The sequence below is a fragment of the Streptomyces sp. NPDC002730 genome, from assembly GCF_042888805.1.
In the GTDB taxonomy this organism is placed as follows: domain Bacteria; phylum Actinomycetota; class Actinomycetes; order Streptomycetales; family Streptomycetaceae; genus Streptomyces.
In genome coordinates, this window is the sequence record NZ_JBIAQG010000004.1 from 457,869 (window position 1) to 514,637 (window position 56,769).

The 56,769-nt window shown below is 68.6% G+C and carries 50 protein-coding genes and 3 pseudogenes (2 of these 53 running past the window's edge); 27 read left to right on the forward strand and 26 right to left on the reverse strand.

The window, feature by feature from the left end; genetic code table 11:
* On the forward strand, positions 1–672 hold the 3' portion of the coding sequence (locus ACFYXH_RS13125) for a cytochrome P450 (RefSeq protein WP_389562152.1). 654 nt of this gene lie to the left of the window's left edge; the window shows 672 of its 1,326 coding nt (coding positions 655–1,326); the start codon falls outside the window, past its left edge; the stop codon is at positions 670–672.
* A gap of 79 nt (positions 673–751) precedes the next feature.
* Here ACFYXH_RS13125 and ACFYXH_RS13130 read toward each other — a convergent pair whose 3' ends face one another.
* The 3 genes from ACFYXH_RS13130 to ACFYXH_RS13140 all read right to left on the reverse strand — a co-directional run bounded on the left by ACFYXH_RS13130 (position 752) and on the right by ACFYXH_RS13140 (position 5,039).
* On the reverse strand, positions 752–2,008 hold the full coding sequence (locus ACFYXH_RS13130; protein ID WP_389562153.1) for a cytochrome P450: 1,257 nt from the start codon (positions 2,006–2,008) through the stop codon (positions 752–754).
* Positions 2,009–2,150: 142 nt separating this feature from the next.
* Positions 2,151–3,056, reverse strand: coding sequence for a DUF3048 domain-containing protein (locus tag ACFYXH_RS13135; protein ID WP_389562255.1), 906 nt, complete (start codon positions 3,054–3,056; stop codon positions 2,151–2,153).
* Between the two features lie 261 nt (positions 3,057–3,317).
* Positions 3,318–5,039 carry an IclR family transcriptional regulator C-terminal domain-containing protein gene (locus tag ACFYXH_RS13140; protein ID WP_389562154.1) on the reverse strand — a complete coding sequence of 574 codons (1,722 nt, stop codon included), beginning with the start codon at positions 5,037–5,039 and terminating at the stop codon, positions 3,318–3,320.
* A gap of 181 nt (positions 5,040–5,220) precedes the next feature.
* Here ACFYXH_RS13140 and ACFYXH_RS13145 point away from each other — a divergent pair, with 181 nt between their 5' ends.
* From ACFYXH_RS13145 to ACFYXH_RS13185, 9 genes are all read left to right on the forward strand, one after another.
* Positions 5,221–6,003: a CoA transferase subunit A gene (locus ACFYXH_RS13145; RefSeq protein ID WP_389562155.1), complete on the forward strand. Its 783-nt coding sequence runs from the start codon at positions 5,221–5,223 to the stop codon at positions 6,001–6,003.
* Positions 6,003–6,647 carry a CoA transferase subunit B gene (locus tag ACFYXH_RS13150; RefSeq protein WP_389562156.1) on the forward strand — a complete coding sequence of 215 codons (645 nt, stop codon included), beginning with the start codon at positions 6,003–6,005 and terminating at the stop codon, positions 6,645–6,647. The genes ACFYXH_RS13145 and ACFYXH_RS13150 overlap by 1 nt, the downstream gene beginning before the upstream one ends.
* A gap of 44 nt (positions 6,648–6,691) precedes the next feature.
* Positions 6,692–7,882 (forward strand): thiolase family protein, encoded by a 1,191-nt coding sequence (locus ACFYXH_RS13155; RefSeq protein ID WP_389562157.1) that lies wholly within the window; start codon positions 6,692–6,694, stop codon positions 7,880–7,882.
* A gap of 3 nt (positions 7,883–7,885) precedes the next feature.
* Positions 7,886–8,683: a protocatechuate 3,4-dioxygenase subunit beta gene (gene pcaH / locus ACFYXH_RS13160; RefSeq protein ID WP_389562158.1), complete on the forward strand. Its 798-nt coding sequence runs from the start codon at positions 7,886–7,888 to the stop codon at positions 8,681–8,683.
* Positions 8,683–9,231: a protocatechuate 3,4-dioxygenase subunit alpha gene (pcaG, locus tag ACFYXH_RS13165; protein WP_389562159.1), complete on the forward strand. Its 549-nt coding sequence runs from the start codon at positions 8,683–8,685 to the stop codon at positions 9,229–9,231. The genes pcaH and pcaG overlap by 1 nt, the downstream gene beginning before the upstream one ends.
* Positions 9,215–10,612, forward strand: coding sequence for a 3-carboxy-cis,cis-muconate cycloisomerase (pcaB, locus tag ACFYXH_RS13170; protein WP_389562160.1), 1,398 nt, complete (start codon positions 9,215–9,217; stop codon positions 10,610–10,612). Before pcaG ends, pcaB begins: the two co-directional genes overlap by 17 nt.
* Positions 10,612–11,553: an alpha/beta fold hydrolase gene (locus ACFYXH_RS13175; protein ID WP_389562161.1), complete on the forward strand. Its 942-nt coding sequence runs from the start codon at positions 10,612–10,614 to the stop codon at positions 11,551–11,553. The genes pcaB and ACFYXH_RS13175 overlap by 1 nt, the downstream gene beginning before the upstream one ends.
* Positions 11,553–12,734, forward strand: coding sequence for a 4-hydroxybenzoate 3-monooxygenase (locus ACFYXH_RS13180; protein WP_389562162.1), 1,182 nt, complete (start codon positions 11,553–11,555; stop codon positions 12,732–12,734). Before ACFYXH_RS13175 ends, ACFYXH_RS13180 begins: the two co-directional genes overlap by 1 nt.
* A gap of 74 nt (positions 12,735–12,808) precedes the next feature.
* Complete coding sequence (locus tag ACFYXH_RS13185) at positions 12,809–13,420, forward strand: hypothetical protein (protein WP_389562163.1); 612 nt, start codon at positions 12,809–12,811, stop codon at positions 13,418–13,420.
* 70 nt (positions 13,421–13,490) lie between these two features.
* On the opposite strand, the gene ACFYXH_RS13190 is transcribed toward ACFYXH_RS13185, so the two are convergent.
* Entirely contained in the window at positions 13,491–14,804 is a 1,314-nt protein-coding gene (locus ACFYXH_RS13190; protein ID WP_389562164.1) for an MFS transporter, read from the reverse strand.
* A gap of 331 nt (positions 14,805–15,135) precedes the next feature.
* Between ACFYXH_RS13190 and ACFYXH_RS13195 the strand changes: the two genes are divergently transcribed.
* From ACFYXH_RS13195 to ACFYXH_RS13210, 4 genes are all read left to right on the forward strand, one after another.
* Complete coding sequence (locus ACFYXH_RS13195; RefSeq protein WP_389562165.1) at positions 15,136–16,359, forward strand: PP2C family protein-serine/threonine phosphatase; 1,224 nt, start codon at positions 15,136–15,138, stop codon at positions 16,357–16,359.
* 149 nt (positions 16,360–16,508) lie between these two features.
* A complete protein-coding gene (locus ACFYXH_RS13200) occupies positions 16,509–18,167 on the forward strand; it encodes an FAD-dependent oxidoreductase (protein WP_389562166.1) in 1,659 nt (552 codons plus the stop codon).
* Positions 18,164–19,675 (forward strand): ATP-binding protein, encoded by a 1,512-nt coding sequence (locus tag ACFYXH_RS13205; protein WP_389562167.1) that lies wholly within the window; start codon positions 18,164–18,166, stop codon positions 19,673–19,675. The genes ACFYXH_RS13200 and ACFYXH_RS13205 overlap by 4 nt, the downstream gene beginning before the upstream one ends.
* 82 nt (positions 19,676–19,757) lie before the next feature.
* Positions 19,758–20,240: an organic hydroperoxide resistance protein gene (locus tag ACFYXH_RS13210; RefSeq protein ID WP_389562168.1), complete on the forward strand. Its 483-nt coding sequence runs from the start codon at positions 19,758–19,760 to the stop codon at positions 20,238–20,240.
* Between the two features lie 335 nt (positions 20,241–20,575).
* Here ACFYXH_RS13210 and ACFYXH_RS13215 read toward each other — a convergent pair whose 3' ends face one another.
* Positions 20,576–21,385, reverse strand: a complete 810-nt coding sequence (locus ACFYXH_RS13215) for a Cof-type HAD-IIB family hydrolase (protein WP_389562169.1) — start codon at positions 21,383–21,385, stop codon at positions 20,576–20,578.
* Positions 21,386–21,450: 65 nt separating this feature from the next.
* Between ACFYXH_RS13215 and ACFYXH_RS13220 the strand changes: the two genes are divergently transcribed.
* Both ACFYXH_RS13220 and ACFYXH_RS13225 read left to right on the forward strand, forming a co-directional pair.
* Positions 21,451–21,864: a VOC family protein gene (locus ACFYXH_RS13220; protein WP_389562170.1), complete on the forward strand. Its 414-nt coding sequence runs from the start codon at positions 21,451–21,453 to the stop codon at positions 21,862–21,864.
* Positions 21,865–22,082: 218 nt separating this feature from the next.
* Positions 22,083–23,105 carry a zinc-dependent alcohol dehydrogenase family protein gene (locus tag ACFYXH_RS13225; RefSeq protein ID WP_389562171.1) on the forward strand — a complete coding sequence of 341 codons (1,023 nt, stop codon included), beginning with the start codon at positions 22,083–22,085 and terminating at the stop codon, positions 23,103–23,105.
* A 117-nt stretch (positions 23,106–23,222) separates the two neighbouring features.
* On the opposite strand, the gene ACFYXH_RS13230 is transcribed toward ACFYXH_RS13225, so the two are convergent.
* Positions 23,223–25,100: a sulfatase gene (locus ACFYXH_RS13230; RefSeq protein ID WP_389562172.1), complete on the reverse strand. Its 1,878-nt coding sequence runs from the start codon at positions 25,098–25,100 to the stop codon at positions 23,223–23,225.
* Between the two features lie 525 nt (positions 25,101–25,625).
* Between ACFYXH_RS13230 and hemC the strand changes: the two genes are divergently transcribed.
* A complete protein-coding gene (gene hemC, locus ACFYXH_RS13235) occupies positions 25,626–26,561 on the forward strand; it encodes a hydroxymethylbilane synthase (RefSeq protein WP_389562173.1) in 936 nt (311 codons plus the stop codon).
* A 114-nt stretch (positions 26,562–26,675) separates the two neighbouring features.
* Here hemC and ACFYXH_RS13240 read toward each other — a convergent pair whose 3' ends face one another.
* Positions 26,676–27,245, reverse strand: coding sequence for a hypothetical protein (locus ACFYXH_RS13240; protein WP_389562174.1), 570 nt, complete (start codon positions 27,243–27,245; stop codon positions 26,676–26,678).
* Positions 27,246–28,197: 952 nt separating this feature from the next.
* Between ACFYXH_RS13240 and ACFYXH_RS13245 the strand changes: the two genes are divergently transcribed.
* On the forward strand, positions 28,198–28,764 hold the full coding sequence (locus ACFYXH_RS13245; RefSeq protein ID WP_389562175.1) for a hypothetical protein: 567 nt from the start codon (positions 28,198–28,200) through the stop codon (positions 28,762–28,764).
* Between the two features lie 220 nt (positions 28,765–28,984).
* Here ACFYXH_RS13245 and ACFYXH_RS13250 read toward each other — a convergent pair whose 3' ends face one another.
* From ACFYXH_RS13250 to ACFYXH_RS13265, 4 genes and pseudogenes are all read right to left on the reverse strand, one after another.
* Positions 28,985–30,196 carry a serine hydrolase domain-containing protein gene (locus ACFYXH_RS13250; protein WP_389562176.1) on the reverse strand — a complete coding sequence of 404 codons (1,212 nt, stop codon included), beginning with the start codon at positions 30,194–30,196 and terminating at the stop codon, positions 28,985–28,987.
* 173 nt (positions 30,197–30,369) lie between these two features.
* Entirely contained in the window at positions 30,370–32,202 is a 1,833-nt protein-coding gene (gene nhaA, locus ACFYXH_RS13255; protein ID WP_389562257.1) for a Na+/H+ antiporter NhaA, read from the reverse strand.
* Positions 32,203–32,356: 154 nt separating this feature from the next.
* Complete coding sequence (locus ACFYXH_RS13260) at positions 32,357–32,722, reverse strand: nuclear transport factor 2 family protein (RefSeq protein ID WP_389562177.1); 366 nt, start codon at positions 32,720–32,722, stop codon at positions 32,357–32,359.
* A 75-nt stretch (positions 32,723–32,797) separates the two neighbouring features.
* Positions 32,798–33,579 (reverse strand): annotated as a pseudogene (locus tag ACFYXH_RS13265) (SDR family oxidoreductase).
* A 103-nt stretch (positions 33,580–33,682) separates the two neighbouring features.
* On the opposite strand from ACFYXH_RS13265, the gene ACFYXH_RS13270 reads away from it, so the two are divergent.
* On the forward strand, positions 33,683–34,201 hold the full coding sequence (locus ACFYXH_RS13270) for a winged helix-turn-helix transcriptional regulator (RefSeq protein ID WP_389562178.1): 519 nt from the start codon (positions 33,683–33,685) through the stop codon (positions 34,199–34,201).
* Between the two features lie 54 nt (positions 34,202–34,255).
* On the opposite strand, the gene ACFYXH_RS13275 is transcribed toward ACFYXH_RS13270, so the two are convergent.
* On the reverse strand, positions 34,256–35,566 hold the full coding sequence (locus ACFYXH_RS13275) for a YhgE/Pip domain-containing protein (protein ID WP_389562179.1): 1,311 nt from the start codon (positions 35,564–35,566) through the stop codon (positions 34,256–34,258).
* A 128-nt stretch (positions 35,567–35,694) separates the two neighbouring features.
* On the opposite strand from ACFYXH_RS13275, the gene ACFYXH_RS13280 reads away from it, so the two are divergent.
* Positions 35,695–35,901, forward strand: a complete 207-nt coding sequence (locus ACFYXH_RS13280; protein WP_389562180.1) for an ATP/GTP-binding protein — start codon at positions 35,695–35,697, stop codon at positions 35,899–35,901.
* 493 nt (positions 35,902–36,394) lie between these two features.
* Here the strand turns inward: ACFYXH_RS13280 and ACFYXH_RS13285 are convergent, their stop codons facing one another.
* The 6 genes and pseudogenes from ACFYXH_RS13285 to ACFYXH_RS13310 all read right to left on the reverse strand — a co-directional run.
* A complete protein-coding gene (locus tag ACFYXH_RS13285) occupies positions 36,395–37,897 on the reverse strand; it encodes a glycosyltransferase family 39 protein (RefSeq protein WP_389562181.1) in 1,503 nt (500 codons plus the stop codon).
* 263 nt (positions 37,898–38,160) lie between these two features.
* Complete coding sequence (locus ACFYXH_RS13290) at positions 38,161–39,180, reverse strand: 3-oxoacyl-ACP synthase III family protein (protein ID WP_389562182.1); 1,020 nt, start codon at positions 39,178–39,180, stop codon at positions 38,161–38,163.
* A complete protein-coding gene (locus tag ACFYXH_RS13295; RefSeq protein ID WP_389562183.1) occupies positions 39,177–39,830 on the reverse strand; it encodes an SRPBCC family protein in 654 nt (217 codons plus the stop codon). The genes ACFYXH_RS13290 and ACFYXH_RS13295 overlap by 4 nt, the downstream gene beginning before the upstream one ends.
* Positions 39,802–41,598 (reverse strand): thiamine pyrophosphate-binding protein, encoded by a 1,797-nt coding sequence (locus tag ACFYXH_RS13300; RefSeq protein WP_389562184.1) that lies wholly within the window; start codon positions 41,596–41,598, stop codon positions 39,802–39,804. Before ACFYXH_RS13300 ends, ACFYXH_RS13295 begins: the two co-directional genes overlap by 29 nt.
* Positions 41,595–42,611, reverse strand: a complete 1,017-nt coding sequence (locus ACFYXH_RS13305; RefSeq protein ID WP_389562185.1) for a GlxA family transcriptional regulator — start codon at positions 42,609–42,611, stop codon at positions 41,595–41,597. Before ACFYXH_RS13305 ends, ACFYXH_RS13300 begins: the two co-directional genes overlap by 4 nt.
* Before the next feature lie 191 nt (positions 42,612–42,802).
* Positions 42,803–43,302 (reverse strand): annotated as a pseudogene (locus ACFYXH_RS13310) (histidine kinase dimerization/phospho-acceptor domain-containing protein); the annotation flags it as partial.
* A 115-nt stretch (positions 43,303–43,417) separates the two neighbouring features.
* Between ACFYXH_RS13310 and ACFYXH_RS13315 the strand changes: the two are divergent.
* Complete coding sequence (locus ACFYXH_RS13315) at positions 43,418–43,876, forward strand: SRPBCC domain-containing protein (RefSeq protein ID WP_389562186.1); 459 nt, start codon at positions 43,418–43,420, stop codon at positions 43,874–43,876.
* Positions 43,877–44,061: 185 nt separating this feature from the next.
* Here the strand turns inward: ACFYXH_RS13315 and ACFYXH_RS13320 are convergent, their stop codons facing one another.
* From ACFYXH_RS13320 to ACFYXH_RS13330, 3 genes are all read right to left on the reverse strand, one after another.
* Positions 44,062–44,472, reverse strand: a complete 411-nt coding sequence (locus ACFYXH_RS13320) for a VOC family protein (RefSeq protein WP_389562187.1) — start codon at positions 44,470–44,472, stop codon at positions 44,062–44,064.
* An 81-nt stretch (positions 44,473–44,553) separates the two neighbouring features.
* A complete protein-coding gene (locus ACFYXH_RS13325) occupies positions 44,554–44,946 on the reverse strand; it encodes a helix-turn-helix domain-containing protein (RefSeq protein WP_389562188.1) in 393 nt (130 codons plus the stop codon).
* A gap of 233 nt (positions 44,947–45,179) precedes the next feature.
* Complete coding sequence (locus ACFYXH_RS13330) at positions 45,180–46,595, reverse strand: APC family permease (protein ID WP_389562189.1); 1,416 nt, start codon at positions 46,593–46,595, stop codon at positions 45,180–45,182.
* Positions 46,596–47,013: 418 nt separating this feature from the next.
* On the opposite strand from ACFYXH_RS13330, the gene polX reads away from it, so the two are divergent.
* Positions 47,014–48,747: a DNA polymerase/3'-5' exonuclease PolX gene (gene polX, locus ACFYXH_RS13335; protein ID WP_389562190.1), complete on the forward strand. Its 1,734-nt coding sequence runs from the start codon at positions 47,014–47,016 to the stop codon at positions 48,745–48,747.
* 62 nt (positions 48,748–48,809) lie between these two features.
* Here polX and ACFYXH_RS13340 read toward each other — a convergent pair whose 3' ends face one another.
* The gene (locus tag ACFYXH_RS13340) at positions 48,810–49,370 is read right to left on the reverse strand and encodes an ATP-binding protein (RefSeq protein WP_389562191.1); all 561 of its coding nucleotides are present in this window, start codon (positions 49,368–49,370) and stop codon (positions 48,810–48,812) included.
* Between the two features lie 184 nt (positions 49,371–49,554).
* On the opposite strand from ACFYXH_RS13340, the gene ACFYXH_RS13345 reads away from it, so the two are divergent.
* A complete protein-coding gene (locus ACFYXH_RS13345; RefSeq protein ID WP_389562192.1) occupies positions 49,555–49,788 on the forward strand; it encodes a DUF397 domain-containing protein in 234 nt (77 codons plus the stop codon).
* Between the two features lie 89 nt (positions 49,789–49,877).
* On the forward strand, positions 49,878–50,780 hold the full coding sequence (locus ACFYXH_RS13350; RefSeq protein WP_389562193.1) for a helix-turn-helix domain-containing protein: 903 nt from the start codon (positions 49,878–49,880) through the stop codon (positions 50,778–50,780).
* 81 nt (positions 50,781–50,861) lie between these two features.
* On the opposite strand, the gene ACFYXH_RS13355 is transcribed toward ACFYXH_RS13350, so the two are convergent.
* Positions 50,862–51,674: an SAM-dependent methyltransferase gene (locus tag ACFYXH_RS13355; RefSeq protein WP_389562259.1), complete on the reverse strand. Its 813-nt coding sequence runs from the start codon at positions 51,672–51,674 to the stop codon at positions 50,862–50,864.
* Between the two features lie 361 nt (positions 51,675–52,035).
* Here ACFYXH_RS13355 and ACFYXH_RS13360 point away from each other — a divergent pair, with 361 nt between their 5' ends.
* Entirely contained in the window at positions 52,036–52,878 is an 843-nt protein-coding gene (locus ACFYXH_RS13360) for a hypothetical protein (protein WP_389562194.1), read from the forward strand.
* Between the two features lie 860 nt (positions 52,879–53,738).
* On the opposite strand, the gene ACFYXH_RS13365 is transcribed toward ACFYXH_RS13360, so the two are convergent.
* Complete coding sequence (locus tag ACFYXH_RS13365; RefSeq protein ID WP_389562195.1) at positions 53,739–54,131, reverse strand: signal peptidase I; 393 nt, start codon at positions 54,129–54,131, stop codon at positions 53,739–53,741.
* Positions 54,132–54,210: 79 nt separating this feature from the next.
* Here ACFYXH_RS13365 and ACFYXH_RS13370 point away from each other — a divergent pair.
* Positions 54,211–54,291: pseudogene (locus ACFYXH_RS13370) on the forward strand (AAA family ATPase); the annotation flags it as partial.
* 48 nt (positions 54,292–54,339) lie between these two features.
* Here ACFYXH_RS13370 and ACFYXH_RS13375 read toward each other — a convergent pair.
* Complete coding sequence (locus ACFYXH_RS13375) at positions 54,340–54,867, reverse strand: GNAT family N-acetyltransferase (RefSeq protein ID WP_389562196.1); 528 nt, start codon at positions 54,865–54,867, stop codon at positions 54,340–54,342.
* A gap of 386 nt (positions 54,868–55,253) precedes the next feature.
* On the opposite strand from ACFYXH_RS13375, the gene ACFYXH_RS13380 reads away from it, so the two are divergent.
* Positions 55,254–55,472 (forward strand): hypothetical protein, encoded by a 219-nt coding sequence (locus ACFYXH_RS13380; protein WP_389562197.1) that lies wholly within the window; start codon positions 55,254–55,256, stop codon positions 55,470–55,472.
* 269 nt (positions 55,473–55,741) lie between these two features.
* On the opposite strand, the gene ACFYXH_RS13385 is transcribed toward ACFYXH_RS13380, so the two are convergent.
* Positions 55,742–56,769 carry the 3' portion of a cutinase family protein gene (locus tag ACFYXH_RS13385; protein WP_389562198.1) on the reverse strand. The gene runs 634 nt beyond the window's last position, so the window shows 1,028 of its 1,662 coding nt (coding positions 635–1,662); its start codon lies off the right edge, out of view; the stop codon is at positions 55,742–55,744.

The window sequence follows — 56,769 nt, forward strand, 5'->3', positions numbered from 1 at the left end:
CGGCACGCGATCGTCGCCGCGCACGAGAACACAACGAACCTGATCGCGAACACGCTGCGGATGGTGCTGACCGATCGCCGCTTCCGCGGGAGTCTGTCCGGCGGTCAGATGACTCTGCCGGACGCACTGGAGCAGGTGATGTGGGACGCCCCTCCGCTCGCGGTGGTGCCGACCCGTTGGGCGACGGGCGACACCATTCTCGGCGGACAGCAGATCAGGGCCGGCGACATGGTCATGCTTGGTTTGGCGGCCGGTAACACCGACCCCGAGATCCGGCCCGATCTGACCGCGCCGGTACACGGCAACCGCTCACACCTCGCCTTCAGTGGCGGACCGCACGAGTGCCCCGGGATGGACATCGGACGGGCCATCGCAGACACAGGCATCGACACACTGCTCGCGCGGATACCCGACGTACAGCTCGCCGTGCTCGAGGGTGAGCTGCATGTGACCAGCTCGTTGATCTCTCAACGCCTCGACAACCTCCCCGTTCTCTTCAAGAGGACAGCCGTCGGGGGCGCCGCGGACGCTGACAGCGCGCTGACAGCCGCCGGGGCGCAACCGCTTCCGGCGGCGCAGCTCCCGTCACCGTCACCGGCTCCCTCTGGTGGCGTCGGCGCCCGCGAGACCTGGTGGCAGAACCTGCGGAGGCTCCTCCGACGGAAGCGCTAGCGCCTGAGGCAGGCAGGGTCCGGCGGCGCCGCGGTCCGGACCCTGCCTGCACTACGGGGATGGTGACGGCCTTCTTGGCCTACTGCGCAGCCAATGGCAGCTGTTCGTCGGCATTGAGATAGGCGTGCAAGGCCTGCAAGCCCTGGAGTGGGATGGACGAGAGACGCTCAGGCTCGACCGCGAGGGTGAGACCGGGATACCGCGTGAACAGGGTGCGCAGCGCGATCTCGGTCTCCAGCTTGGCCAGGCGAGCGCCCAGGCAGTAGTGCGCGCCGTGGCCGAACGCGACATGGTCGCGGCGTGTGGGGCGAGTGATGTCGAAGTCGTCCGGCCTCTCCTGCCGACGGGGGTCCCGGCCTGCGGCGACCAGGCTGGCGATGACGGGATCCCCTTTGGCCACTCGGACCCCGGCGATCTCGGTGTCCTGGGTGGCATACCTCATGAGGGCGTGCCGGACCGGTGAGCAGAAGCGAAGCCCCTCGTCGACCACATCGGCCCACGAGGGGGCGTCGCCGTTGGCGTCACGGACTGCGGCGAGCATCTTCGGGTTCTGCAGCAGCGCGTGCGTCGTGTTGGTGATCGAGTTGATCGTGGTCTCGTGTCCCGCGACGAGGATGAGGAACAGGGTCTCGACCAGCTCCTGGTCGGTGAGCCGGCCGCCGTCGTCGCGTGCCTGAATCAGTGCCGTGGTGAGATCGTCCCCGGGTTCCTCGCGTTTGATCTCGATCAGCGCTGTGAGGGAGCGGTATATGTCCGCCACGGCGACGCGGATGTCGGCCTCGCCGGAGGCCGCAGCCTGAGGCGTCACCAGGCGGTCGAAGCGATGGCGCAGTTCGGCGACGGCGGTGTCGGGCACCCCGAGGACCTCGCAGATAACGCGTACCGGAAGTGGGTAGGCGAAGCGCTCGCGCAGGTCGACCGGCTCGCCCGGATCTGCGGTGCCCAGAGAGTCCAGCAGTTCGCCGGCAATCTCTGCGATACGGGGACGGAGCGCTTCGATCGGCGCACGAGTGAAGGCTGAGCTCACGAGTTGTCGCAGTCGGTGGTGATCGTCGCCGCCTGCGTGAAGCATCCCGGCTCCGCGTACGAGGGCGATCAGTTCCCAGTCATCGGGTATTTGCCCGTCCTCCAGGGCCGGCCAGTGCGCAGGGTCCTTGGTCAGCTGTTCGTCACCAAGAACCTGCTGCGCGGTGGCCAGGTCGGTGGCTGCCCAGGCTGCTACACCCCCCGGCAGCTCCACAGGGACCAGAGGGCCTTGCGCCTGGAGCTGTCTCGCTTCTTCGGCGGGGTCGGCATCCGGGTCGAGCGAGAAGAGCGGGCACTGGGTCAGGTCCACGGATACTCCAACGGTATGAGGGCAGGCACGGGCTACCTGCGACGGGTGAGGCGAGCTTCGAACGAGAGTCTGCCAACCAGCAATGCGGCCAAACGACTTCCCGCAGGCTAGGACAGCCGTGGGGACGATCGACGGGCAGGAGTCAGCGAGCCTCGTACACGATCCAGATCTGTCCTGGGGCGAACGGCATGCGCCCGCCGTCCGGGGTCGTGAATGCGGTGCCGGACTCGGCTGTGTCCCGCTTCCAGTCGGCCTCGTACGCTGAGCCGTTGCGCAGGACCAGCGCGGCGCCGGAGCCCACGGTCTCGGTATACGGAGAGTTGTTGCCCCACCGGTCGTGGAAGCTCGACGGTCGCACCGTCACGTACTGCAAGATGACCGTGGCCGCACCCAGTTGCTCCCCTGACGCTGTCCGGAAAGGCGTGCCGTCCATGGTCAGCAGCCACTGCTGCCGGCCTGCCGACCAGGTGAAGCCGAAGCGTGCGGCTGGATAGCGGACGGTGTATGCGGCGGTCGGTTTCCCGCCCGGGGGCGGGGGGCCGAAGCTGAGCCCGGCGTATCCGGCGGCGTTTGCGCCAGGGGTGTCGCGCAGGGCCCGCTCGGGCCGCAGATACAGATTGTGCGGGGCGGCTCGATCCCGGCTGCGGAAGTACGCGGCCGGTGCCTTGTCGGGCGGAAGTGCGTTCAAGGGAGCTGCCTTGATGACCGGGAGGAGCTTGGTCTGTGCCCCGGAGAAGGCGAGGGTCGGCCGGTCGAACTGCCGGAGCAGTTCCAGGTCGGTTTCACGAGCGCTGCGCACCGGACCGACGACGGGCGGGACGTGGGAGGAGTAGACAGCGAGTATCCGGCTGAGCCCGGACTCAACCTGCTCGACGTAGACGATGTCCGCCTTGTCGAGGCCGGTCTGGGGGCGGGCCGGGCCGACGTTGTCGATCTTCACCGCGAGTACGTGTGAGCCTGGCACGGGCGTGGCACGACCGTCCGGCGGCTTCGTACCCGCGCCGCCCTGGCAGCCCGACACCGCGAGGGCGAGCGTGGCCACCAGCATCGCGAGCGTGGCCACTGATTTCCTCCGCGGCCCCCGCCCGGCACGCTTTCGGGCGGTCGTGGACTGAGCACAGCACGATCTGTTCCGCATGTCTCCATTCTCGGACGACCGAGAGCGGGGAGGTTGGGCCGAACGTCTCGGATCGAGGCCGAACCACCCACCTCACCACCTTCGGTGATCGGCCGCGTGACGATGTCTCGGTCGTCACTCACAGCGTGGACCCCACGCAAGCCCCGGAGCACGCTGTCTGCGACCCGCGGTTCAGGCCGTCGGGATCCTCGTGAAGCGCCCGGCGATGTGCAGGTCGGCCTCGATCCGGGCGGCTGTCGCCTGCAGTTCGGGCAGGACCTCGGTCAGGCATTGCGCCACCGTGCGGCGGCTGCTGTGCATGGCGACGTTCACGGCCGCGACCGCTCGTCCGTCGAGGTCGCGCACGGGTACGGCGAGCGAGCGCAGGCCCTCCTCGAGCTCCTCGTCGACCAGCGCGTACCCGTCCTCCGCCACGTGCTCGAAGACTGCGTCGAGCTCCGGCAGGCCGGTGATGGTCCGGGGTGTCAGTGCCCGCAGTTCGGTGCGCTCCAGCCGGGCGGCGCGATCCCGCGGCGGCAGGTCGGCCAGCAGGACGCGGCCCATGGACGCCGCGTAGGCCGGAAATCTGGTGCCGATCTGGATGTTGACGCTCATGATGCGGCCGGTGGCGACGCGGGCCGTGTACTGGATCGCGTCGCCGTCGAGCACCGCCAGGGACGCCGAATCGTGCACCTGCTGGACGAGTGTGACCAGATGGGGTGAGGCGATCTCGGAGAGCGTGGTGCGTGACAGCGGCGGATAGCCGAGCGCGAGCACTCTCGGGGTGAGGTGGAAGCTCCGCTCCCGCGCCTCCACATGGCCGAGGTGCTCGAGCGTGATGAGAGCGCGGCGGGCTGTGGCGCGGGCGAGACCGGTGGCTTCGGCGATGGCGGTGAGAGTGAGCTCCGCCCTGCCGTCCCCGAAGGCAGTGAGGACGGTGAGGCCGCGCGCAAGGGATTCCACGAACTCCGCGCCGAGTTCCTGCTTGGAGGCGTTGGTCCAGTCGGCGAGTCCGCCGGCCTGCTCCTCGCCTGCGTGCTCCTTCGCAGCCCGCATTTCCTCGGTCTGCTCCTCCTCGGCCTGTTCCTCCTGTGCCGACCGGCTCTCGCGCAGGCGCTTCTCCATGGCGGCCACGGCATCGCGCGCCCGCGGCAGCAGCGACTCCCGCAGTGACTCGGCGCTGTGGCGGCTGGTGTGGCTCACCACGCTCACCGCGCAGACCACTTCTCCGTCGGGGGCAAGGACCGGCAGTGCGAGGGCGATCAGGCCCGGTTCGATCAGCTGGTCGTCCACGGCCCAGCCCTGCTGACGGGCCGCGGCCGCGCGCTCTTCGAAGGTGTGACCGTCCTCGGCCGCGTGAGGAGGCGGCAGGGCGGGCAGGAAGGCGTGGCCGTCCGGGTCGGCGGCACGCCGCGCGCGCCAGTGCGCCCACTCCTCCTCGCTCCAGTACGCGGCAAACACCGTTCCCTGCGCGGTGCGTTCGGCGGGCAGTAGATCCCCGATGCGGAACGTGAGGGACATGGCACGCCGCCGGGTGGTCTGGTGGACGAAGCGGATGCCGTCGCGGTCGGGCACGGCCAGCGACACGGACTCGTCGAGTTCCTCGGCGAGCTTCTCGGCGAGCGGGCCGAGCGGTCCCGGCAGGCGGATGGCGGCCAGATAGGCGTTGCCCAGTTCCATCAGGCGGGGCGCGAGGACGGCGGCGTGCCCGTCGAGCCGCAGGTAGCCCATGCGCGCGAGGGTGGCGGCAATCCGGTCGACGGTGGAGCGGGCGAGTCCGGTGGAGCGTACGAGCTCGCTGACGGTCATCCGGCCGCCGGCCTCGCTGATGTCACGCAGCACGGAGACGCCGCGCATCAGCGGTCCCACGGCTTCGGCGGGCGCTGTGTCGTGGGGCGGTGTAGTGACGGCCATCGGCCCTCCGTGCGGTTCTGGAGCGTGGCACTGCTGTGTCTTCGAGCATCGGCGTCCCCTGTAGCCGTTGACATTGCGTGGCCGGTGAACGCACACTCGTCGCGTACAAATGAACTGTAGTTCATCTGGCGAACGACTGCATCCCTGCAGGTTCTGTCAGCTCATGACAAGGAACCCCTCCATGGACAAAGTCAAGCAGAGCGCCGCCGAGGCGGTCGGCGACATCGGGGACGACGCCTCCCTCGCCGTCGGCGGCTTCGGCCTGAGCGGTGTGCCGAACACGCTGATCGCCGCACTCTTGGCTCGTGGTGTCCGCGGACTGCAGGTGGTCTCCAACAACTGCGGGGTGGACGGCGCCGGGCTCGGCACACTGCTCGCAGCGGGCCGCATTGCCCGCGTCACCGGCTCGTACATCGGCGAGAACAAAGAATTCGCCCGCCAGTACCTCGGCGGCGAGCTCGAGGTCGAGCTCGTACCCCAGGGCACACTCGCCGAGCGACTGCGGGCAGGCGGCTGCGGCATCCCCGCCTTCTTCACCCCCGCCGGTGTCGGCACTCAGGTCGCCGACGGCGGCCTGCCCCGCCGGTACGCGGCCGGGGGTACCTCCCGGCCGGAGGCGGGGGGAGGCCAGGTGGCCGTGCTGAGCCCCGCCAAGGAAGTCCGTGTCTTCGGCGGACTCGAGCATGTCCTCGAGTACGGCATCACCACCGACTTTGCGCTCGTACGAGCCGCAAAGGGCGACCGCTACGGCAATCTCGTCTTCAACAAGGCATCCCGCAACTTCAACCCCCTTGCCGCGATGGCGGGCCGGGTGACCATCGCCGAGGTCGAAGAACTCGTCGAACCCGGCGAGCTGGACCCCGATGCCGTTCATCTGCCCGGGGTGTTCGTCCAGCGCGTGGTGGCGCTCACCCCCGAGCAGGCCGCCGACAAGCAGATCGAGAAGAGGACGGTACGAGCCTGATGGCCTGGACACGAGACGAGATGGCTGCCCGCGCGGCCGCCGAGCTGACCGACGGCTCGTATGTCAACCTCGGCATCGGACTGCCCACGCTCGTCCCCAACTTCCTTCCCGAAGGCGTGGACGTGGTGCTCCACTCGGAGAACGGGATCCTCGGCGTCGGGCCCTACCCGACGAACGACGAGATCGACGCGGACCTCATCAACGCGGGCAAGGAGACCGTCACGGTCCGGCCCGGAGCAGCCTTCTTCGACTCCGCGCTCTCCTTCGGGATGATCCGCGGCGGCCACATCGATGCCGCCATCCTGGGCGCCATGCAGGTCTCTGCCACCGGTGACCTCGCCAACTGGTCGATCCCCGGCAAGATGATCAAGGGCATGGGGGGCGCCATGGACCTGGTCCACGGAGCCCGCCGCGTCATTGTCCTGACCGATCACACGGCCAAGGACGGCTCCCCGAAGATCGTCCAGGAGTGCACGCTCCCGCTCACCGGCACAGCCTGCGTGCACCGCATCATCACCGACCTCGGCGTCCTCGACGTCACCGAGGACGGACTGCTTCTCGTCGAGACCGCTCCCCAAGTCACCCTCGACGAGGTGCAGGACAGGACCGCCGCGCCCGTCCGCGTCTCCGCCCCCACCCGCTGACACCCCTTCTTGGGCCTCCGCCTCCGTCCGTACCAGGAGCTGATATGACCGACCGCCTCCGTGATGTCTATGTCGTCGACGCCGTCCGCACGCCGATGGGCAAGTACGGTGGCGCGCTCGCCGGTATACGGCCCGACGACCTTGCAGCCGGTGTGCTCGGCGCCCTCGTCTCCCGTACACCCGACCTCGACCCGGCGCGTATCGACGATGTCTTCTTCGGCAACGCCAACGGGGCGGGGGAGGAGAACCGCGACGTCGCACGCATGGCCGTGCTGCTGGCCGGGCTCCCCGTCACCGTGCCAGGCGCCACGGTCAACCGGCTCTGCGGCTCCGGCATGGAAGCGGTCATCCAGGCCGCCCGGGCCATCGCCGTCGGGGACGCGTCCATCGTCGTCGCGGGCGGAGTCGAGTCGATGAGCCGCGCGCCCTGGGTGGTGCCCAAGCCCGAACGCGCCTTCCCCGTGGGTCATCAGGAGATGTTCTCGACCACCCTCGGCTGGCGGATGGTCAACCCGCGTATGCCCAAGGAGTGGACGGTCGCCCTTGGCGAAGGCGCCGAACTGGTCGCCGACCGGTACGGCATCGACCGCGAGGCGCAGGACGCCTTCGCCCTCGAAAGCCACCAGAAGGCCGCCCGTGCCTGGGCGGCAGGTCTGTACGACTCCGAGGTCGTCCCCTTCGGCGGCGTCGATCTGGCCCGGGACGAATGCATCCGTGACAACACCTCGACCGAGGCCCTCGCCAAGCTCAAGCCCGTCTTCCGCCAGGGCGGCACCGTCACGGCGGGCAACTCCTCACCGCTCAACGACGGCGCCGCGGCCCTGCTGCTCACCGACGAGGACGGCCTGCGCGCCACCGGACGCGAGCCGCTGGCCAGGATCGGAGCCACTGCCGTGACCGGCATCGAGCCGCAGTACTTCGGAGCCGGGCCGGTCGAAGCGGTCCACCGTGCACTCAAGAAGTCCGGCCGCGGCCTCGGAGACCTCAACACCCTTGAACTCAACGAGGCGTTCGCGGCCCAGGCACTCGCCTGCGTCGGACAGTGGCCCGGACTGGACCCGGCCGTGGTCAACCCGCGTGGCGGCGCCATCTCCCTCGGCCATCCGCTCGGCGCGTCGGGCGCCCGTATCACCGGAGCCGTCGCCCACCAGCTGGCCGCAGCGGGTTCCGGCACCGGCATCGCCGCCCTGTGCATCGGCGTGGGGCAGGGCCTGGCACTCGTACTGGAGAAGTGAGCCATGACCGTCACCCAGCCGGCGATCCCCGACCAGCTGACCCAGCAGCAGATCAGCGCGGAGATCACCGATGCCCACGAAGCCGTCCGGAAGGCCGTGGCGGGCGGCAGCGCCCCACCGCACCACCCGGGCCGCGACTTCGCTCCCTACCGCAGCAGCCTGCTGCGCCACCCCCACCGGCCCCTGGTCGCCGTCCGTGACGATCCCGAGGCCGCCGAAGTTTCCGGACCGGTCTTCGGCGTCACCGATGTCACCGAACTCGACGCGGATCTGACCCGGCAGCACGCGGGCGAACCGCTCGGCGAACGGATCGTCGTCACCGGCCGGGTGCTCGACCGGGCGGGCCGGCCGGTGCGCCGGCAGCTCGTCGAGGTGTGGCAGGCGAACGCCTCGGGCCGATACGCCCACCAGCGCGACCAGCACCCCGCGCCCCTCGACCCGAACTTCACCGGCGTGGGCCGCTGTCTGACCGACGACGACGGGCAGTACCGGTTCACCACGATCAAGCCGGGCGCATACCCCTGGCGTAATCACGTCAACGCCTGGCGGCCGGCACACATCCACTTCTCGCTCTTCGGTACCCAGTTCACCCAACGCCTGGTGACCCAGATGTACTTCCCCGGCGATCCGCTCGTCCCGTACGACCCGATCCTTCAGTCCGTCACCGACGCCGACGCCCGCGCCCGGCTGGTCGCCGAATACCGCCACGAGCTGTCCACCCCCGAATGGGCACTCGGCTACCGCTGGGACATCGTCCTCGAGGGGCCCGCCGCCACGCTCCCGGACCCGGAGGGCCATTGATGCACCCCACCCCCTCCCAGACCGTCGGCCCGTTCTACGGATATGCCCTGCCGTTCCCGGGGGGTGGCGACATCGCTCCCGCCGGTCATCCCGAAACGCTGACCGTTCACGGGTATGTGCGCGACGGGAACGGCGACCCGGTGCCCGACGCGCTGCTGGAGACCTGGCAGAGCGGGCCGGCCGGCACCGGCCGGCCCGGTTCACTGCGGCGCGACCCGGTGACGGGCGGCTTCCTCGGTCGCAACGGCGTGGACTTCACCGGCTTCGGCCGTGTGGCCACCGACGCGGACGGCCACTGGACGGTGCGCACCCTGGCGCCGCCCGCCACCGCGCCGTATCTGGCGGTGTGTGTCTTCGCCCGCGGGCTCATGCACCACCTGTTCACCCGCGCCTACATCGCACAGCCGGCCTCGGACTCGCTGCTGTCCGCCCTGCCTCAGGAGCGCAGGGACACACTGATCGCACGCGAGGAGCGGGAGCGGACCTACCGCTTCGACATTCATCTGCAGGGGGAGAAGGAGACGGTCTTCCTTGACTTCCACCGATGAGACGGCCGGCTGTCCGGAGTGGGACACCGGGTTGCTCGCACCCGTCAGGGCAGGCAGCCCCGCCGAGGCGGCCACCGGCGACCTGGCGGTCCTGCAGGCCCTGCTCGACGCCGAAGCCGCCCTGACCCGGGCGCAGTCCGCCGTCGGACTGGCACCGGCAGCTGCGGGCCACTCCGTCACCGAAGCCGCCCACGCGGACCGGTTCGACGCCCGCTCCCTGGCGCTGCGCGCCCGCGCCGGCGGCAACCCGGTCATCCCGCTCGTCGCCGACCTCACACACAAGGTGGCCCAACGCGCCTCGGAACACGCCGAGTTCGTCCACCGCGGAGCCACGAGCCAGGACATCGTCGACACCGCGCTCATGCTCGTCGCCGCCAGGACGCTGGATCTGACCATCGCCGATCTGGTGCGTACCGGCGAAGAGCTGGCGCTGCTGGCGGACGCGCACCGCGACACACCGATGCCGGCGCGGACGCTCACGCAGCACGCCGTTCCCACCACCTTCGGTCTCAAGGCCGCCGGATGGCGCTCCCTCGTCCTGGATGCCCACGACCGTATCGCCCGCGTCCGGCTCTCGCTGCCCGCCCAACTCGGTGGTGCGGCAGGCACACTGGCCGCCTTCCACGCGTACGCGAACCATGGCGACAACGAGGGAGACGTGGGCCTGGCGCTGATCGCCGCATACGCCGCCGAACTCCCCCTCGCCGCCCCCGACATGCCGTGGCACACGCTCCGCACGCCGGTCGCCGACCTCGGGAGCGCACTCGCGTTCACCGCCGGCGCACTGGGCAAGATCGCCGCCGACGTCCTGGTGCTCTCCCGTACCGAGATCGGGGAGGTCGCCGAGTCGGCCGGCGGTGACTCCTCCGCCATGCCTCATAAGAGCAACCCGGTCAGGGCGACCCTGATCGCCTCCGCCGCCCGCCAGGTCCCGTCGCTGTCGGCCGTTCTCCACGGTTCGCTGGCCGCGGAGGACGAACGGCCCGCAGGAGCCTGGCACGCGGAGTGGCAGCCCCTGCGCGACGCCCTGCGCCTGACCGGCGGGGCCGCCCACAACGCGGCCGAACTCTGCGCCGATCTGCGGATCCTGCCGGAACGGATGCGTAGGAACCTCGATCTGACCGGCGGTCTGATTCTCAGTGAACGGCTGAGCGCCGAGCTCGCCCAGGTCATCGGCCGCGGCGCCGCGAAGGAACTGCTCGCGAAGGCCTCGCGGCGCGCCGCCGAGCACGGCACCGGACTGGTCGAGGCCCTGCGACAGGAATCGGACGGGCTCCCCGAGGCGCTGCTGCGCACACTCGCCGACCCTCTCGGGTACCTCGGCTCCGCCGCCTCGCTCACCGACCGCGCGCTCGCCCGCCACCCCCACCGGGACCTCTGATGACTCTTCACCACCGCGCCGAAGGACCCCTCGACGCACCCCCGCTCTACCTCGGGCCGTCGCTGGGCACATCGCTCGCCGTCTGGGACAAGCAGGCTCCCGCGCTCGCCCGGCAGTATCGAGTCGTCCGCTGGGATCTGCCGGGCCACGGAGCCTCGCCGACCGGCCTGCTTCCCACTCCTGCCTCCATGGCAGACCTGGGACGTCTGGTGCTCGACCTCGCCGATTCCCTGGGCCATGACTCCTTCGCGTACGCGGGCATCTCGCTCGGCGGAGCGGTCGGCACATGGCTGGCTGCGCACCATCCGTCCCGGATCACCTCGCTCACCCTCGTGTGCTCATCGGCACGGTTCGGTGAACCCCAACCCTGGCTGGACCGGGCCGAGTTGATGAGGACGAAGGGGGCGGAGCCGCTCGCCGCGACCGCCCGCGACCGCTGGTTCACGCCCGCCTTCGCGGCCTCGGGCGATCTCGCCGTCGACTCGCTGCCCGCCGACCTTCGATCCGTCGATCCGGAGAGCTACGCGGGCTGCTGCGAAGTGCTCGCCGGCCTCGATCTGCGGCCCGACCTTGCCCGTATCACCGCGCCGACCCTTGTCGTCGCCGGCCGAGACGACAAAGCCACGCCGCCACCCCACGCACGGGCCCTCGCCGACGGCATCCGCGACACACACCTCGTCGAACTGCCGCGCGCCGCCCATCTGGCCAATGTCGAGCAGCCCCGCGCCGTACTCGACGCTCTGCTCACCCGACTGGGATCCGGCCCGGACCGCGTCGGCCCGGACCGCGGCGGCGACGGGACGGCAGTGCGCAGGGCGGTGCTCAGGGAAGAGCTCGCGGTGCACGTCCCCGCCGCCCTGCGCAACGGCCTGACTCCGGACGAGATTGCCGACGTCCTGCGCGAACACGATGTGAACCACCCCTGGGAAGAGGATCGCTGATGCACACCACCGTCGGCATCATCGGCGGCGGCCCCGCCGGACTGCTGCTCGCCCGGCTGCTGCGCAACGCCGGCGTCGACAGCGTGACCCTGGAGTCGCGCGACCGCACCTATGTGCAGAACCGCCAGCGTGCAGGCATCCTCGAACAGGGGACGGTGGACGCCCTGCGCTCCGCCGGAGTCGCGGAGCGCATGGACCGCGAGGGGATGGTCCACGACGGTATCGAGCTGCGCTTCGACCGAGGCGCCCACCGGCTCGACTTCCCCGCTCTCACCGGCGGCAGGAGCGTGATGGTGTATGCGCAGACCGAAGTGGTGAAGGATTTGATAGCCCGCCAGCTCATCGACGGCGGACCGCTGTTGTTCGAGGCCGAGGTGCGCTCGGTGGAGGGCGCCGACACCGACCGGCCGGCTATCCACTACGTCCACGAGGGGCGCGAGCAGACCCTCACCTGTGACTATGTCGTGGGCTGCGACGGCTTCCACGGGGTGACGCGCAACGCGGTCCCCGAGTCGACCCGGACGACGTACGAGCGTATCTACCCCTACTCCTGGCTGGGGATTCTCGCCCAAGCACCCCCGGTCTACGACGAGTTGATCTATGCCCACTCGGCGCGTGGCTTCGCCCTGGCCAGCATGCGGTCGCCCACCGTCAGCCGGCTCTACCTCCAGGTCCCCAACGACACCGATCCCGCCGACTGGCCGGACGAGCGCGTCTGGGACGAACTGGACGCCCGCTTCGCCATCGGCACCGACCCCGGCTGGAGGCTCGAGCGAGGTCCCGTCTCCTCCAAGGCGGTTCTGCCGATGCGCAGTTCGGTGACCGAGCCGATGCGCTTCGGCCGTGTCTTCCTGGCCGGGGACGCGGCGCACATCGTCCCGCCGACGGGCGCGAAGGGCCTCAACCTGGCGGCATCCGACGTGATCGTCCTCGCCCGCGCACTGATCCACGAGCAGAAGACGGGCTCGCCGGAGCTGCTCGACGCCTACTCCGACACCTGCCTGCGCCGGGTCTGGCGAGCGGAGCACTTCTCGTACTTCATGACAACGATGTTCCACACGGACCCGTCCCAGTCCGCCTTCGACACCCGTCTGCAGCTGTCCCAGCTGCAGCGCGTCGCGAACTCACCGCACGCGGCAGCGGAGTTGGCGGCCAACTACACCGGGCTGCCGATCGCGTGAGTAGGGAGACAGCCGGACCCGGGCGCACAGAAAATGCCGAGCAGGCTTCCCTTGCCGGTGACTAGGGTGCATGCGTGATCAACAGTGAGGGGGCCCGGCTCGGGGCCGAAGCGGCACGTCGCCTGGCTGAGGCCGACTGCTGCGAGATCGAACCAGGCCTCAGCGACGACGAGTTCCACCGCATCGAGACGACATACGGCTTCCGTTTCGCCGACGACCACCGCGCCTTCCTGGCAGCCGGCCTGCCGGTCAGCCAACCGCCCGACGAGGCAGCGACGTGGGAGAAGCCCTGGCCCGACTGGCGCAGCGGCGATGAGGACGATCTGCGGTATCGCCTCGCCTGGCCCACCGACGGAGTCCTGCGAAGCGTCGAACACGGCTACTGGCATCCGGCGTGGGGCACCCGTCCCTCTGCACTCGAGGACGCTCGTGCTGAGGCGCGGAACCATCTGGCCCTGGTGCCGCAGCTGGTTCCGGTCTACGCGCACCGCTTCCTGCCCGCGGGACAGGGGACCTTCGGGCGGCCTGTCCTCTCGATGTGGGGCACGGACATCATCTACTACGGCGTCGACCTGGCCGACTACATGAGCCATGAGTTCGTCGAAGAAGAAGACGAGGATGAACACGAGGATGCCCCCGCCAATCCGCCGGCGTCGGTGAAGTTCTGGGAGCACTTCATCCAGTGAAAGACCAGGGGCCGGACGGAAGCGGGATCGCTTCCGGCCGGCCCCTGGTCTGTCCGGGGGCGGGGAGAGGTCAGCCGTCGGCAGCCGTCACCGGCGACGTCTTCACCGCCCGTGCGGACGCGCCCCCGCTACGGCTGCCCAGCCGGGCCGCCAGCGGGACGAGGGACACCGCGATCGCCCCGAGCAGGCCTGCCAGGGCGAATGCCGTGAAGCCCCAGCTCTCGTTGCCGCCCTGGGCGAGCGCGCCGCCCAGCCACGGGCCGAGCACGGCACCCGTGCGCCCGACGCCCGTCACCCAGCCGAGGCCCGCTGCGCGTTCGCTGCCCCGGTAGACCGTGTTGGTGGCCGCGTACACCATCACCTGGGCGCTGAACAGCCAGACTCCGGTGAAGGCGACGACGACGTAGGTGATCCCCAGCGGCAGGTGCGACTTCAGCAGGAGTGCGCCCGCCGCGGTGAGGAGGAACCAGATCGCCGAGACCTTGACCGCGCCGAACCGGTCCGCCGTACGCCCGGCGATCAGCATGCCGACGATGCCGCCGGCGTTGATGACGAGCAGGAAGCTGACGGAGGAGGTGAGTCCGTAGCCGGAAGCCCGCATCAGCTGCGGCAGCCAGGTGGAAACGCCGTACACGAGGAGCAGACCGCAGAACGAGGCCAGCCAGAGGAGGGGCGTCGCCCAGCGGGACTCCGGCCGGAACAGGGCCAGTACGGCGTCGAAGCGGCCCTTCGCTCCGGAGGCCGGGGCCTCGACGGGGGTGGGGCGGGGAAGACCGAACCGGTCGGCGACCGCGTCGGCCCGGTCACGCTCGCCGCGGGCGAGCAGCACCCCGGGGGACTCGGGCAGCACCTTGGACAGCAGGGGCACGACGATCACCGCGGGGAGCACGCCCGCCCAGAACACCCAGCGCCAGCCGGCCGAGGGCGCCACCGTCAGTCCGAGCCCCGTGGCTGCCATGCCGCCGAAGTGGTACGAGGTCATCAGCAGCCCGGTGGTCAGTGCGGCGCGACGCGGCGGCGCGAACTCCATCACCATGGCCAGACACAGCGGCATGAGTCCACCGAGGCCGAGGCCCGCGATGAAGCGGCCGGTTCCGAACAGCGCGGGGGAGCCGGCCGTCGCACAGACGGCGGAGCCGAGGGAGAAGAGCGTCACGCTCACGATGAGCACGGGCCGGCGGCCGAGCCAGTCGGTGATGTTCCCGGCGACGAGTGCGCCGATGAGCATGCCGAAGGTGGTCCAGCTTCCGATGGTGCCCGCACTGGCCGGGGTCAGCCCGAGGCCGGGGTCGTCGAGCATGTACGGCATGACGGCGCCGTAGATGTTGACGTCCATACCGTCGAAGAAGACGGCGAGCCAGCAGAGGGCGAGGACGGGGAGCACGCTGCGGAATGTGTGTGTCGGTCGTTCAGGGTCCGGGTTCCGCGCGCCCGGTGTACCGGTGGAGGTCATGTGTGTCCCTGGAAGCGAGTGAAAGCGACTATGTTCGCCTGGTGAACTACATTTCACTATTCGATTGCGATGAGTGTCGGGGCGAGGCGGGCGGGTGTCAATGCGCCGGCGGCGGGAGTTTGCCGTCCACTGGGCGAAGGGGCGAACACACGGCTGGGGCCCCCGAGTCCCGGGCTTCAGCCCGCGCGGGAGTGCTGGAAGCCTCGTAGATTGATCAGTGGGCAGGGCCATGGACCGCAGGAACGGGCAGGCGCGTGATGGCATGACTCTCGACTACGCAGCGCTGTTTGCCGCCACACCCAGCCCCTACCTGGTGCTCGACACAGATTTCTTCATCGTCGACGTCAACCACGCATATCTTCAGGCCACGCTCCGCACGAGAGAAGAACTGGTCGGGCAGTACGTCTTCGATGCCTTTCCCGACAACCCCGCGGACCCCGAAGCCGACGGGGTGCCGAATCTCGAGTCGTCGCTCCACCGCGTCCTGAACTCCCGTAAGCCCGACTCGATGGCCCTGCAGAGGTACGACATCCCACTCACCGACAGGCCCGGTCTGTTCGAGGAGCGGTGGTGGTCCACGATCAACACCCCCGTCCTGAAGCCGAACGGCACCGTCGCATGGGTCATTCACCGGGTCGAGGACGTAACCGCCTTCATCCACGCGCGTCGCCCGGGCACAACACACAGCACGGGGGGCCAGGAGATGGAAGCCGAGCTCTACGCGCGGGCACGCGAACTGCAGCGACTCAACGAAGAACTGCGCCAGGCACACGCCCGAGAACGCCATGTCGCGCTCGCTCTGCAGGAGGCCATGCTCCATGTACCCGATCTGAGCAAGCACACGGACATTGCGGTGCGCTATCTACCCGCCATCGGATCGCTGAACGTGTGCGGCGATTGGTACGACATCGTCGACCTTCCCGACGGCTGCTTCGCCGTAGCGGTCGGTGACGTGGTGGGCCACGGGCTGCAAGCCGCCACCGTCATGGGAATGCTCCGCAGCGCGCTGAGCGCCGCGGCCCGGGCGGTCGAAGGCCCGGCCAAAGCACTGGAAGTGCTGGGTCTCTACGCCCGTTCCGTCGACGGGGCACTGGCCGCCACCGCCGCCCAGGTACTGATCGACACCGGTCGCCGCCTGATCACCTACAGCAGCGCCGGCCACCCACCGCCCATCCTGCTGCATCCGGACGGTGCCTGCGAGCTCCTGGACCAGGCCACCGACCCGCCGCTGGGCGCCCGACCCGCACACGCTCCCCGCCCCCAGAGCAGCCGCGCCTACATCCCCGACGCCACCCTCGTGCTCTACACCGACGGCCTTGTCGAGCGCCGAGGCGAAGATATCGACATCGGCCTCGCCCGCCTCACCGATGCCCTGACCCACCACCGGCGACTCGGAGCGGAAGGCCTCGCTGACGCCGTACTGGCCCGTCTCGAGGTGAGTGGCGGGGCCCGCGACGACATCGCCCTCGTCATCGTCCGACTGTGACGCCGGCCGGCGTTGTGGCTGAGGGCGCCGTCCGCCAGGATCCCTTCCGGAGCGCCGATCCGGCCTCCGGGGATCGCTGCCGGAGCCGAACCCGGTCACGTTGGGTTTTCGCATCGCAATGGTCATCGGTGCGGCGCATGATGGTGGGCATGGCGAAGCCGACCATCCTGACCGTCGACGACGATCCGGGAGTGTCCCGAGCCATCGCACGCGACCTCCGGCGCCGGTACGGCGAGCGGTATCGCGTGCTCCGCGCACCTTCGGGTGAAGAGGCATTGGAGGCTTTGCGGGAGGTCAAACTGCGAGGCGAGCCGCTCGCGGTGATGATCGCCGACTACCGCATGCCGACGATGAACGGGGTGCAGTTCCTGGAAGCGGCCATGGACCTCTTCCCGCTGGCCAGACGGGTGCTTCTGACGGCGTACGCCGACACCGGCGCAGCCATTGATGCGATCAACATCGTCGATCTCGATCACTACCTGCTCAAGCCGTGGAGCCCGCCGGAGGAGAATCTCTATCCGGTGCTGGATGCGCTGCTGGAAGTGTGGGCGAGCGCACCCGACCCGGAGGTGGGGGAGACACGGATCGTCGGCCACCGCTGGTCGGCGCCGTCTTTCGCGGTGCGGGAATTCCTTGCCCGCAATCTTGTGCCCTACATCTGGATCGCCGCGGACGACCCCGAAGGCAGGCGGCTCCTGGATGCGGCCGGGCTCAGCGCCGACGACGTGCCGCTGGTGATCACGGCCGACGGCAAGACCCTGCAGGCGCCGAGCGAGGCCGAGCTTGCCGCCCAGGTGGGGCTGAGCACCACCCCGGCCTCCGACTTCTACGACGTTGTCGTCATCGGCGCGGGCCCCGCAGGTCTCGGCGCCGCCGTATACGCGGCCTCCGAGGGGCTGCGCACGGTACTGGTGGAGCGGAGCGCAACCGGAGGGCAGGCCGGCCAGAGCAGCCGTATCGAGAACTACCTGGGTTTCCCCGACGGAGTGTCCGGGGCGCAGCTGACGGAACGCGCACGTCGGCAGGCCACCCGTTTCGGCGCCGAGATCCTCAGCGCGCGAGAAGTGGTCTCGCTCGAGGCGGCGGGGGCAGGCCGGGTGCTGCACTTCAGCGACGGGACCTCGATCGGGGCGCATACCGTCGTCCTGGCCACGGGGGTGTCGTACCGGCGGCTGGAGGGGCCGGGTCTTGATGAGTTCACCGGAGCGGGCGTCTTCTACGGCTCGGCCTCCTTCGAAGCAGCCAGCTGCACGGGGGAAGACGTGTACATCGTCGGCGGGGCCAACTCCGCCGGCCAGGCCGCCGTCTACTTCTCCCGCTACGCCGACCGCGTCCATCTCCTGGTCCGGGGAACCGACTTGACCCGGTCGATGTCGCACTACCTGGTACAGCAGATCGACGACATCGCCAGTATCCAGGTTCACCCGCACACCGAAGTGGCGGGCGGCGAGGGCGACAGGCATCTGCAGCGCCTGATACTGCGTGACAACCGCACGGGTGCCGTCACCACGACCGAAGCCTCATGGCTCTTCGTCTTCATCGGCGCGGAACCGCCCACGCAGTGGCTCGACGGTGTCGTCGACCGTGACGAACGGGGTTTCGTGCTGACCGGTCCCGACCTGCTGTCCGGGGGAGCGCGTCCCGCGCGCTGGCCGCTTTCACGGGACCCCTACCACCTCGAGACCAGCGTGCCCGGTGTCTTCGCCGCCGGCGACGTACGGGCCGAATCGGTCAAACGGGTCGCGTCCGCGGTGGGGGAGGGGGCCATGGCCGTCTCCCTGGTGCACCGTTACCTGGAGGCGCAATGAATGCCCCGAGCCCGCGCGACAGGCTCAGCCCGGCCGAACTTCGGGCCCTGTTCCTCTTCGAGGCCCTCGACGACGAGCAACTGGCCTGGCTCGCCGAGCGCGGCCGCGTCGAGGCGCGACCCGGTGGAGCGCCCGTCTACTCTCAGGGCGAGGCCGCCACCTGCTTCTTCGTGCTTCTCAGTGGCACGGTCGCCCTCGTCCGCCGCCTCCACGGCGACAACATCGAGTTCGGCCGCACCGATCAGGTAGGTGTCTACAGCGGAGCCACTCAGGCCTACCTCGGGGACCGGGTGGACCAGGCCTACCCCAACACGCTGCAAGCCATCACGGACGTCGAACTCTTCGTGCTGCCCGCCGAAGAGTTCGCCTACGCGGTACGCACCTGGTTCCCCATGGCCCTGCATCTGCTCGAAGGCCTCTTCTTCGGCACCCGTGCCAGCAACACCATCATCGGCGAACGCGAACGCCTGGAGGCCCTCGGCTCGCTCACCGCCGGACTCACCCACGAGCTCAACAACCCCGCGGCGGCAGCCGTACGCGCCACCGACTCGCTGCGCGACCGGGTCACCAAAATGCGCCACAAGCTCGCCCTCATCGCCGACGGCCGTGTGGACGGCACTCGTCTGCACCACCTGGTCGAGATGCAGGACGCGGCCGTCCGGCGCGCCTCCAACGCCCCCAAGCTGTCGGTGATCGAGGCCTCCGACGCCGAGGAAGAAGTCACCGACTGGCTGGAGGACCACGACGTCGGCCGGCCCTGGGACATCGCCCCCACCCTGGTCGCCGGCGGCATCGACGCCTCATGGCTGTCCGAGGCGACCGACAGCCTGGGCGACGAGAACCGGCAGGCCGCTGTGGGATGGCTGACGTACACGATCGACACCGAGCTCCTGATGGGAGAGATCGAGGATGCCGTCAACCGCATCTCGGGTCTGGTGGATGCGGCACGCCAGTACTCCCAGCTCGACCGTGCCGCTCAGCAGCCCGTCGACGTCCATGAACTCCTCGACGCCACCGTGGTGATGCTGCAGGCCAAAATCCCCCCGGCCGTGCGGGTGGTGAAGCAGTACGACCGCAGCCTGCCGCCCATTCCGGCGTACGGCGCGGAGCTCAACCAGGTCTGGACGAACCTCATCGACAACGCACTCGGCGCGATGAACGGCAGCGGTACCCTCACGATTGCCACCTGGCGCGACGGCGACCACCTCTTCGTCGAGGTCCGCGACACCGGCTCCGGCATCCCGACCGACATTCGCCCGCGGATCTTCGAGCCCTTCTTCACTACGAAGCCGGTGGGCGAGGGCACCGGTCTGGGCCTCGACATCTCCTACCGCATCGTGGTCAACAAGCACCATGGCGACATAAGAGTGGACTCGCAGCCGGGCGACACGAGATTCCGCGTCTGCCTGCCGATCACACCGCCCTCGAACGCCGAGGAACCGCCGCCCGGTGCTGCCGAGAACTCCCGAACCGAACCTGCCGTCCGGACAGGAGAGTTGCCCGCATGAGAGAGGCCCCTGCCGGAACGGTCCTGCCCGGGACGCCCCGTCGTGTCGCCGTCACTTGCTTCGGCGACGTGGAGGGTGCGGTGTGTCGGCGGGAGATCCAGAGTGGAGGTCGAGATGGCACGAGTTCTATACACGGCGGAGGCCCGTGACAGGCGGTCGCACAAGCGGCCATGGGCGCACAAATGACGGAGCCTTGGACGTCCAGCTCCGTGTGCCGAAAGAGATGGGCGGCGATGGGGGTGGCACGAACCCGGAGCAGCTCTTCGCAGTGGGTTATGCGGCCTGCTTCGAGGGTGCACTCGGCGTGGTGGGTCGTCGCGAACGCGTCGAGGCGGGCGACGTTTCGATCGACAGTCGCGTCAACCTCCTTCCCACCGAGGATCGTGGTTTCAAGATCGCGGTGGAGCTCCATGTAACCCTGCCGCAGATTCAGGATCCTGAGCAGGCAGCGCGGATCGTCGCTGCCGCACATCAGGTGTGTCCTTACTCGAATGCCACACGGGGCAACATCGACGTCACGCTGACCGCCAACGGTCACGACGTCGGCGCGCTCGGGGGCGGGTGAGCGGACGTCGCAGAAGCCGTACGCCTCGAGCAGCCGCAGCCGCAGCCGCAGCCGCAGCCGCAGCCGCAGCCGCCGTAGCTCGCTGACGGTGGGAAGGGCCGGGGCAGCGTGCCAAAGGCGTGTCAGCGGGACCTCACCCACCAGGCGCGCGCCTGATACTTCGCCATGTGGATGAGCCGGCCACGGCCGTTCACGTCTCCGACCGCGTGGACCCAGCGGCGGCGTCCGGCGTGACCTCTGCTGTCCCTCGGCCGGCCGACGCGGTCGAGCAACCCCGGGTCAAGCACGTCGTCTGTGCCCGGCTCACCCCAGCCGCCCACCCCGGTCCGAGCCGATCAGGCCTTGCTGAAGAGCTGTTCGAGGATGACAGCCACCCCGTCTTCCTCGTTCGACACGGTGTGCCGCCGCACCGCGGAGAGCACCGCAGGATGGGCGTTGGCCATGGCGAAGCCGGTGCCTGCCCATTGCAGGATGGTCAGGTCGTTCGGCATGTCGCCGAACGCGACCACCTCCGAGGAGTCGATTCCGCGCGCGGCGCACAGGGCAGCGAGGGTGCTTGCCTTGCTGACACCCGGCGCGCTGATCTCCAGCAGACCCGCCCCGCCCGAGTGGGTGAACTGCGCCACCCCGCCGACCGACGCTTCCGCGGCTGCGAGCAGGAAGTCCGCATCGAGCTGCGCCGACCAGGCGAGCAGCTTGGTGATGGGGACGTCGGTCAGCCACAGGTCCAGCAGGGACGCCACTGCCACCTCGGTGTCGGCGCCCCCGGGGAACCGAAGTCCGAACCCCGGCTCGTACAGAACCTGATGGCCGGTCTCCACGGCGTAGCCCAGTCCGGGTGCGGCTTCCGAGAGCACGGTGGCCACCTGGCGTGCGGCGGCTACCGGCAGGGCCCGTGTTTCGACGACGGTGCGCACCGCGACGTCGTAGACGAGGGCACCGTTGCTGCAGACCGCCGTTCCGACCAGGCCGGTCGCGGTGGTGAGCATGTCGACGAACCGGGGTGGCCGGGCGGTGACGAGGACGATCTCCGCACCGGCGTCGACGGCGCTGCGCAGGGCGCGCGCGGTGCGCTCCGAGAGAACGCCGCCGCGGCGCAGGAGTGTGCCGTCGAGATCGGTGGCGATCAACCGAGGAGGTTTCATCGCCCGATGTTACTGAACCGCCCGGCGCTCGGAGCCGGAGCCGGAGCCGGGATAGAAAGATGGGCATGGAACTCACCCAGATACGCTTGCTGGTGGCCGACTTCCCCGCCGTCTATCGCTTCTACCGGGATGTGCTGGGACTCAAGCCGCAGTTCGAGGCCGAGAGCGGCCCGTACGCCAAGCTCAGTCCCGATACCGGACACGCCGCGATCGCGCTGCAGGACCGAGCGCAAATGGCCGGTGTGCTGCCGGGGTTGGAGGGTGATCCGAACGGATACCGGGCCCTGGTGGTGCTGCGGGTGGATGACCTGGACGCCGCGCACGCCGAGCGCGCCTCGCGGGGGGCGGAGTTCACCCGGGACCCGGGACCGATGGGCGACCGGATGCGGGTCGCGTATCTGAAGGACCCGGAAGGAAATCTGATCGAGCTTCAGGAATGGCTGGCGCTGCGTGAGCAGGCCCACAGCACGCCGGTGTAGGAGGTGCAGCACCTGGTGGTCACCCCAGGCCCAGCACGCCGGGCGCGCCGTCGGCGCAGTGGGCGGCACCGGGACGTATCGTGCTCTGCCGACAGGCCAAACGCCCCCGCAGGAGGCCGAAGTGGATCGACGAGAAGTCGCCGAGGTCTGTTCACCCAGGGCTGAGGCGGCCGACGGGCAGCGCGCCGGCTGAGAGATCAAGAGCGGGCAGGAGAGTGATGACGGTGCCCCCGAGTCCACTGGTTACATCCGCCTGGGTTGTCGAGCACCCCGGGCCGATCACGTCCGCCCCGCTGCGGTTTGTGGAGCGCGAGACTTCCGCGCCCGGCTCAAGCGAGCTGTTGCTGCGCGTGCGCACCTGCGGGGTGTGCCGGACCGACCTGCATCTGGCCGAGGGTGACCTGGCACCCCACAGGCCACGCTGCACGCCGGGCCACGAGGTCGTGGGCGAGGTGATCGCCGCGGGGTCCGCCGTTCAGAACTTCCGCGTCGGTGACCGGGCAGGGGCTGCCTGGCTGGCGGAAACCTGCGGGCAGTGCCACTACTGCCGTACCGGGCGGGAGAACCTGTGCCCCGACTCCCGCTATACCGGCTGGGACATCCACGGTGGCTTCGCCGACTACATCGTCGTGGATGCTCGATTTGCCTACGTCCTGCCGGAAGGGTGGGGTGACGAGGAAGCCGCGCCACTGCTGTGCGCGGGAATCATCGGCTATCGGGCGCTTCAGCGGGCCGACCTGCCGCGCGGCGGTCGGCTCGGTATCTACGGGTTCGGAGCCTCCGCGCATCTGACCGCCCAGCTCGCCATCGCGCGGGGTGCTGAGGTTCATGTCGTCACTCGGTCGCCACTTGCGCAACGGCTGGCGCTGGAGCTCGGGGCGGCGTCCGCCGGAGAGGGCGCACCCCCGCGGCCGCTGGATGCCGCGATCCTGTTCGCCCCGGCCGGGCGCCTTGTGCCGGTGGCGCTCGAGGCGCTGGACCGCGGCGGCACACTCGCGATCGCCGGTATCCACCTGAGTGCCATACCTCCGCTCGACTACGACCAGCATCTCTTTCAGGAACGGACCGTGCGCAGCGTCACCGCCAACACCCGCGAGGACGGCCGTGCCTTCCTCGCCGAAGCAGCGCGGCTGCGGCCTACGGTGCGGGTCACGCGCTATCCGATGCGCAGGGCCGACCAAGCCCTGGAAGACCTGGCGGTCGGTCGCGTCACCGGGGTCGCGGTACTCGTCACGTCATGATCCACTGCCGCGCGGCCCGCCCGCTCGGGCACCGCCCAGAGGCCAGTGCAGCATCTCGTCCTCCGGAGGAATGGGGGCTCCCGAGTCGGGTCCGGAGCCGCACAGCCTGACGGGTCCTCACCGATGCTGCGAGATACTCCGGGTTGGCGGCACCGGGGTGTGGCCGGGCTGTGGGCCGTAGGCGGTCAGGAAGCGGTCGCGGAAGGAATCCATCCGCCAGACCGGGGCCTTCGGACCGGGTTTCAGGCCGTCCTGCCAGCCCCAGCCGGAAATCCGGTCCATGACGGCCGGGTCGTGGGCGACGATCGCGATGGGTACGTCCCGGCTGGCGTGGGCGCCGGTGACGATCGAGGCGGGCTGGTGGTCGCCGAGGAAGACGAGCACGGTGTTGTCGTTTCCGTACTTCTCCACGTAGGAGACGAGGCTGCTCACCGAGTATTCGATGGAACGCCGGTACTCGGTGCGCACCTGGTCGGCGTCCTTCCACACCTCTTTGGGGTCCTTGCCCTCCTTTTTGATGGCGTTGTATACGGAGCCGTCACCGAGCTTGTCCCAGCCGATCGTCTTGGGGAGGGGCGCCCAGGGGTTGTGGCTGGAGACGAGGATGATCTCGCTCATCAACGGCTTGTTGCCCGGTTTGCCGTGCTCGAGGCGCTCGAAGGCCGAAAGGCTGTACTGGTCGGGGACGGGCGCCCAGCTGAACTTCGGGCCCTTGTACCCGAGCTCCCGGGAGTCGTAGACGTTGTCGAGGCCGTAGAACTGCCCCTCCGGCCAGGACCGGGTGACGCCCGGCATGATGCCCACCGTTCGCCAGGCGTTGGCGCGCTGGAAGGCGCCGGTGAGGGTCAAATGGTCGCTCGAGGTGACGCTGCGATAGCGCTGCTGGTTTTTGATCCACAGGCCTGACATGAAAGTGGAGTGCGCCAGCCAACTGCCACTGCCGAAGGTCGGCGAGGTGAGGAAGGCGCTCCGGGAGGAGAACCCGGCCGCGCGCAGCCGACTGGTCCCGTTGGCGAGCACCGCGCCGACCTGCGACGCCATCGCCGGGTCCTCGACCGCGCTGCGGCCGTAGCTCTCGATGAAGGCGAAGATGACGTCCTTGCCGCGCAGCCCGGTCAACAGCTGGTCGGCCGGGGTGTCGCTGAACTTGTCGACGCCGGCTTCCTTGGCGAACTCCCGCTCGTCCTTGATGCCGGCACGTACCGCCTGCGCGCGGTGCTGGGCGAGCTCGGCCGTGTTCCTGGAAGCGACCGGCACGCCGGCAATCTGCACGCCCAGCGCCACACAGGTGATCCAGGCGGTCCCGAGTATCACGGTCGTGCGGGTCGCCATGGCACTGTGCCGCGCTATGAGGCGGCTCAGCCGGACGACCGCCAGCGTCATGAGGAGGAGCAGGGCGAGGACGAGGACCACGACCCCGATCACGGCACCGATTGCGCCGGCCGGGCCGACGGAGTCCTTGAGGAACGACTCGGCGTCGTCGAACAGGATCCAGTCGAGCACCAGGTCGAACGGCCGGTCGAGAACCCAGTAGAAGCCCATGTCGAGGAGGTTCAGGATGGTCACCAGGCCGAGGCCGACCCCGGCGAGGACCGCTCCCACCCGCCTCGCTTTCGGCGGCAGGACGAGCAGCAGGGCAGCGCCGAAGATCCCCTCCACCGGGATGCGCGCGAACGCGCCGGGCGTGAGGCGGCCGAGTTCGTTCGGTACGAGGAGGGCGAAGAGCACAAGCACGGCGGCCAGGGCGGTGGTCACCCACGCCACGGCCCGTGCCGCGGCCGGGTGCTTGCCCCGCCAGCCGCCGCCTGTGACAGCCTCGTCCGGGTCGGCCCGGTCGGCCCGGACGTCCGGGGCGTCACCTGCGGTGGCGTCCTCACGAACGCCGGTGCCGTCACTCGCGGCGGCGTTCTGACCCGCGACGGCATCGTCCGGCGTCAGGCCCTCCGCCATCTTGTCCGTATTCGGACGCCGACGAGGGCGCGTGAAGAGTGACAACCCGAAGGTCCTTCCATGCGAAGCCCGGTGGTGGCACGGCGGACCAGGCCTGGGAGCTCGGGGCCGCCCTTATCTGTACGGCCTGCCGGCGGCTTCCGTTCAATCACCGGTTCGCCCAAGCGGGAAGCGTACGCACCGGCGAGGGTGAACTGGTTGACGGGGTCGGCCTGCAGGCCGGGCACAGCCAGGCAGGCGGTCGTGGCCACCCCGTGCGACGACCCCCGCATCCTTCGAGACCGCGGACGCGGACACATGGCTCGACACCTACAGTGGCCCTCGCCTCTCCCTCGCGTACGTCGACTGCCGCCCGGGCATGTTCCACCGCCTCATCGACCTGCCGGAGCCGGGCGGCCTGTAGGTCGCGAAGACCTGATGCCGCAGGCCACCTGGCCCGCCGGCCACCAGCCTTGTGCCGATGCCCTCCTCGCACACCTGCCCGAGCAGCCCAACCCGCCTGTCACACCACTGAGACGGGCGTCCAAGCCGGTGGTACGCGCACGGATCTGACGGTCTATCGTGGGCGTCATGTCCGCCCCTGAGCTGATCCGTATCGTCTCCCGCGACTCGCCCATGGCCCTGGCCCAGGTGGAGCGGGTCCGCGCCGAGCTGGCCGCGCTCCACCCCGCCACCACGACCGAGGTGGTCCCGGTCAAGACAACTGGCGACAAGTGGATGGGCGACCTCTCCCTGGTCGAAGGGAAGGGGGCGTTCACCAAGGAGGTGGATGCCGCCCTCCTCGCAGGCGAGGCGGACCTCGCGGTGCACTGCGTCAAGGACGTCCCCGCCGACCGGCCCCTCCCCGCGGGCACGACCTTCGCCGCATTCCTCAAGCGCGACGACATCCGAGACGCCCTCATCCACCCTGACGGCCTCACACTGGACGAACTCCCGGCCGGCACAAGGATCGGCACCTCCTCGGTGCGCCGCGTCGCCCAACTCGCCGCTTCCCACGCGCACTTGGAGTGCGTGCCGTTCCGCGGCAACGCCAACCGACGCCTGGAGAAACTCGCCGCCGGCGAAGCCGACGCCCTCCTCCTCGCCGTTTCCGGCCTGGAACGCATCGGCCGCACCGACGTGATCACCGAGGTCCTCTCGCCCGAGGTGATGTGCCCGCCGATCGGAGCCGGAGTCCTCGCCCTGCAATGCCGCGAGGGCGACACCACCCTCATCGACACCGTCAGCACCCTCGGCGACCCTGACACCTACCGCGAGACCACCGCGGAACGTATGTTTCTTCACGTCCTCCAAGGCCACTGCAACAGCCCCATCGCCGGCTACGCCAAGGCTCATCGCAACGGCGACCTCTCCCTGCGCGCCTGCGTGTTCACCCCCGACGGCAAGACCGTCCTCAACGCCCACGAATGGGCCGGCCCCCTGGACCCCGCCACCCTGGGCACATCCGTCGCCGTCACCCTGCTGCGCCAGGGCGCACGTGAGCTGATCGACAGCATCCCCCACTGAAGATCCCCTTCAGCCGCCATGTGAGCGTTGGGATACTGAAACGCAGGTTCAGGCCCAGGCCGCAGCTCCTCACACGCTGGCTTGACCGTGCGGGGCTGTGGCTCTTGGGACGGCTCAGGTGGCGGTGGGCAGCTGGATGATCGACGCGGGTGGGACGGGAGCCGCAGGCAGTTCGAGGGGTGGCCGCGACGTCGGCGGGCTGGGGGCCCCGGTGCCGGGAACCGCGCTCCGGGTGCGGTAGGTCGCCAGCCCCCACTGCTGGTCCACGATCAGTGCCAGTCCGTGGTCGGCGAAGTCGGGCAGCAGCCGTTGGATACGTGCCTTGAGTGCCCGAAGCGTCATGGGCAGGCAGGGTGTTCCCAGGAGCAGCCTCAGATGGTGGCAGCAGACGGGAGCCTGCGCTCTGGCGATCAGGTCGAACAGGAGGCGCTGGCTGGCGGTACTCCCCGCTGACCCACGCGGCACCGGCATGGGCGGGCGGCGTCTCAGGTCGGCATGGATGCGCCAGGCCAGCTCAGCGGCCGGTCTCTGCCGGTCGAGGACGTCGAACGCCCCGGCTGTGAACGCGGCGACGGCATCCCGCCCTGCGTGCCGCAGGACGGCGACGGGGGCGATCAAAGAAGCGGCCCGGACGAGCCTTGCCAGCCCGTCAGCCTCCGTCGTGGGCACATCGAGCAGGATCATCGCTGGTCTTCGTTCCAGTACGGAGGCGCAGGCCGACTCGCTTCCCCAACGCACAGCGGCGCCGAGCGCGAGACCCGCTTGGCCCAGCCTCAGGGCCAACGTCGAACTCGAGGTCTCGTCAACCGACACCAAGGTCGGCATGTGTGCGCGGACCGGTGGGCACGGATGGATGCGCCGTCTTGTCTGGGTTTGCATCGATTAGGCCTTGTCCTGGACGTGGTCGGTTTCTGCGGCATTCATTGCCGCTGCCGGAGAGGAATTCGGGTCATTCCATTGCGGACCGCTGACGGCGTAGGGCAGGTAGCGGCTCCCTCCCCAGCGGCAGGGAAGAGCGCGCCCGGTCAGACACCGCCCGGCTCGGCGCGGGCCGCAACGAGAGTGTCGATCTCACGGGCGTGAACTACGGCAGGTAGCGCACCGGGCGGGCGAAGAACCGGCAAGAACTCCACGCCGGCCCCCCGGGCCACCTGTCTGGCTGTCTGACAGCTTCACGGGGCGATCCTGCGGGCCGTGAGGAGGCGCTGTCAAGGGCTACGGCGTGCGATTACGCACAGTTGTCCAGCCTCGGAGCCTGCGAGCCAACGAGCTTGTGCATGGTTGGCGGTGGCGCGTCGACAAGCGTGAACTCGCGTGGGCGTCACATTCGGGGTCCGGCTATCAGGGTGGTGACTTGCTGCAGTCACTTCCTGGCGACGCTGCCGGTCGTTGCTCACACGGCAGAATCCCGCACAGCATTCGGAGTTGGGCCAGGCCCTCGAGCACGTCGGCCCGAACTACCGCTTGTCGACGAGCCATTCGGCGCCTGGACACACGACGGGGGACTGGGTGCCGGGGGCACTTCACTCGGGCCGGCAGGGCCGTACGAGACTTACCAGCTACTTCAGCGTTCTATAAACACGGTCAGTGTGGGTAGCATCCGGCATCAACACAGGTACGAGGAAAGAGAGCTGTCGTGCCGGAGAACAACCCCACCCTGAAATCCCAATATGCGAAGCAAGTCGCCACCGACATCGAGGCCAACGCGAGGGAACAAGAACGCCTCAAGTCCGAGGCTGCCGCACTGAATGACCAGCTTGAGGCGCTGCAACAGGATCACGAGCTGCTGGTGAGCATGCAGGCAACCCTGGGGGCCGCCCCTGCCAAGGACACCACAGCGGCAACGACCTCAGCGGTTCCCAGGGCGCGGCGCGCCAACGTGGTTGCCGGCAAGGGCAAGCGCCCCAAGAATGGGCCGAAGAGAAAGGGCGATGCGAAGGCACAACCTGCCGGGCCGCCGCTGCGTGAACTCGTCGTCGCCCTGCTCGCCGAGCACCATGAACCGCGGTCGGCGGCCGAAGTCACCAAGGAGCTGACGCAGGCGCACCCGGAGCGCACGGTGAACGTCACACTGGTGCGCAACGCCCTGGAAGCATCGGTCGCAAAGAACCAAAGCGAGCGCACCAAGCAGCAGAAATCCGTCTACTACAGCGCTCTCACCGGCAATCCCTCCGCGGAACAGCCGGCTCCTTCGTCCGGGTGAGACCTGGCTCGGTTTTTAACCTCCGGATCTGACGGATTGCCCAGCGGGCTTGGGACATTTGCGTCGGCTTCACAACGTGTCCCAAGGCGACGAAGCCGATGCCAATGGCCAGAAAAGACGGGGAGCGGGCGCTCCGGCTGAGCACCATGAGAATGGCGCCTGCTCCCCAGAGCCGAAGGCAGCCGACGACCCGGTCAGCGCCGGCGCGGCTCGGCCGGGCTCACCGCCCTGCCGGCTGGGCGGGCAGTTTGAAGATGTGCTGCGGGGTCACGATGCTGGTGATCGCCTGGCCGAAGAGAGTGCTTGGTTCAGAGCCCTTGTAACCGATGTCCGTGTTGAGGAGCACGACCAGGGTCGCCTTCGGCTCCGGCAGGTAGACGACCAGAGACTCGTAGCCGGGCAGCGAGCCATTGTGGCCGATCCAGCCCGCGACGTTGAAGATGCCCAGGCCGTAACCGGTGTTCGGCAGGCCGCTCGGGCTCATCTTCAGGCGCTGGGCCTGCGTGGCGGGGCGGAGCAGAGTGCCGGTGGCGAGGGTGCCGGCCCAAGTACGCATGTCGTTCAGGTCGGAGATCATGGCTCCGGCGGCCCAGGCCCAGGAGGGGTTCCAGTCCGTCGCGTCCTCGGTCTTGCCGGTCGCCGTCTGGTCGGTGTAGCCGTGGGCGTGCGGGGCCGGGAACTCCGCGGCCTTCGGGAAGAGCGTATGGTCCAAGCCCGCCGGTCCGAGGACGTTCCGGTTGATGTACTCCGCGAGGGGCTGACCGCTGGCCTTCTCCACCGCGAGGCCGACCAGGATCAAGTTGGTGTTGCAGTACTCGAACTTCTCACCGGGCTGGAACTGCACGGGATGCTTGAAGGAGTACGCGAGCAACTCCTGCGGCGTGAACGGTCGTCGGGGGTCAGTCGTGAGTGCCTTGAAGAAGTCCGGATCCATGGTGTAGTTGAAGAGTCCGCTGCGCATCCCCGCCAGCTCGCGCAGAGTGATCCGCTCTCCGTTGGGGACACCGTCCACGTACTTCCCGATCGGGTCGTCCAGGCTGACTTTGCCCTGGTCGACCAGCATGAGCAGGGCAGTCACGGTGAAGGTCTTGGTTTCGCTCCCGAGTCGCATGTTCAAGCCGGTGGACATGGGCGCGCCCGTCGCCTTGTCTGCGACCCCGAACGCGCGGACGTAACTGCCCTTGCCGGGAGCCCACAGTCCAACCGTCACGCCGGGCACGTGTGCTTCGCGCATGACCTGTGTGACTGCCTTGTCCAACTGCTTGGCCACAGCGGGAGTGAGCTGCGGGAAGTCGGACGAGGAAGAGGAGGATACGGCTGGTGCCGGGGCGGGTTGGGATTCCGCGGATTCCGCGGACACCGAGATCACCAGCAGCCCGGCCGCCACGGCGCCCGCCGCCCCCCTGCGCAGCCGTGTGTGCAAGCGCGTCATGAGCCGGCTCCCGTCACGAGAGGACAAAGCTCCAAAAGAATCGTAGGCCCTGGTCACAGGTCCAGCGACTTGAGCGGTCTTCCGCACGCACCGTGGGGAACTCCCGCCCTTCCCGCTCCTGACGCTGCGGTTGTTCGCGGGCGTAGGTTCCGAAACTGTGGCTGTTGGACGAGCTATGGCTGTTGGACGGCTGCGCGCTGGCGGGCCGTTCGTACGGCGGCGGAGAGATGGTCGATGTCGTACGCGCCGTGGTGGCGTACTCCGTTGATGAAGAAGGTCGGCGTCCCGGACACGCCGCTGTGGTCGGCGGATTCCACGTCCTCGGCCACCCGCGCGGCGCCCACCCGTTTCCGCAGGTCGCGCTCGAAACGCTGGACGTCCAGGCCGAGCTGCGCCGCGTAGCCGACCAGATCGGAGGCCTTCAGGGCGTCCTGGCGTTTGAGGAGGAGATCGTGCATCCGCCAGAAGGCACCCTGGGCGGCTGCGGCACCGGACGCTTCCGCGGCCAGTTGGGCATGGGGGTGGACGTCGGTCAGGGGCAGATGCCGCCATACGTAGCGGACATCCCCGAAGTCGGCCAGGAGAGCGCGGATGACGGGTTCCGCCTTACCGCAGTAGGGGCATTCGAAGTCGCCGTACTCGACCACGGTCACCGGTGCGTCCCGGGGGCCACGGATGTGATCGCGTTCGTCGTCGACAGTCGCGGCCAGGTCGACGATGCCCTCCGTCGCGCCCAACAGTGCACGAATCTGCGTACGGCGCGGTAGCAGTCCGATCACGGCCGTGACCGCCCAGGTGATAGTGAAGGCACAGACGACCGCTGCGAGGATGCCGATCTTCGCTTCTTCCAGCTGGTCGCCGGTGAAGGCGAGGGTCGCGATCAGCATGGACACGGTGAACCCGACGCCCGCGATGGTGCCGCCGGCCGCCGTCGCGCCCCAGCCGACCGGCGGACGCACCCGTCCGTGGCTGAGCCGGCTCGCCAGCCACGACATACCGAGGACCGCGACCGGCTTGCCCAGGACGAAGGCGAGCAGGATGCCCATGGTGACCGGCGACTTCACCGCAGCCGACAGCTGCTCGGCGCCGATGGGGATGCCCGTGTTGGCCAGCGCGAACAGCGGCACGATCACATAGCTGGTCCACGGGTGGAACATCCGCTGCAGCCGTTCGTTCGGCGAGATGGCCGATGCCAGTCCCTGCCGTACCGAACGCTCGAGCTCCGGTGTCGGCTGTTCACGGAACAGCCGGAACAAGCCGCTCGCGCGCTCCAGGTCGCTGCGGGCCGCCGGATACGCATACGTGAGCAGCCCGACGGCCAGACCGGTGACGACAGGGTCGACGCCGGACTTCAGCAGTGCCGTCCATGTCGCGACGGCGAGCAACGCGTACACCGGCCCTTGGCGTACACCGGCGGCCCGCACCAGCAGAACGACGCCGAAGAGGCCCAGCGCCACCACGAGGGCGGCCACGGCGATGCGGTCGCTGTAGGCGACGGCGATGACGCCGAGCGCGACGAAGTCGTCGACGACGGTGACCGTGAGGATGAAGGCACGCAGGCCAGTCGGCAGGCGCGAGCCGAGCAGGGCAAGCATGCCCAGGGCGAAGGCGGTGTCCGTGGACATCGCGGCGCCCCAGCCGTGCACCGAGGCGTGGCCGCTGTTGATGCCGAGGAAGATGGCCACCGGTACGAGCATGCCGGCGATGCCGACGAGCACGGGCAGTGTCACACGTCGCCGCTCGCGCAGCTCCCCCATGTCGAATTCTCGGCGTGCTTCGAGTCCGACGACAAAGAAGAACAGCGTCATCAGACCGTTGTTGACCCAGTCGCGCAGGCTGAGCGACACACCGTGGGAACCCAGCTCGATCGACAGGTGCGTGCCCCAGAAGGCTTCGTAGGAGGCCGGCCCGACATTTGCCCAGACAAGCGCCGCCACCACCGCGACCAGCAGGAACGTGGCACTGCCCGTCTCCGTCCGCAGGAAATCGCGCCACGGCGTTCGCATGTCGTCGCCGCAAACGGTCTGCCCGGACAGGCCGGGAGCCGCTGAAGGTTCGGTCACTTCGTGATTCTCTCCCGCATCCAGCGGTTGGGCCTGCTGTCGCGCACTCGTCACCGGGTCGCACGCCGGGTCGCAGTGGCCCGACACCCCTCATGTCTCAGGGTTCGATGACGAGCAGTTCGATGTGGCCGCCGCAGAGCGTGAACTGGTAGAGCAGATCGACGACCCCGCCCGGGAAGTTGCCTTCGAGACGGTGAGCGGCGATGTAGCGGGTGCCGTCGACCTCTTGGGCACCGGTGAGCTCGATGGTGTACGTGTAGTCGCCGGCGGAGCGGGTCAGCCACTTCTCGATCGCCGCGCTGCCGTTGTAGGTGTTGCCGTCGTCGATCACCGTCGCGTCAGCGGCGAACGAGGTGATCGCGGTGGCGGTGTCGTGGGCGCGATGGGCCTTGAGGTAGCGGGTGATCGCCTCGGGGAGTGCGGTCGGCTCGATGGGCCGGCCCTGGGCCTGGTTGGCGTTCATGGCGGTCCTGACTGTGGTTGTCGGCGGTTTTCAGACGGCGTGGTTTCAGACGGCGTGGTTTCAGGCCGCGTGGTTTCAGACGGCGGGGGTGGTGCCGCCGTCGATGACGTGTTCGGCGCCGACGATGGCGGAGGCGCGGTCGGAGACGAGGAAGGCAACCAATTCGGCGACTTCCTCCGGCCGGTTGGGGCGGCCGAGAGGAATGCCCCCGAGTGAGTCCATCAGCTGATCCAGCGCCGCTTCGGGAGCGATGCCGGCGCCCTGCGCGATCCGGTCGACGAGGTCGTCGGCGGCGGTGGTCTGTACGAAGCCCGGAGAGACGGTGTTGACGCGCACTCCGTGCGGGGCGACCTGGTTGGCCAGGCCCTTGCTGTAGGTCGTCAGCGCGGCCTTGGCGGCGGCGTAGGCAAGGGTGCCGTTCCACAGAGGCATGCGGCGCTGGATCGAGGAGATGTGCACGATCGCCCCCGTTCCTGCTTCGATCATGCCGGGCAGCAGGCCGCGGTCGAGGCGCACCGCGGCCAGCAGATTGGTGTTGAGCTCCTTGGCCCAGTCGTCCTCGCTCAGAGCGGCGAAGCCGCCGGACGGCGCGTCGGACCCGCCGAGATTGTGCACCAGGATGTCTACGCCGCCAGGCGCTCGAGCACCTCGCCGACGACGCCCGCGGCCCCTTCGGGGGTGGACAGATCTGCGCCGACAAAGAGCTTGGAGTCGAGGCCATCGGGCTTGCTGCGGGCCGTCACCAGCACGGTTGCGCCGGCCTGGCCGAAGCGCTCGGCGATGGCAGCGCCGACGCCCTTGGTGCCGCCTGTGACCAGAGCACGCCTGCCGCCGAGGGATTCACTGAGAGGGGACATCACACGGGATCCGATCCCGGGCACGGGCTTGCACAGCACCGCTCCCGTCATAACTGCTAAAATAGAAGCTAGTAACTTCGACTTTAGCAGCTACTCATTGGGGATGGACACCTTGGCGAGCCGGATCAGGCTGGAGGACCGCGAGTGCCCGCTGTCCACGACGGTGCAGCACGTCGGCGAGTGGTGGACGCTGCTGATCCTCCACGACGCTTTCGACGGCTACACCCGCTTCGACCAGTTCCAGGACAGTCTGGGCATCTCTTCGAGCATGCTCACCGCCCGGCTCAAGACCCTGGTCGCCGACGGCCTGCTGGAACGCCGCCCGTACCAGACCAACCCCGTACGCCACGAGTACGTCCTCACCGAACTGGGCCGCTCCCTGCGCCCGGTGATCGTGGCGCTGGCCGCATGGGGCAACGCCCGCCTCGACCCGTCCCAGCGCAGCATGATCCTTGTGGACGCGAAGAGCGGCGAGGAGGTCGAACCCGTAGTTGTCGACGCCGTGACCGGCCACCGGCTCGATGACAGTGACGCGTACAGCTTCACCGCGGGCCCCGCCGCCAGTGACGCAATGCGCGCCCGCTACGCCAACAACCCCGAAGGTCGCAGGCGACCGGTGTAGCGCTTGAGGGGCGAGGCGTTCACCGACGCCCCCGGCGCCGGTCAGGCAGCGGAGTCAGCTGCTCGCCGTGGGGTGCTCGGCGGGCTCGGGCACGATGCGGTGCAGGCCCTTGCGGTCGTAGTACGTGGTCATGGCGAAGCCGAAGAGCAGGGCGGCCACCAACCCGATGCCCATCATGGTCCAGCCCCGGGTGAGGCCGGCATCGGCGCGGGCGTCGAAGTACAGGATCGCCCGGACGCCGTCGGTGAGCTGGCGCATTGGCTCGAAGTAGGACAGCAAGCGATAGAAGCTGGGCAGTGCCTGCAGCGGGATCGTGGCTCCGGAGGACGGCAGCGACAGGGCGATGAAGACAAACATGCTCACCAGCTGCCCGATCCCGCCGAACGCGGCGTTCAGGGCCTGGACGCCGACCCCCACCGTGGCTGAGGCGCACACCGAGAAGAGCCAGAGCAGCGGGATGTGGGAGGCGTCCATCCCCAGGATCGCGACGCTGGCGAGGAGGATCAGACTGGACGTCAGCAAGGACAGTGCGACCGACATCGCGCAGGTGACCATGAGCATGTGCGTGCGCGAGATGGGCACCGTGGGCCGCTGTCTGCGCAGAGGTCCGATCTCGCTGGCCGCGTAGCCGAGGCCGACGTCGACGCTGTTGCTGATCACGTTGCCGCCCAGGAAGCCGACCAGCACCAGCAGCAGCGTGTAGTAGAAGGCACTCAGCCCGAGGCCGCTGTGCGTGCTGATCGGATGACCGACCTTCACCTCGACCGAGACCGGATCGGCGAGCAAGAGCCGCTCGGCGTTGGTCACTTGACCGTCTCGGGCCTGGAGGCGCTCAGTGAGCGAGCGACCCAGTTGCTTCGATGCGGCGTGTGCTGCCTGTTGGGCGATCGAGGTGGCCAACGACGCGCCCAGGCTGCCGGCCGAAGGATTGGTCAGCACGGTCATCGTCGGTCTGTACGGGGCCTTTTGCCCGGTGGTCTCCAGCGCAGCCATCGAGGCGGAGAAGTTCTGTGGCACCTCGAGGACGCCGTACAGCTTGCCCGAGGCCAGACCGTCTCTGGCCTCGGCCGCGTCCAGCACCCGCCAGGAGACCTGGTCCCTGGGGTCGGGTGAGGTCTTGATGCCGTGGGTGATTCGCGCTCCCAGGTTCACCCGCTGTCCCATCACCGTGGCGCCCCGATCGGCATTGACCAGCCCGATGGGCATGCGATGCAGATCGCTGCGCGGGTTGAGGATGCCGCCCATGTAGACGAGGGAGAGCAACAGGGACACCACTCCGACAATGACCGTGGGCAGCACCCAGATCTTCGGGTTCCGCAGCACCCGCCCCGCGGTCGTCCCCGGCGGGTGTTGGTTCGAAGGCATGACTCTCCTCGGGAAAGCAGCCGGTGTACCGAATGTCCGCACGCGGCCTTTCGCGACAGTTAAGTGAGACCCGTCGGCGACGGCGAGACGCCTCGCCGGGTCGCTCGCGGGACGTTGTCGGCGGCGGAGTGCGGAGCCTCCTCTATCTGTTCGGCACACCGAGTCAGGAGCGCTTCTGGTCCATGTGGGACGCCTTGCTGCAGGGGGCTCTGGGGACGATCGTCCTGGTCGACACCCAGCGCTTGGAAAGCAGCTTTGCGGCGGTCGACTTCTTCGAGAACCGTCGGCTGCCGTTCGTCTTCGGCGCGAACTGCTTCGACGGCGAGCAGCCGTAGACCGCGGAGCAGATCGGTGCGGCCCTGCACCGAGCGACCCGAACACGCCCATCCTCGTGCTCGACGCCCGCTCCCGCGCCTTGCTCAACGCCGGTGCGGGTAGTGCGCTGCGGCCCTCGGTCTCTCAAGGTGCCCGCTTGTTCATCCAGGACGTGTCTTCGCCGCTGTGTCCCAAAGATCCAGCCTCCCAAGCGCGCGCATCGCGGCGGGCATCCCGCACATCTCTCCACACGGCTGTTGCGGCGCGAGTACGACTTCTGCGCCGTCGTGCTTTCCAGTCGATCCAGGAGGCGAGCGCAATGAGCGAAATAAGAGGCACCAGGAAGAACCACATGACTTGATGGTGCAGCAGTCGGCCAGCGCCGACTAGATCCGAACGTACCCGGACTCTGCCCCGTGACGCCGCGAACGGGGCGGACAGGTAGGGGAGTTGGTGGACGTCACCTACGAGACGACCGCCTCACCGTCACGACGCCACCCCGGACGACGGGCGCTATACCTTTCGTTGGAGCAGCGCCACGGTCAGACCCGAGAGGCGTTCCGTCCCGTAGTTCTTGTACAAAGTGCGCAGTACCCATGCCTGACTTGCCGGGACCGCATCCAGCGGATCCGGCTTGTTGCCCGGAACCACCAGCCAGATCCGGCTCTCGTCCTTCAGACACCCGGCCGGCTCCATGCAATAGACCGGAAACAGCTCGTCGTTGTCGACAGCCGGGGTGGCCAGGAAGACTTCTCGCATCTTCACGTCGCGCGGAAGGTAGTAACGAACCCCCTGGTCGAGCATCCAGGCCGGGCCCTCCCTGTTGTAGACCACCGCGTCCCCAGGGCGGTGGTACTTCATGATGGCTTCCGCGGCTCCCACGTAATCCGTTGGTACGTCGTCGTGGTGTGCGTACTCCCCTCTCAATTTGTGCTGATCGGAGAGTACGAGCAGAGCGATTGCGGTCAGGGCTGCCGTGACCGCCACCCGGGACGTCGTCGCCGCGGCGAGCCCGGCCCCCGCCAGCACCGCCCAGGCCGGCAGGGTGAACAAGAGGTACTGAAAACGGAAGTAGGAGATGTCTCCCTGGGAGGCCACCCACACCACCAGTGGGGGCAGCACGGCCAGGGCGGCGCACAGCAGGAGGGCAGCGCGGCGCTTCTTGGGTGCCACCACCGCCAGCGCGATCACCGCTCCGGCACACAGGCCCGAGGCGAACACCTTCGGCCAGATATCGACCAGACCCCATGCGTCCGGCCGAGGGACGTACCAGAGCTGCTGGGACACCTGTGACCTGCCCGACAGCACCACCGGGATCACGCAGGCCGTACCAGCCAGGACCGCGAGGCAAAAGCCCCACAGTGCCCAGCGCTCGTGCCGAGCTCGCAGGACCGTTGCGACCAAGTGCGGCAGCAGGACGGTCAGCGCCACCAGATGCAGCAGTCCGATGATCGCCACACAGAGGGAATACCCTGCCCAGCGTCTCCAGCTTCGAGGCACGTCCAAGGCCCGGAGCAGCAGGAGTGTTGCCAGGCCGACTGCCAGGACCACCAGGGCATAACTGCGGGCCTCCTGGGCGAACCGGCTCACGGCAGGGATCAGGGCGAACAACAGTCCGCCGCACATCCCGGCACGTCGGCCGAACAGCCTGTGCCCGGTCAGTGCCACAAGAGCAGCCGTTCCGGCCATGGCGAGCGCAGAGGGCAGCCGAAGGGCCAGGGGCGAATCTCCGAAGACCGTCATCCACCCGTGCATCAGAACGTAGTACGTGCCGTGCACCGCGTCCACGTTGTGCAGGGTGGCCAGGATTTGCCCGAAGCTGCGCTTGGCCACGTCCCAGGTGACCAGCTCATCAGTTACCAACTGCGGGGCGTCGATGCGGAACCCGGTCACTGCCAGGGTGGCCAGCGTCGGCCAAAGCCACAGCCACAGGCCGGACGGCCCCCTGGTGGGTGGTTGCTGCGCTTCGTTCGGCTGAACCTCTGCACCTTCAGTGGAACGGGTAAGAATCGCCATGGGACAGCCATATCGCCGCCGCGAAGCCTCCCGGGCCAGCCACAGGGCCGTGGAGCCCCATTTCGCCCGATCGAGTGCGCAGGCACGCCGACCACGCGGCGGGACATCGTACGGCGGCCGTTGCGATCACAGCGCAGGACATCCGCATGACGATGCCGTCGCCGGGCTGTTCCCGGCCTTCGGTCTACCAACGACGCTTTGAGGACGAGCGCCGTCGGACCGCCATCGCGGCTCCGGCGCGATGAGGCGCCGTACTCCAGCCGTCATCCCGGCCCCCCGTGCCAGCGGATGGCGACGGCACCGGCGAAGTCGCCGGCGTGGGCGAATCCCCCCAGCACCACCAGGTCGCCGTCCTCGAGGTGCTGTGAGCGGATGGCACGGTCCAAGGTGATCGGGATCGCCGCTCCGAATAGATTCCCGCATTGATCGAATGTGTGCAGGTGCCGTTCGGCCGGCAGTTGCAGGGCTTCGCGCCAGTTCCGCAGGAACGTTCGGTTGGGCTGGTTGGTGATGAACACGTCGATCTCGGTGGTGGCCACCCCGAGTCGCCCGCACAGGTCCGTGACCACCTCCGGCACGAGGCGGTTCCCGCGTGCCAGGACCTTGGCGACGCCGGCCTCGGTGAATCCGATCCGCAGCTGGGACTCCCCGGGCTCCCAGTACTTGCGGCCGTCGTCGAGCATCACGGTCATGTCGCCGGCGTAGGCACCGATGTGCCGGGTCTCCACGTCCAGCACCGGGGCGCCGGCCGAGGTCGTCACGTATCCCACGCCGCAGCCGTCGCCCGGGATCGCGGCCTGGGCGAGCCTGCGCACCTCGGACTGGGTGAACCACTGGCCTGCGGCGCTTTGCGCGTTGCAGATCAGGGCGGTCCTCGCATCGGTGGTGGTGAGCAGCCGACGGGCCAGCTTGAGCATGTACACGAATGACGCGCAGCCCGCGTTGGCCACGTCGATCAGCCATTCCGGGTGCAGGCCCAGCCGGCGTGCCACTTCGGTGCCCGCGCCCACGAACGGGAGGTCCGGCACCTGGCTGTGCACCAACAGCACATCCACGTTGCGGATCTCAGCCCTGCCGTGCCGTTCGATCAGAGGCTGTACCGCGCGCTCGATCATGTCCGCGTTGGTCTCGTCCGCGGCCACGTGGTGACGTAACGGCGGGACCTTGAACATGGGGTGGTCGCGGAGCTTGTCCTCGGCTCCGGGGTACTCGGTGTAGAACTCCGCGGGGACCGGCTCGCCGGGAAGGTAGCTTGCGACATCGGTGAGGCTGACCGTGTTCACCGCATCACCGCCGTCGCAGGTGGCACACTGACGGACAGACCGCCGCGGTGGCGGTGCTCCAGGATTGCCTTGAGGTTTCTCATCTCCACGGTGTGGCCCGCGTAGAACAGATCCCAGTAGTCGCCCACCCAAGGCCGCTCCGGGCGGGGCGCCTTCTCAGGGTGGGGGTTGTCGTCGTAGTACGGGTGCCGGCAGTTGGTCCAGGTGATCACCGACCCCGGCTTGTTGAGCACCAGCGGGGCCGGGACGACGCGCATCAGGTAAATCATCCACAGCTTCTCGCCCTGGTCCCAGGAGCAGTGGTAGTCCACCGTCATCGCCTCGGGGTTGGCCACCACCTTGCAGTAGATCCTGGTGTCGTCCTCCAGCCGGTCGTGGCCGACCCACAGTCCTGGGGTGCCGGCGGGCGCGAAGCCCCGCAGGCTGCAGGTCCACTCCTCCAGGTGGTGGCCCTGGCGCAGATAGTCATAGGCCTGCTCCGGCGGACAGTCGACGTGCTCGTGGATGGTGCAGTACTGCCCGTAGACCTGGTGGTGCGGATAGACCGCGCGGGTGAGGTCCATGCAGTGGGCGGTCAGCTCCTCCTTGCCGGTGTTCTCGATCCGCATCAGGCCGGGGATGTCAGCCAACGTGGACGGGTCCGCGTTCATCGGAACTCTCCTCGCTCTCGGTGCTTTCCGTGCGTTGAGTGCTTTCGGTGAAGGACAGGAAGGGAAGGAACGGCGGGATCTCCCGGGCGTCGCAGTCCAGCGAGATGAACGCCGGGCCGCTGCGCGCGTTGCTGCGCAGCAGTGCCTGGCACAGTTGCGCAGCGTCGCCGGCCCATGTGGCCCCAAGGGCCGGGAAGGCGGCGGCCACCCCGGCGGCGATGTCTGTCCGGGCGAACAGGTCGTTGCTGCGGACGCCGCCCTGGAAGAGCTTTTCGCGGATGGCGCACATGCCATGGGCGTTGTTGTTGAAGATCACGAAGGTCACGGGTGCGGCGTACTCGACGGCGGTGTGTACTTCCATTCCGTGCATGAAGAACGCTCCGTCGCCGGCGAGTACGTAGGTGCGTTGGCCCGTGGCCAGCGCGGCGCCGATGCCGGCACCGAAGGTGTAGCCCATGCCGCCCATGCCGACCGCCACCACGAAGCGGCCGTGGCGCGGTGCGGGAAGCAGATGGACCGCGCTGGCCCCTGCGTTGCCGGCGTCCACGAAGACGTGCGCGTCCTGGGGGAGTGCCGCCTCGACCGCGGCGACCGCCTCGGCGTAGGAGACGGTTCCACCACCGGCCTGCGCAACCGGCGTCGGTGGGGGCGTCGGTAGGGGACCGGCGTGCTCCGGGCAGGGAAGCGGGCGCGACGGGAGCTGCCGGGCCACTGCACGCAGCGTGTCCCGCAGGTTCCCGCCCAGCGCGATGCCGGCCACGAACGGCGGTTCGGGATCGATGCAGACGACCGGGGTGGCGGCCAGGGCCTGGTCCAGTCCGCCGCGTGCCAGTACCGGCAGCCGGGTGCCAACCAGCACGCAGAAGTCGGCCCGCCGCAGGCAGTCTTCGACATTGGTATGCCCCATCACCCCGGCTACACCTGCGAACCGGGGGTCCCGGTTGTCGAACACATCCTTGGCGTCCGGGGTGACCGCCACCCAGGCCCCGAGCCGCCGGGCCAGCTCCGCCAGCTCCGCGCGCGCATCCGCGGCGGCAACCCCTTCACCGGCGATGATGAGGACACGGCTCGCGCCGCGAAGCGCGGCCGACACAGCATCCCGGGCCTCGGCTTCGAGCCCCGCAGCGGACGCGGCCGACGCGGTCGCCGCCGGCACCAGCGGCGTCGGCACGAACGGCGTCGGCGTCACGCCGCGAGCGGGCACCTCGATCTGTGCCTGCTGCACGTCCTTGGGCAGCAACAGCACCGCCGGCCCCTTCGGATCGGTCTGTGCCGCCGCGACCGCCCGGGGCAGCAACTCCGCGAACGCGTCCCCGTCTTCGACCCGGGCGCAGAACCGGGAGACGGGCGTGAACACCTCCATGGCGTCGAAGGAACCTGCCTTGCCGCTGGAGTCCTGGAACGCCCCCCGGCCCTCCTGGCCGGTGGGCGGCTGTCCCACGAGAGCCAGCACCGGCACCCGTGAGGCGTACGCCTCCGCCAGACCCGGCACTAGATTCATCGCGCCGCCGCCCGAGGTGGCTGCGACAACGCCGAGGCGCCTCGTGGCGCGGGCGTATCCGTCGGCCATGGTGACGGCGGAGAACTCGTGCTTGGCGACAACGCCGCGGATGGTGCTGCTGCGGTGGACGGCGTCGTACAGGTCCTCGATGTTCGCACCGCCGACGCCGAACAGGTGGGTGACGCCGGCCCTGGTCAACTCTGCTGCCAGGTAGTCGACAAGGCGTACCCCGCATCCCTCGCGAATCTCGCGTGGCGTGGCTGTCATACGGAGCTCCTGTCAGCTTGGTCGGGCTGGACCATGAGGCCGGACGGCGAGATGACCTGAAAGCGGTGTCGGTACTCGTTCGGGGTGAGTCCCAGGGCTCGTCCGAAGGAGCGGAAGAACGTCTCGGGGGCCGCGAATCCGCAGCGGCGCGCTACCTGGCCGACCGTCAGATCGGTGGTCTCCAGCAGCTCGCGGGCGCGGGCGATGCGCGTCCGCTCGACGTATTGGCCGGGGGGCGTGCCCACCTCGCGCCGGAACACCCGGGCGAAATTGCGCAGGCTCATATTGGCCCGCTGGGCGATCTCGGCCACGGGCAGCGGGTCCTCCAGGTTGTCCAGGATCCACTCCTGTGCGGCCCGGATCGGCGCGTGATCGGCCAACTGGGCGTCGAGGACGGCACTGAACTGCGACTGTCCTCCGTGCCGCTTGAGGAACAGCACCAGAAACCGTGCTGTCTGCAGCGCGAACGCCGCGCCGTGGTCGGCCTCCACCAGAGCGAGGGCCATGTCGATGCCGGTCGACACTCCCGCCGAGGTGACGAACCGGCCGTCCCAGATGAAGATCGGCTCGGGGTCCACCGTCACGTTCGGGTAGCGGTAGGCCATCTGCTCGCAGTACGCCCAGTGCGTGGTGGCGCGCCGCCCGTCGAGCAGGCCCGCCTCGGCCAGCAGAAAGGATCCGCCGCATACGGACGCGACTCTCCGCGACCGGGCGGCGGCCTGGCCGATCCACGAGACCAGCTCCCGGTTCCCGAGCGCGTCGTTCAGGCTCCATCCGCCCGGGACGAGGAGGGTGTCGATCGGGCCCTGACCCGCCTCCAGCGGGGCGGCTTCGATCACCATCCCTGAGCTGGTCCGCACCAGTGGCGCATCGGTGGAGACGAACTCGATCCGGTAGGGGGCACCCGACTTGGGGAGCAGCCGATTGACAGTATCGAACACTTCAATGGGTCCGGTGATGTCCAGGGCCTGCGCACCGGAGTAAACAACCACCACAACACGTCGCTCTAACACGGTCACAGCCTGTATCCGGCGTCGAACTGGCCGCAATGACAGCTTGTTGACGAATCCGGCCAACGGGCAGTCAGCGACTGCTGGAGCGAGGCGCTGACCAGGCAGTTCGCGTACATGACTGGCAGGCGTGGGTGAGGTAGGTCACAGCAAGCCTCGCCGCCCGCGCATGGGGGGTGAAGGGGCGGAGGCCAGGGGGGTGTTGCTGCGTATGCAACGCGAAAACTCGCGACGACCTGGTGCAGGCGGTGCTCGTCGCCGTCGACGACAACGGGCTCCTGCGGCAGGTCCAGTACCCAGCGGTGGTCCTTCGATGCGGCGCGCGCGTCGTCCACGGTGTCGAGCGCGAGGCGGCTCAGATCCACCCGCTCGCGGGCCAGCGGTCGGCCAGCGGTCGGCCGGAGTCGAGTCGGGCGAGCAGGAGCAGGTCGTCGACAAGTCCGCTCATCCGCCGGGACTCGGCGTGGATGCGTTCCAGGGCGTGCCGTACCTCGTCGGGCACCGGTCCGGTGTGGCGCAGGGCCAATTCGGAGTGGGCGCAGACGGTGGCGACGGGGGTGCGCAGTTCATGTCTGGCGTCGGCGGCGAAGTGGCGCAGGCCCTCCTCGCTCGTACGCCGCCGCGCGAGTGCGTCCCCGACGTGGCCGAGCACGCGGTTCAGAGCCGTCGCGACCCGCCCCACCTCCGTGTCGGGGGCGGCGCGTCCTCAATAGGCGCAGAGTGGACTGGACAGGGCGGCGCAGCCCGGGAGGTTTTCCTACGATGGGAGGAGTGATCGATCTCGATGCCTGCGGTCCGAGGAGGTCGGTATGACGCACAACGCCGGGCTGACCCTGCGTATGCAACGGGTCCTGCGCGCACCGCGCGCGGTCGTGTTCCGGGCCCTGACTGAACCGCAGGAGCTGGCGAAGTGGTGGGGCCCGGACGGGTTCACCATCCCGCGTGTGGAAAGCGATCTCCGCACGGGCGGTGGCTATCGGATCGCCATGCAGCCTCCGGAGGGAGAGCTGTTCTACCTGGCGGGGGAATTCCGCGAAGTCGATCCGCCGGCACGCTTGTCCTATACGTTCCGGTGGGAGGAACCCGACCCCGAGGACCGGCAGACGGTAGTGACGCTCTCGCTTCGCGATCTCGGCGGTCAGGCCACGGAGCTGGATTTCACTCAGGAGCACTTCGCCACTGAGGAGCGCTACGCGCTGCACGAGGAGGGCTGGACTCAGAGTTTCGACAAGCTGGAGAGGCTGTTGTCGGCAGACGCGTCGGCATGACGATCCATGACGCAGCCGACATGCGGGTGCCGTTCCCGAGGAGGACTGGCACGAGGCCGATGCGTATCGCGTCGACGAGTCCGGGCGTCCCGAGTACCAGGCCACCTGGCCGGGGCCTGGGCAGGCGGCACCGTTACCGTTGCCGCGATCCTGCTCCGCCTCCGCTCGTGCCCCTGGGGCAGCCCTCAGGCCTTCGGCTGGGTGAAGCGAATGCTGTTGCCGAAGGGGTCGCGGAGGCCGCAGTCGGTTCCGTACGGACGATCGGTGGGTTCCTCGGTGAACTCCACGCCCCGGCCCAGCAGCGTCTCGTACGTCTTGCGGCAGTCGTCCGTGCTGAAGATGAGATGGCCACCCATCACCCCCTTGGTCACCAGCTCGCGGACCTGCTGCGCCGTCTCCTCGGACATCGCCGGAGCGCCCGGCTTCTCCAGCAGGATCTGGCGCTCCGGGTGACCGGGGATGCTCACGGTCAGCCAGCGCATGAAGCCCAGGTCGACGTCGGCGTTGACCTCCAGGCCAAGCTGGCCGACGTAGAAGTCGAGGGCCTCGTCCTGGTCGAGGACGTAAAGCTGTGAGTGCGTGATGGCGTTGAACATGTGCATCACGCTACCGGGCAAGCCGGACGAAAACTTATCCAAAACTGCTCAGTCGACGGAGGGTACGGGCAGTGCGGACGGTCAGGAGCTCGGCCGCATCCACGCCATCGTGAAGCACGTCGGTACGCCCGTGGCCGCCGCTTCCTTGCGGTACGTCCTCGGTGACCGACCGACGATGTCGCGGAATGTGCGGCTGAAGGTTCCCGGGCTGCCGAAGCCGACTTGGAAGCAGATGTCCGTCACACTGCGGTCGGTCTCCCGCAGCAGGAACATCGCACGCTCGACACGGCGGCGCTGCAGGTAGCGGTGCGGCGTCTCGCCGAACGTGGCCCGGAAGGTGCGCGTGAAGTGCGCCTCCGACACATGGGCGATCCGGGCCAGCGCCGGGACGTCCAGCGGCTGCGCGTAGCCGCGGTCCATCGCATCCCGTGCCCGAAGCATGCGGCGGTTGGACTCTTCTGCAGCGCGGCTCACAGCGCCATCACACCACGGTTCTCCGCCGTCCGTGACAGATCCGGTGACCTATCGCTCCGCCTCTTCCCAGCGCAAGGTGGTGCACCACGACGGCCGCGCCCAGCAGTACTGCCGACGAGATCGTCGTGCCAATGGCCGACACGCCTCCGCGGCTCACGGAAGCCTGTCGGCCATGGTGGCCAGTCGGTGCGTCATATCGTGACGCCCGGCTGGGACCTCGCCGGTTGACGGTGTCAGGCCTGTGCGTCCTCAGGGATGGAGACCAGCCACCTCGTGTCACGGCGCGGCCGCAGGTAGAAGACCCAGTACAGGGTGGCGACGGCCGTGATCCCTCCGGTCCACAGCAGGTAGGTCATTTCCTGCTGGCTGAGGATGTACGCGAGCACGGCGATCAGCAGGACCGGCATGGCGGGCCACAGAGGCATCCGCCAGGCCGGCTGGGCGGCGTGCGATCCACGGCGGGCGAGCAGTGCGGCTACGGCGACCAGGAGGTACATGCCGGTGACGGAGACGCCGGTGACGCCGTAGAGGGTGTCCAGGTTCACGAAGCACAAGAGCGCTCCGGGAACGCCCACGACGAGCGTGGCGACCCAGGGGGAGCCGAAGCGGCCGAGCTTTGAGAGCGCGTTGTTCACGGGCTGGGGCCAGGCCTTGTCGCGGGCCGAGGCGAACAGGACGCGGGAGTTCTGGATGACCATGACGATGCCCGCGTTGATGATCGCGAGGGCTACGCAGAGGCTCACGAAGGTGCCGACGGCAGAGTTGCTCCACGCGGTGACCATGCCGCTGATGTCGCCGCTCGTGAGGGCCGCGAGGTCAGGGGCGCCCATGGTGATGGCGATGACCGGCACCAGGATGATCACGGCGGAGATGGCGAGGGTGGTGAGGACGGTGCGGGCGACGTTGCGGCGCGGGTTGTCCAGTTCCTCGGAGAGGTAGACGGCGGTGGAGAAGCCCTGCGTGACGAAGAGCGCGATGGCCAGCCCAGAGACGATCAGCATCGCCGTGACCGGGTCGGTCCTTCCGTCGGAGCCGGCCACCGTCAGGTCGACGAGGCTGCCCGCGCCGCGCTCGGAGTGCGCGAAGCCGAGGACGGCGACGACGGCCGCGGCGATCACTTCGAGCACCAGGAAGACGCCGGTGATCCAGGCGTTGGCCCGCAGGTCGAGCAGGCCGGCCAGGGTGGCGAGCAGCATCACGCCGGCGCCGGCGTAGGAGGGATTGAGGTGGACGATCGGGGCGAGGTAGTCCGCCGTGCCCATGGCGATCACGGGCGGCACGATCACCACGACGAGGAGGGACAGCACGAAGACGAGCCAGCCTGCGAGCCGGCCGGCCAGGGTCGACACCATGGCGTACTCGCCGCCGGCGCTCGGGATGAGGGTGCCGAGTTCCGAGTAGCAGAAGGCGACGGCGATACAGAGCAGCGAGCCGATCGCGATGGTGAGCGCGGTCGCGGTACCGAGGCTGGAAAACAGGTCGGGGACAACGACGAAGAGGGTGGAGGCGGGCGTCACGCAGGACAGCGTGAGCAGAGTGCCGCCCACCACACCGATGGAGCGCTTGAGCTTCTGAGGGCTGCTGCCATCCGCCGCCTCGGGCACTTCAAGGACTGCGTCGGGGACGGGTGTGCGAAGCGTCTCGGTCATGGAGTGGTGGTTCCGATCGATTCGTGCGACGGGTGTCGAGCGGGAGCGCTATCGCCTCCGGGCGGCTGTGTAATGGGTAGAACCTGCTCCCGAGGCGCCATGGAACCCCGCGGAAACCGCAACGTCAACGGTCATTTACCTACGGAATCCGTAGCTACGTCTCGATCAGATTTTCGCCACTTCCATGGCAGTCCGCGCCATAGGGTTCGATTGAGCAGACTTGGGTGGGTCATGACCATGCAATCGAAGCCATTCTGGATCACTGGCTTCCGTCACCCGTTTTGTGATGCTGTTGCGATATCCGAAGCGGCAGTCCATAAACTCGGCGTGATCTGTCCACTGTCCGGACCGCGCCCGCAGCCCGCCGGTCGCCGCGCCCAGGCATGCCTGGCCGACGGTATCGGAGCACCATGAAGGCATGGTCCGAGCCAACGAGGAGGTCGAATCACTCCTGGAGGAGTACGCCGACCTGATCGCGATCAGCGGTGGGGATGCCTTCAAGGCGCGTGCCTACGAAAAGGCCGCCCGTGCCGTCGGCGGCTACCACGCGGACGTCTCGAAGCTCGACGCCAAGGGCCTGCGGGACATCCCCAACGTGGGCAGATCGATCGCCGACAAAATCGTCGAGTATCTGCAGTCCGGTCACGTCGCCACCATCGAGGAGACCAGGGCATCGATCCCCGCCGGCGTCCGCGAACTGATCACCATCCCCACGCTCGGGCCCAAGAAGGCCATGATCCTGTACGAGGAGCTGGGCATCACCTCCGTGGACCAGCTGCTGGACGCCATCCGCGAGGAGACGCTGCGCGACCTGAAGGGCTTCGGTGAGAAGACCGAGGAGAACATCCTCCACGGCATCTCCCTGATGCAGGAGGCCGGCGGTGGCCGGATCCTCATCAGCGCCGCGATGGACATCGCGGAGCACATCGTCTCCGAACTGTCCGGGATCCCCGGATGTGAACGGTGCACCTACGCGGGATCGCTGCGCCGTATGAGGGAGACGATCGGGGACATCGACATCCTGGTGGCGGCGGAGCGGTCGGCGCCATTCATGAAGGCCCTGAGCAACCTTCCGCACACGGCCGAGGTCATCGCGCACGGGGAGAAGAAGACGTCCATCCGTACCACCAAGGGCCTCCAGGTGGATCTGCGGGTCCTTCCGCCCGCATCCTGGGGAGCGGGACTGCAGTACTTCACCGGATCCAAGGCGCACAACATCCGCACCCGCGAGATCGCGGTACGCCACAAGCTCAAGCTCTCCGAGTACGGGCTCTTCCACGCCGAGAGCGGCAAGAGGATCACCGCGGACACCGAGGAGGACATCTACGCCAAGCTCGGCCTGCCCTGGATACCGCCGCCCCTGCGTGAGGACCGGGGGGAGATCGCGGCAGGACTGCGCGGCGAACTCCCCGACCTCCTGGCCGAGAACGACATCAGGGGTGACCTGCACACCCACACCGACCTCACCGACGGCCTCGCCCCACTGGAGGACATGGTCGCCGCCGCTGCCGATCGCGGCTACGCGTACTACGCGATCACCGACCACGCTCCGAACCTCTATATGCAGCGCATGACCGACGAGAAAATCCTCGCGCAGCGCGAGCGCGTACGCGAACTCGACCGGAAGCACCACGGGATGCGGCTTCTGCACGGGACAGAACTCAACATCGGCCCGGAAGGGGAGGTCGACTGGCCGGACGACTTCCTGGAGGGCTTCGACCTGTGCGTGGCGTCTGTCCATTCACACTTCAACCAGAGCCGACAGGCGCTCACCCGTCGGCTCGTACGCGCCTGCGAGAACCCGAACGTTGCCATCATCGGCCACCCCACCACTCGCCGGATAGGTAAGCGCCCCGGCATAGACGCCGACTTCGACGCGGTCTTCGAAGCCTGCGCGAGAACGGGCACCGCCCTGGAGATCAACGCGCATCCGGAGCGTCTCGACCTTTGCGACGAGGACATTCTGCGCGCGAAGCGGTACGGCGTGAAGTTCGCGGTGAACTCGGACGCGCACTCCACCACGCATCTGCCGTACATGCGCTACGGAGTGGGCACGGCGCAGCGCGGATGGCTGACGAAGGACGACGTCATCAACACATGGCCGCTTACCAAGCTGCGACGATTCCTGCGCAAGGTTGGCGCTCCGGCGTAGGAATCACGAGCGCCGCCGCCCTGCCGCTGGTGTCGGCCATGAATCCGGCGCTGGCTGCGCGGCTACGCGGGGCGCCGGTGCAGGGGGCGGGGCTTTGGACGGAACGGGCTGGGGAGGGGCAGCGTCGCCCAGATGGTCTTTCCGTACGGCAGCGTCGGGGACCAGGACCACGTGTCGCTCAGCGCGTCGATCAGTGCAAGCCCTCTGCCCCCGAGCGCCAGGGTGTCGGGGTCGCGCGGGCGCGGCGGATCCGGGCTCGGATCGGCCACGGCGCAGACGAGATGTCCGGGATGCCGGAACAGGCCCAACCAGAGGGGGTAGTCCTCGGCATCCGCCGCAGTGTTGGTCAAGGCGTGCTGGACGGCATTGGTGACGAGTTCGCTGACGACCAGCTCCGTATCGGGAACAAGCGGTTGCAACGCCCACCTGTTCAGGGTCATGGTGACGAACTGCCGTGACTGACGCGCGTTCTGGAGCCGGCCGTCCAGGCCGCAGGCGGCGAACAGGCCGGGGCCGGAGCATTCGTCGTTGCCGAGGTCCGTTGAGTCCGCACACAGGCCTTGGGGCAGCGGTGTTGTCTCGCGAACGTCACGCCGACGAGGCACCTCTTGCTCGACCCTCATCGTCGAAGAGGCTGACATGTGAGTCGTCACTGGTCATGTCCCCCTGCAGGCTTCGGTGTTCGATGCTGCGGCAGCCGATGAAGGACGAGTATTGTCGAGCGCGCCCCGAGAATGCAATTGCATCTGAGATTGCATGGCTGGTTCCGGGGCGAACGAATGTACGAGCGGGGAGGGGCTGGCGGGCATGGAGTTCTCCAACGGCATACAGGTGGGTGCGCTGAATTCGGTGACGTGGATCAAGAGCAGTCACAGCAACGCCACGGGTAACTGCGTGGAGATGGCGGCTCTGCCGGACGGCAACGTAGCCGTGCGCAACTCCCGCGATCCGCAAGGCCCGACCCTCGTCTACACCAGGGAGGAGATCGCTGCCTTCGTGGCGGGAGCCCGAGCCGGCGATTTCGACTCCATGATTGGCTGAAAGAGAGTGGTGGCCGACCGGTTCCCCCTGGCTTGCTCCTGCTGTGCTCGATAATGTCGTGGTCTTCTCATAATCCGCAGGAGCGCGCGATGGCTGCAGCTGTACCGAGCCCGTCGTTGTTCGTCGAGTCGCTGGGCGCGGTTGAGAGCAACCCGACCGCCCTGAAACTCATTCTGGGCGGCAAGTTGCGCCAGCTGCGCATGAGCGCTGGACTCGACCCGTCCGGCGTCGACACCAGGCTGGGCTTCTCCCGGTCGAAGACCAGCCGGATTGAGCTGGGTCGGCACGGTTGCAAGCCCGCTGACGCTCTGGCCCTGTTGAGCCTGTACGGGGTGAGCGATGAGGAGCGTGTCGCTGAGTTCCAGCGGCTGGTGGAGCAGTCACGTCGGCCGGACTGGTGGCGCTCGTTCAGCGATGTCCTGTCCGACTTCTTCGCTCCGCTGGTCGCCCTGGAAGGGGCGGCGGCCACCATCCGTACCTACGAGCCGTTCTATGTACCGGGCCTGCTGCAAACGCCCGCGTACGCACGTGCGGTCATCAGCTCCGGCCCCGCCCACCTCTATCCGCACGACGTCGGGCGACGGGTGGACCTCAGGCTGGAACGGCAGCGGCAGCTCGATCAGCCGGACGCGCCCCGTCTGTGGGTGCTGATCGACGAGTCCGTGCTGATGCGCACGGTCGGCGGACCGGAAGTGATGCGCGGACAGCTCGAGTATCTCGCCGCGATAATGGAGCAGCGCCGTGTGGTTCTGCAGATCGCTCCGCTGGATGTGACCGCCTCGGCCGGCGTCGGCACGGGCGTGACCTATCTGCGCTTCGCACTCGGCGAGCTCAAGGACGCCGTCTACATCGAGCACCTGACTGACAGCACGTTCAGCCAGAAACCGCAGGTCGTCGAGCAGTACCGCGACATGCTGGACCGGCTCGGGGCGTGCGCCCTCACTCCCAAGGAGTCGATCGAGCTGATCCGGGAGCGCCTGTCCGGCTCGTGACACGGCAGCGTTCCGGGTGGGATCCCGCGAGGCGCATCCCACCCGGAACTGTCGATGCGGAGGGCGAGTTGGACGCCGGCGCTAAGGGAGCCGAGCGACGCCGCCCCACTCGATCCATTCATCGGTCAGCTGGGCGGGCGCGAGGTCGGAGTCCGGTCGCCAGGTCGACACTTCCACCAGGCCCGGTTCCAAGATCTCCAGCCCGGTGAGGTACTCCGCCACTTCGTGCTCCTCGCGGACGCGCCCCCAGTGACCTCCGGTGGCTTCCGCCATGAAGTCGGTGACGAACTTCCGGATTTCGGGCCGGTCGCTGACGAGCTGGCAGACGACAAGGAAGCTTCCAGGCGCGAGGCGTTCCGCAACCCGACGGACGAGGGCGCCCGGGTCGGACTCATCCGGGATGCAGTGCATCACCGACACGAACAGAGCAGCGACCGGCTGGCTGAAGTCGATCAGCCGTGTCGTCTCCTCGTGACCGAAAATGGCTTCCGTGTCCCGCATGTCGGCCTGGATGACGGCGGTGCGGTCGTTCTCTTCCAATAGAGCTCGACCGTGTGCCAGCACAATCGGGTCGTTGTCGACGTACACCACTCGCGAGGCCGGATCGACCGCCTGGGCGACCTGATGGACGTTGTCCTGGGTCGGGAGACCGGAGCCGTGGTCGATGAACTGGCGCACGCCGTACTCGGCGGCCAGCAGACGTACCACACGCTGCAGAAAACGACGGTTGTTGACGGCCAGCGTCTTCGTGCTGGGAACCTGAAGCAGCAACTGCTCGCAGGCCTCACGGTCGGACTGGTAGTTGTCGTCGCCCCCCAGATAATAGTCGTACATACGCGCCACGCTGGGCACCTTCGTGTCGATGGCGTCCGGGCGCCACGACTCGCGTTTCATCCAGTCCTCACCCGCATCTTCGGCAATCAGGTCATGTAAGGCGACCATGCTATGAGTAGCCGGGAGGGCGGTGCAGGCGATGCGTGGGACGAGCGAGATCGAGGCATGTTTTCGGCCACACCGCGGAGTTGAAGAGGTGTAGCCGATCGTCTCCACGGCCCCCATGTGCAGGTCTTGTGCGGCTTGGTGCACGATCTGGAGGTGCGTGGGCACAGTGATGCGCCGATGGTCAGGGTCCTTCGGCGCTGTGAGCGTGAGGGGGGTTGGTCGGCAGATGTCCGGTGGGACGGGTGTTCGGCATGACGTTCTTGAGAGGCGCCGGGACGGCGAGGGCGAGGCTGTCGCTGACGAGGGGCCGGGCGTGGCGCGTGAGGGCGTCCGGGGGCGGTTGTACGGTGCGTTGAGCTGGCTGGTGCGTTTTGTGGGGGGCACGCTGCTGGGGGAGTGGCGTGGTGTTGTCGTGGAGCCGGTGCGGGGGCTTGTGCGCCGTGGGGTGGGCGGGGTCTCGTTGGCGTTGCTGGCGACGTTCGCGGTTATCTTCTTCCACGCGATTCACGTGACGCCGAGGGGTGCGGTGGTGGTGCGCCTGCTCGGCGAGGTGCGTGCTGACCTGCCGCTGCCTCTTGCCTTGTTGCGGACTCCTGTGTCGCTGTTTGTGCCTGCGCTGGATCTGCCGGTGTGGGCGGGCATTACGCAGTTGTTCCTGGCGTTCGCGCTTGCCGAGCTTTCGCTGGGCCGTACCCGGACGCTGGTGGTTGCGTACGCTACGACGCTGGCCGGCACGCTCAGCGTGCGGGTGATGATTGCGCTCGGTCCGGGGTGGTGGGGGCTGGGGCTGCCGCCTGAGGTCGGGCAGGTGCTTGACACGGGGCCGTCTGCGGCGGTGGTGGGCCTGTTCACCTACCTCGCGGTGGTCCGGCGGGCGCCTGTTCTGTTCGCTTTCACCGGTGGCTCCATGGTGCTGGAGTCGGTCGTCAAACCCAATCTGGCCGCTCGTGAGCACTTGATCGCGATCGGGGCCGCGATCGTGTTGGGGCTGCTTCACGGACGCTTCCGAATGCGTCCGCCCAGGGATGAGGCGGTGCTGCCGGACGGGGGACGGGTCGGACTTCGGCGACGTTTGATGCGTAGTTCTGGATCACCTTCCGCGCCGGAGCCACGGAAGGCCACCGAAAGCGGGTCCCGCTTCCACCACAGGGTGTGAGGCCGGTTCGGCGGACCCAGGGTGGTCGCCGGGAGCGGGCGCTCGCGCAGGAGCAGACCGGCGGTCACCGCCACCGCGGCGGTGAGGCTGTGGACACCGACCTGCTGATCCGCGCATTCACGGCGTGGAGCGAGCCGACGCCCTGGCAGACCCGGCCCTACGGCACGGTCGACGAGCCCGTCGTAGCGCGGCTCGGCCGCTTGCTGGAGCTGCCGGATCTGGAACCCGCGGTGCGCTGCAGGCTGTTGGATGCCTACGCCGCCGAGCTGTCCGACGGACAGGATCCGCGAGTGCGGGCCGCCGCCGAGGAGGCCGTCGTCCTCGCCGAGGGCCTTGGGGACCCCGGCCTGAAGGCGCTCGCACTCGCCACGTTGGCCCGGCCCGCGAGCTCGACACCGAGCTGGAGTGGCGCGGCGAGCGGGCCGAGCTGGGGGAGGAGCTCGACCGCCTCGGCATCAAACACGATGTGCCCATATACCGCTGGTACGGGCTGTTCACCCAGTCGACCGCCGCGGCAGTCGATGGCGACGTCGCCGGGGCGTACCGCCTCACCGACGCATGCCTGCTTCAAGGTCTTCGCGACCTTCCGCGCGATGGCGATGGCGATGGTCAGGCTTGGCGAGACGAAGGGCGCCGAGGAGCTGTACGCGTCCCTGCTGCCCTACCGCGACGCACCGCCGCCCTCCTCGGGTTTCACCTTGGCCATCCGGCCGGTTGCGTACGCTCGGCGAACTCGCGAGGCTCCTCGACCGCGACGACGAGGCTGCCACCCACTTCGCCCGTGCGACCACCATCGCCGAACAGTGGAACAGCTCATTGGGGATCACGGGGTGACGGGCGTGAGGAGGCCGCCGAGGGCGTCAGGCGGAAGACCGGGCCTGGCTCTTCTCATCAGGGGCTCTGTAGCCGGGAACAGAAGGCCAGCGGACTGTGATCACGACAGATTCTTCCTCCGCGTACCAGGAGTGCTCCACATCTCGGCCCCACACGACGTAGTCGCCAGGTTCGGTCAGGAGCACGCTGCGTCCAGGCAGATCAACGCGGAACTGGCCACTGATCAGGACGAGCAGAGCTGTACGCGCCTCGCCCGTCACCCACTGGGCACGCTCGTCACCGCGCGGGTGAACACCCCACTTGATCTCAACGGCCTCGCTGTGCCGGGGATCGCCGGTGTCCTTGAAGTGTCCCAGCAGCCATCCTCGGTCCATCGCCGCGTCTCGGCCTGCATTGCCCACGTACACACTGTCGTTCATGCACGCGGACGGTAGCAGCCAACCATCTTGCTGCCTGCGATGGGCGTGACCAGTACTTTCGCAGCAGACCCCAGTGCTGAGAAGAGCCGAGCTGCTGTTCAGGGTCCTGACGGAGCGCGAGGAGAAGAACAACGTGGCCATTGCCTTGAACGAGTCCTTCGTCAGGCGCACTTGGGCCGGTGAACTCGTGGGGAATGCAGCCGAAAGATCACAGGTTCGGTGACGCCGGCGGAGGGGGCTGTGCCTGGTCCAGGGGCAGAAGGGCAAGAACGTGACCGTTGTGCTGGTCCGTGGTGAGCCTGGCGTCGTTTCGGCGCAAGGCGGCGATTGCCCCGAGGTTGGTGGCGGTGGTCTCGGCGACCACGAGGCGTGCGTCTGCTCTCGCTGCTTCGTTGAGGAGTGCCCGGAGGGCGGCGGTGCCGATTCCGCGCCCGCGTGCGGAACGTGCAAGCCACATGCCTGTTTCGAGCACCTCTTGACTGTCGCGGCAGGCCAGCCGTGCTGATCCGATGATTTGCCCGTCGGTGAGGATCGCGAATGTGCTTTCTCGGAGCGGACCGGCCAGTCCCGGCCGGCGAGCCCGATGCCAGGCCCGGAAGGCGCCCTGCCGTGCCGGCGTCCAGCCCGGCGGACCGGCCACGGGTGGCATGACCTCGCCGGGTGCCGCTTCGTTGACAGCCACCGCGAGGAGCCCTTGGAGCATCTCCTCGTCGACGTGACGCAATTCCACCGTCACGATCACAGCGATTCCTCTCCACTCTGTGAGCCAAGCCGACTCTCAAGTCACTTGGTGCTGTCTTTCGATCATCGCGTTCTGCCGATCAGCGTGCCAGGGGTTTTAGGGGTCGGCGCAGGAAGCTGGGCCGGGGAACCATGACCGACCTGCCGCGAGGCGTAGAAGTCGTCCCAGTGCCTCACATCGGGCAGCCGCGCTTCTGCGCCAGTGCCGACCTGACTCTCGTCAGAGGTTGTCAGCGCTACCGGCCATAGCCCACCCGACCAGGAGTGCACTATGGCCCGCAGGATCCCGTCGCCACCGTGCGAGGTGGAGGAACTGATACCCGAGCTGGCCGGTCTAGCCGGACGACGACCCTGCTGTACCCGAGAGGCGGGACGCCGGGCGTGCACGACAGTTCCATCGGCGGTCCGCTGCTGCGGCCGGCCGACGAACCCTGGCCGTTGTGTGCCGACCCGGGACACTACAAGCCACTGCGTCAGCCCACGCCAGTCGTCGGCCCCGAGCCGGTAGCGATGGTGCCCGCTGTGCAGCTCCATGCCAGGGATTTCTTCGTCTGCCGCGGTTGCCCCGACATGCCCGGCGCGCACCGCTACGACTGCTGAAACGGCGCAGCACGGCCTCGCGGGAAACGATCGACAGTCCGGCGCGAAGCGATTTTCAAGCCCGGGACGCCGCAGACCAGACCTACCCGAGAAACAACCGGGCGTTGATACGCGGCCGTTCAGTTGAGCAGCTCCCCGGTCCGACCGGTTCACTCGAGCGACCTTGTGCCCGGCACGTCGAAGTCAGGCCGGTGAGGGCGCGCTACGCACCAAAGCACAGGCTTCGCGGCGGCCGGGTGGGCACCCGGCCGCCGCGAGGACAGACACGCTCAGCAGTGCGAAATGACCTTGCTCCAGTCGGCATACAGGCCGGTCGTCAGGTAGTGGTCGTTCACATAGCCGCCGGACAGCGCGCCGCCGGTGTCGGCGAAGAACCAGTACCGATTGCCGGTGCCGTCCGCGTCCACCGCACCCTCCGTCCAGCAGTTCACGATCAGCTGGTCGCCGTTGTGGCCGTGGTAGTACGGATTCCGTCCGTGCTCGTAGTCGGGCGCGTTCTGCAGGCCGAGGAAGGACCCCGGGTCGATGGCGGTGACCCGGGCGCACCAGTCGTTGGGATTGCCACCGATGGAGCATTTGTAGAGTCCCTGCTTCGGCGGCGTTGGTGCCCCCGCGCATTCCGGCACACCCGGAATCCACGCGGGTCCGCGCAGGTAGAGATTGCTGATCCAGCCGTGCTGGAGTGGCAGATACGACCAGACGTCGTTGGTGACGCCGCCGTCCGTCACCGACTCGCCACGCTTCTGGCAGGCGACGTAGACGGTGGTGGGTCCGGGAAAGCGGTGGGTGACGTCGGCGTCCCGGGTCGGCGCGGTCCGTACGTTGACATTGCTTGCCCACATGTCGACCGCCGTCGTACCGGGCGGCGGTCCCGGCGGATTGGGCGGCGGGTGCACGATGTTGCGCTGCGCCACCGCCGCGGCCACGGCGCGCTTGGCGACCTGGGCCGCAACCCGCGCGCCTTCGCGGTTCTGCCGCTCGATGACGGGATTGCCGTCTGCACGGGCGTTGTCGCGGTAGGCGATATGCGGCGGGTTGGTGGTGCCGTCGTCGATGCTCTGCGCGAATTCGAGCAGCCAGTTGCCCTGGCCGGGACGACCCGGTTTGTTGCATACGAGGTCGTCGATCCGGCAGACGTCGAAATACCGACCGTCGCCCAGCATCCCGGCGAACACCGACGGCACCGGGACGCGCTGCATCAGTCCGCCTCGGTCGACGGTGGTCTCCCCCGGTTGGTAGTCGGGCCTGAGGGTGAGCATCTGGCCGTTCTGCGCCATCCCGATCTGCCCGTTGTAGC

Bases quoted from the DNA above. Each gene is read 5' to 3' on its own strand.
- ACFYXH_RS13135 (WP_389562255.1), bottom strand. From the start codon at position 3,056: ATGCTGGTGGCCACGCTCGCCCTCGCGGTGTCGGGCTGCCAGGGCGGC.
- ACFYXH_RS13140 (WP_389562154.1), bottom strand. From the start codon at position 5,039: ATGGCCGTCACTACACCGCCCCACGACACAGCGCCCGCCGAAGCCGTG.
- ACFYXH_RS13145 (WP_389562155.1), top strand. From the start codon at position 5,221: ATGGACAAAGTCAAGCAGAGCGCCGCCGAGGCGGTCGGCGACATCGGG.
- ACFYXH_RS13150 (WP_389562156.1), top strand. From the start codon at position 6,003: ATGGCCTGGACACGAGACGAGATGGCTGCCCGCGCGGCCGCCGAGCTG.
- ACFYXH_RS13155 (WP_389562157.1), top strand. From the start codon at position 6,692: ATGACCGACCGCCTCCGTGATGTCTATGTCGTCGACGCCGTCCGCACG.
- pcaH (WP_389562158.1), top strand. From the start codon at position 7,886: ATGACCGTCACCCAGCCGGCGATCCCCGACCAGCTGACCCAGCAGCAG.
- pcaG (WP_389562159.1), top strand. From the start codon at position 8,683: ATGCACCCCACCCCCTCCCAGACCGTCGGCCCGTTCTACGGATATGCC.
- ACFYXH_RS13175 (WP_389562161.1), top strand. From the start codon at position 10,612: ATGACTCTTCACCACCGCGCCGAAGGACCCCTCGACGCACCCCCGCTC.
- ACFYXH_RS13180 (WP_389562162.1), top strand. From the start codon at position 11,553: ATGCACACCACCGTCGGCATCATCGGCGGCGGCCCCGCCGGACTGCTG.
- ACFYXH_RS13195 (WP_389562165.1), top strand. From the start codon at position 15,136: ATGACTCTCGACTACGCAGCGCTGTTTGCCGCCACACCCAGCCCCTAC.
- ACFYXH_RS13200 (WP_389562166.1), top strand. From the start codon at position 16,509: ATGGCGAAGCCGACCATCCTGACCGTCGACGACGATCCGGGAGTGTCC.
- ACFYXH_RS13205 (WP_389562167.1), top strand. From the start codon at position 18,164: ATGAATGCCCCGAGCCCGCGCGACAGGCTCAGCCCGGCCGAACTTCGG.
- ACFYXH_RS13215 (WP_389562169.1), bottom strand. From the start codon at position 21,385: ATGAAACCTCCTCGGTTGATCGCCACCGATCTCGACGGCACACTCCTG.
- ACFYXH_RS13220 (WP_389562170.1), top strand. From the start codon at position 21,451: ATGGAACTCACCCAGATACGCTTGCTGGTGGCCGACTTCCCCGCCGTC.
- ACFYXH_RS13225 (WP_389562171.1), top strand. From the start codon at position 22,083: ATGACGGTGCCCCCGAGTCCACTGGTTACATCCGCCTGGGTTGTCGAG.
- hemC (WP_389562173.1), top strand. From the start codon at position 25,626: ATGTCCGCCCCTGAGCTGATCCGTATCGTCTCCCGCGACTCGCCCATG.
- ACFYXH_RS13240 (WP_389562174.1), bottom strand. From the start codon at position 27,245: ATGATCCTGCTCGATGTGCCCACGACGGAGGCTGACGGGCTGGCAAGG.
- ACFYXH_RS13250 (WP_389562176.1), bottom strand. From the start codon at position 30,196: ATGACGCGCTTGCACACACGGCTGCGCAGGGGGGCGGCGGGCGCCGTG.
- nhaA (WP_389562257.1), bottom strand. From the start codon at position 32,202: ATGCGAACGCCGTGGCGCGATTTCCTGCGGACGGAGACGGGCAGTGCC.
- ACFYXH_RS13260 (WP_389562177.1), bottom strand. From the start codon at position 32,722: ATGAACGCCAACCAGGCCCAGGGCCGGCCCATCGAGCCGACCGCACTC.
- ACFYXH_RS13270 (WP_389562178.1), top strand. From the start codon at position 33,683: ATGGACACCTTGGCGAGCCGGATCAGGCTGGAGGACCGCGAGTGCCCG.
- ACFYXH_RS13275 (WP_389562179.1), bottom strand. From the start codon at position 35,566: ATGCCTTCGAACCAACACCCGCCGGGGACGACCGCGGGGCGGGTGCTG.
- ACFYXH_RS13285 (WP_389562181.1), bottom strand. From the start codon at position 37,897: ATGGCGATTCTTACCCGTTCCACTGAAGGTGCAGAGGTTCAGCCGAAC.
- ACFYXH_RS13295 (WP_389562183.1), bottom strand. From the start codon at position 39,830: ATGAACGCGGACCCGTCCACGTTGGCTGACATCCCCGGCCTGATGCGG.
- ACFYXH_RS13300 (WP_389562184.1), bottom strand. From the start codon at position 41,598: ATGACAGCCACGCCACGCGAGATTCGCGAGGGATGCGGGGTACGCCTT.
- ACFYXH_RS13315 (WP_389562186.1), top strand. From the start codon at position 43,418: ATGACGCACAACGCCGGGCTGACCCTGCGTATGCAACGGGTCCTGCGC.
- ACFYXH_RS13320 (WP_389562187.1), bottom strand. From the start codon at position 44,472: ATGTTCAACGCCATCACGCACTCACAGCTTTACGTCCTCGACCAGGAC.
- ACFYXH_RS13330 (WP_389562189.1), bottom strand. From the start codon at position 46,595: ATGACCGAGACGCTTCGCACACCCGTCCCCGACGCAGTCCTTGAAGTG.
- polX (WP_389562190.1), top strand. From the start codon at position 47,014: ATGGTCCGAGCCAACGAGGAGGTCGAATCACTCCTGGAGGAGTACGCC.
- ACFYXH_RS13340 (WP_389562191.1), bottom strand. From the start codon at position 49,370: ATGAGGGTCGAGCAAGAGGTGCCTCGTCGGCGTGACGTTCGCGAGACA.
- ACFYXH_RS13345 (WP_389562192.1), top strand. From the start codon at position 49,555: ATGGAGTTCTCCAACGGCATACAGGTGGGTGCGCTGAATTCGGTGACG.
- ACFYXH_RS13350 (WP_389562193.1), top strand. From the start codon at position 49,878: ATGGCTGCAGCTGTACCGAGCCCGTCGTTGTTCGTCGAGTCGCTGGGC.
- ACFYXH_RS13355 (WP_389562259.1), bottom strand. From the start codon at position 51,674: ATGAAACGCGAGTCGTGGCGCCCGGACGCCATCGACACGAAGGTGCCC.
- ACFYXH_RS13365 (WP_389562195.1), bottom strand. From the start codon at position 54,131: ATGAACGACAGTGTGTACGTGGGCAATGCAGGCCGAGACGCGGCGATG.